A 57671-nucleotide genomic window follows, 5' to 3' on the forward strand; every position below is an offset into this window, starting at 1 on the left:
TTTTAATTATTATCCATTTTTTAAAAATTATTCATGGATAATTTAGTGGTTATTCTTTTTTTCTTTTTTTAGGGTCAATTGACCCTAAAAATTGGTTTTCAGAATAGCCTTATTTTAAAACATATCCTTATTTTTTTGTAGACATATTTTATAATATCTCATAAAATGAATTTATGGGGTTAACAATATATATAAGGGGGATTATTTCATGGATATTAAAGGAGTATGGCTTCCTATAATTACACCTTTTAATAATGAAAACGTAGATTTCGAATCCTATAAAAAATTGATTGAGCATTACGTGAATACAGGAATAAAAGGCATCATGCCTTTAGGAACCTCTGGAGAAATTCCTACTTTAGATGACGACGAATACGAAGAACTGATTAGTAAAACTGTTGAATATGTTCACGGTAGACTTCCTATATTTATAGGCTTAGGTGGCAATAATACTAAAAAGCTATTAAAGCAGCTTAAGCTGGTTGAAAAATATAAAATAGATGGTATTCTTTCAGTTTCTCCATATTACAGCCGACCTGAGCAAAGAGGAATATATGATCATTTCCGCGCCCTATCAGAGTCCAGCAGCTTAAACATAGTAATATATAATATTCCTTACAGAACAGGAAGAAATATTGAAAATGAAACCTTGATGAAATTAGCGGAGCTTAAAAATATAATTGGTGTTAAAGACTGCTGCGGTGATATAAAACAGACCACTGAACTTATATTTAATAAGCCTGAGGGATTTTCTGTTTTAACTGGAGATGACGGATTATTCTATACTAATCTCACTCTAGGCGGAGATGGTGGAATTCTCGCGTCAAGCCATATAAAAACTGAGACTTTTGTAAAAGTGTATGATTTACTTCAAAGCAATAATTTTAGTGAAGCACTTAAGCTTTGGAAGTCATTATATAAATTTATTCCTTCACTTTTTGAGGAACCTAACCCAGCTCCTATAAAATATTACCTAAATAAAATCGGTATTATAAATTCGGCTGAAGTTAGACTTCCGCTTACTGAAATAAGCGAAGGACTAAAGAAAAAACTTGATAATTTAATATAACAAGGAGTGATTATTAATGGATACACAAAACGAAAATTCCATGGAGGATTTTATGGATGCTATAAATGCTTCCATGAAAAAAATACATGCTGGAGACCTGGTTAATGGCACAGTAATATCAGTTAAGGAAGATGAAGTACTGGTAAATATAGGATATATGACTGATGGAATAATAACTAGAGAAGAATTAAGCTATGACAATAAGCTTTCAGCTTCTGAAATCGTAAAAGCTGGCGATGAAATATACGCTCTAGTATTAGAAATAAATGATGGTGAAGGCAATGTTTCACTATCAAAGAAAGCTGCTGATTCTCTAAAGGTTTGGGAGGATTTAAAGGAAGCTTTTGAAAAAGGAACTTCTCTTAATATCACAGTTAAAGAAGCTGTAAAGGGCGGAGTTACAGCAGATGTAAAAGGAGTAAGAGCTTTTATGCCAGCTTCTCAAATTTCCGTAAGTTATGTAGATAATTTAGCTTCCGTGGTAGGAAAAAGCTTTGAGGCTAAGATAATAGAATTAGACACTGATAAGAAAAGATTGGTTGTATCTGCAAAAGAATTAGAACTACAGGAGCTTGAAACAAAAAAAGAAGCTCTTTGGACTTCACTTAAAAAAGGCGAAAAAAGAACAGGTATTGTTAAAAGACTTGCTAAATTTGGTGCTTTTGTGGACCTTGGCGGAGTGGATGGTTTAGTACATAATAATGATCTTTCCTGGAAGAGAGTAAATAATCCTGGAGAGATTGTCTCTGTAGGCGATACTGTAGAAGTATTTGTACTTGACTTTGATAAATCCGCTGGAAAGATTTCTTTAGGCTTAAAGGATGTAGCAGAGAATCCTTGGAATAAGGCTGAAGACAAATTTGCTGTTGGTAATGTGGTAGAAGGAACTGTTGTCAGACTTGCAGATTTTGGAGCTTTTGTAGAGCTTGAACCTGGTGTAGATGGACTCGTACACATAAGTGAAATATCAGAAGAAAGAATACTTAAGCCTTCAGATGTATTATCCCTCGGACAAAAGGTAAAAGTAAAAATAATTAATATAGATTCAGCTAAGAATAAAATTTCTCTAAGCATAAAAGAAGCTATTGAAAAGCCAAAGGAAGATTATTCTCAATATGTGGATACAGAATCAGGCTTCAGCTTAGCAGATTTACTTAAAGACAAATTAAAAGATATAGACTTTGATAAATAAGGCTATGTTTTAAAAGGATGTTGATAAAGGCTTTGATCGCCTAGGCATGGTTTCTTTCAGAACCCATGTAAAAAACTCTAAGGATAATATCAACATTTTAAAATATAGCCTCTCGAACCGAAGGAAGTTTTAAATCAGTGTAAAAATCAACACTGCTTTAAAACAGAGCCATAAATAAAACAAAAGATGGTGAGTTTTAAAGCTCTCCATCTTTTCAATTTACTAAAGATAGCTTATAAGCAATGCCACATTAAGTATAGATACTATTATACCTATTATCCAAAGAGCAGCCTTATCCATTGATGAATTTGCAAACTTACCCATAACCTTCTTAGAAGAAGTAAGGTATATCTGAGCAAATATAGTTATAGGAAGCTGTATGCTTAAAAACATCTGAGAGTATACCAGTCCTTTAAAAGGATCCGTTATAAGAAATATGATAGCTGCTGCTACTAAAAGTGTTATACATACGCCTATTCTAGTATGTCCATCTTCTATGTCATAAGGCTCTGCATATATCCCCGCATATATACTTCCTCCAGCCATTCCTGCTGTAACTGTAGAAGCCAGCCCGGAGAACAAAAGTGCTACAGCAAATATTATTGAAGCTATGTTTCCTAAAAGAGGAATAAGCATTTGCTGCGCCTGAGCTAATTCTGTAACCTGAATCCTTTTTGAAAAGAATGTAGCCGCAGCGATTAAAATCATAGCACTGTTTATAGCCCACCCTATTATCATAGAAAATATAGTGTCCATAAATTCGTATTTAAGCTGCTTTTTTATAACCTCTTCTTTTTCCAAGTTCCATTGTCTGCTTTGAATTATTTCAGAGTGAAGGAACAAATTGTGCGGCATTACCACCGCTCCTAATACGCTCATTATAACTGGCATGGCACCTATTGGAAAAGTTGGTTTTACCCAGCCTACAGCCGCTTGGCCCCAATTTATATGCACCATGGTTAACTCAAGTATAAAGGATATTCCTATTATTGACACGAATCCTATTATCCAGCGTTCCAGCTTTCTATAAGAATTGCTAAACAACATCCACGCTACAATAACCAAAACTATTATTGTTCCCATTTTAATCGGGATACCAAACAGCATTTCCAGAGCGATTGCTCCTCCTAGAAGTTCAGCCAGAGCAGTTGATACCGATGCAGCCATAGCAGTAATAAGTATAAAGTTCTTTGTTTTTGGTTTCATGTGCTTAGTTGCAGCTTCAGAAAGACAATCTCCTGTAGCTATACCTAAATGAGCTGCATTATGCTGAAGCACAATAAGCATTATTGTGGATAAAGTAACCATCCACAAAAGCTTATATCCATAATCAGCACCTGCAGAAACATTTGAAGCCCAATTACCTGGATCAATAAATCCCACCGTAACTAAAAGACCAGGTCCGATATATTTTATGAAGTCCAATGCCATAAGCCTGGGTTTCTTTGTATCCTTAAAAATTTTTATTCCGAATGGTACTTTCATTTGTACACCTCCCATTGCCATTATTAAAAGCAAATATATTTTCAATCATTTTCAATCAACTATTCTTCTTAGTTATATTATATATATTTTTTACATAATTTTATAGATGTGATGAGAATTATTTTCATAGATCCTTCGTATTTACTTAAAACATATAAAAATTACATTCAAAGCCTTTAGCAGCATTCTTTTAACACATAGGCATATTAATTAACAAGGTGGTGTAAACCTTTGAAAAATAAAATTCTAATTGTTTTTGGAGCTTTAGGAGTAATATATTCCTTAGCATTAAAGGGCTATAGCGTAACCTTCTGGTTTCCTTTATTAATGCTTTCAGTTTTATTTATATTATGGGTGCTTTTAAATATATACTCTTCCCATAATACATCGAAAAAAATACTTAAGACCTTTGTCAAAATAGTAAATGCGGGTGTACTGCTTATATTCTCATCTTTTATCCTTATAGAAGGTCTCATATTATACAACTCCTTCGAGAAAGATAAGGTAGTTCCTGATTATGTAATAATCCTTGGTGCAGGACTTAGAGGCAGCACTCCTTCTCGAGCTCTTTATGATAGACTCAATGAGAGCCTTAAGCTTATAGCTTCTCTTCCTGCAAATGTAGATATAATAGTTACGGGCGGCAAAGGTCCTGGCGAAAGTATAACTGAGGCAGAGGCTATGAAAACTTACTTAGTGAGTAAAGGGGTAGATGAAAAAAGAATAATTGAAGAAAATAAAGCTTCTTCTACTTTTGAGAATATGAAATATTCAAAGGATATAATAGATAAATTAGGGAAGCAAAATTACAAGGTCACTATAATTACGAATAATTTTCATGTACTTAGATCTAAAATATTAGCCAAAAGAGCGGGGTTCAAAGAGGTGTATTGCTGGTCTGCGCCGCTGATGCCTTATATAACTCCAGTTTATTACTTCCGAGAATATTTCGCTATAATAAAATCCGCAGTGCTTGATACATAAAATTGTCTGTGGCAAAACAAATAAAACCATGCATAAATAGATGAATCTCATCTCTATTTATGCATGGTTTTCGTACTATTTAGGGTTTTTATGGTTTATGCAATAGTCACTTATTTGTAAATTAAACTTTTTGAGGAAGCTTAATAACTTCCTTGTACAATGTGATAATTATTCGCTTCAGCCCAGGAATTCCGTTAAATATGACCTCACCTAAATATATGCCTCCAACTACATCAATAATAACGTGTTGTTTAACAAATTGAGTAGACAGTATTATAAGCACTCCTATTATGTCTGATGCTATAACTACCCTCTTGTCTTTATCCGAAATAGAGTGTATTCCCCTCATTACCACATAGCTTTCCAACACATGAAGGCTTGGGAAGCAATTGTAGGGCTTATCCGTAGAATAAATAAACATAACCAGCTTGCTGAATATGTCACTTCCATCAACAGTAGGTCTTGGCACATAGGTTTGAAATACCAAGAATATAACACAAGAAATTCCCATACCTAGAAGCAAGCTAGAAATAGTTCGGTAATATACTTTTGCATCCTTTGAACATATATATACCATGCCTAAAAATATGTATGGAAACCATAACATATAAAATACTATAAATTCTTTTACAAAAGGTATATAATTATCCAGCGGTGTAATCATTATTTTATATCCGCCATTAACATTATTTACAAGGCCATAAATTGCACCCATAACTGGAATACCTGCCATTAGCAGCAGCTTAGGGAAATTATCCTTTATTGATTTAAATAACCACTTAAACATCATACCCTCTCCAAATTCTCTTGTTCTTTTCCTTTTATAAAAATATATTTTTTTATTTAATCTTATATATTATACTACATATATTATACGAAAGAATCCCCTTTATGTGATAATTTTATATTTTTTTAGAGGAAAGTTATATCAACTTTCTCTTAATGCATAGCCATCTAAAAAAGGAACACTCAAAAGAGCGTTCCTTTTTTATCTCATTTAGATTAAAGAGATTTTTCGTAGGCTTCAACCATTCTCTTAACCATTTCTCCGCCTACTGAACCATTTTGTCTAGAGGTAAGATTTCCTTTATCTACGTGATCATAGTTGCTTAATCCTATTTCACTTGCTACCTCTTCCTTAAATTGACTCAAACCACTCTTTGCTTCAGGTATTAGTGTTCTATTTCCTCTACTTGCCATTTCTAATTCCTCCTTTTTTAATTGGTTTGTATTATAAGTTTGCTCATTTTAGAATTATATAAACTATAAAAATAGAGGCAAGCAGACCATCTTTTGCTAATTTTTTTATTCTACTATTTGCAAGTCTTTTGTATAGCTATTTAGCACTTCTGCACCCTTATCCGTCACAACTACCAAGTCCTCTATTCTCACTCCTAGGTTGCCAGGCAAGTATATTCCTGGTTCTATGGAAAATATCATCCCTGGCTCTGCTATCATATCGTTAACTGAGCTTACATCTGGGAATTCATGTACATCTATACCTATATTGTGTCCAGTTCTATGGGTAAAATATTTACCATAGCCTCCATTTTCTATAACATTTCTTGATGCCCTATCTATATCACTAAATTTAACTCCTGGCTTTACTGCAGCTATACCTGCTAGATTAGCTTCAAGTACTAGATTATAAACTTTTTTTGCTTCCTCACTCACCTGTTTATAAAATACTGTTCTAGTCATGTCAGAGCAATATCTATTAGTTAATCCACCTATATCTAATATTACACTGTCACCAGCTTTTAATTTACTTCTATCTGAATCATGATGAGGTTCAGCGGCATTCTTACCATATGCAATAAGAGGATAGAAAGAAAATGCATCTGTACCTTCTTTTTCATAAAGGCCTGCTAAAAGCTTACACATAGTCTTTTCATCATAGTCTTCCTTTAGAAGTTTTATAGCTTCAGCTACTACCTTATCATTAACCTTTGAAGCCTCTTTCATAAGCTTTATCTCTTCTTCATCTTTTATCATTCTTACTTCATCTATCAAAGGTGAACCATTTATCAATGATAATTCTCTTTTCAAATTCATTAGTCTTATTAAAAAGTGGCTAGGCCAATTTTTATCCACAGCTAGTTTTTTATTTTCCACAGTTTCAGCTAAAATTTTCACAGAATCCTCAGTATCATTATATACAACCAATTCTGCGCCTAAATCTTCCTCAATGGGAAATAGTGCATTTATATAAAGCTTGCAGCTTCCATCAGTATTTATGTACAAAACCAGCATTCTCTCACCTGGTTCAATCCATTTCCCTGTAAGATAAAATATCGAAGCTGGTGAGGATATTATCATCTGCTCAATAGAATTGTTTTTCATTTTATTTAATAATTTATTTAATCTTTCTTTTTTCAAAGTAATCCCTCCAATACTTTAAACGTCTAACATTATTATACTCCAAATTAATATTAAAAAAGCTATAATACCAAAATTATAGCTTTTTAATTAATTTGCCTTTTTATGCCTTATACTTTTTTCAATATCTTTTTTGTACATAGGTCTTCCCAAGTAAAATCCTTGAATATTCCCGCATTTGCATTTTGTTAAATATTGAAGCTGTTCTTTCGTTTCCACACCTTCTGCTAAAGTTTCCATACCTAAGGTATGCGCTAGTGAAATTATTGAATCCACTAAATTCTTATCTCTATTTACTAAATCTATCTGATCTACAAAGCTTTTATCAATTTTCAAAAGATTGATAGGCAGTCTTTGAAGATATCTCATAGAAGAATATCCAGTTCCAAAATCATCAAGAGATATGCTTATATTATTTTCTCTTAGCTCATCAAGAATTTTCACCACATATTCAAAGTTATCTATTAATATGTTTTCTGTTATTTCTATCTCTAAATTGCTAGGATTAAGCTTCGATTTTTTTAATGCGTTTTTTATTATCTCCAAAAATCCTTGACGCATAATTTGCTTTGGAGAAATATTTACAGCTATTTTTATAGCGTCCCCATAGCTGTCAACAAAATATTTTGCATCTCTGCAGGCCTGTTCAATTACCCATTCGCCTATGTCATATATTATTCCCGTTTCTTCCGCAATAGGTATAAAATCCACTGGGCTAACTATACCGAGCTTCTTACTATGCCATCTTATGAGAGCTTCAAAGCCTCTAAGCTTCTTAGTATCTGAGTTATATTGAGGCTGATATGCCAATACAAATTCTTCGTTTATAATGGCCTCTCTCAATAGCTTTTCAATATTTAACTTTTTGATATAATCATTTTTCATTATGCTGTCAAAAAATTGATATGTATTTTTGCCTAATTCTTTTGCTTTATACATAGCCACATCTGCATTTTTCAGTATCTCCGTAGCATTTTCTCCGTCATCTGGAAATATTGCTATACCTATGCTGGCAGTGTTAATTATGAGATCATTTCCTATGTTCATAGGCTTATTTATACCTTGAATAATTTGCTCCAATTTTCCTTCTATATACTCTCTATCTTTTATATTAGGCAGCAATATTGAAAACTCATCCCCACTTAATCTTCCAACTACACCCTTATCTCGTATAAAATATTCAATAATGTTTGCTAGTTGAACTAACACACTGTCTCCAACCGAATGACCAAAAGTATCATTGATTCTCTTAAAGTTGTCTATATCTATAAAAATATACGCGAACTTTGTTCTATTCTCTTGAGCTACTTCTATAGTTTCAGCCAGCTTTTCCATAAAAAGTCCCCTGTTTGCTAGATCTGTAAGCAAATCATAATAGGCCATTTTTTTAGCTGTTTTTTCACTTTCTTTAACGCTGGTTATATCGTGACATGACCCAGTTATAGCTATAATATTTCCTTTTAAATCAAACACAGGAGTTATATTAATTCTGTAATATACCTTCTTACCTTGAAAAACTTCTTTAACTTCTTTTACAATGAATCTCTTGGTAGAAATCACTTCATTAGTTATAGCATTCCAGTCATCAATAAATTTTTCACTCTTCACTAAATCTTCAATCTTTTTGCCTATAATCTGATCTTGGGTCTTGCCTATGATATGGCAAAAGCTTTTATTTACTGCGATAAACTTACCTTCAATATCGTAGCTATACATAATATCTTGTGTAGTATTTACGAGCAATCTGTATTGATGTTCTCTAGATATTATTTTTTCAATTTCGTTATTATAATGAGGTTGTATTGTCTTAAGACTATTTACATCAATTATGGAAGTAATAAAAGATTCTTCATCCACTTTATATCCATTTACGAAAATACATTTATCTAAATCCATTAAATAATTTTCAAAAACTACTACATCTTCCCTGCAAATTATCTTTGAAAAAAACTTCATCCATTCATTCATTGCTTCATATTTTAAAGAGAATAATTCGGTAAAATTTTTCCCAACTATTTCTTCTCTTCTTTTGCCCATAATTTTTATAAAAGTCTCATTAATATCTAAATATGTGCAGTCTGAAACTGCTCCATTCGTATCCCTAACAATTTTATGATAAGCCAATCCATTGGGCATATTTTCTAAAGCAGCATTAATAAACTCATCTGAATATTTCATATTACACCTCATTATAGCATCAATAAAAATCAATATATATTTTATTATTCTGCATTTCTATATCTGTCTAATTTATTTAACATATTTCAACACTTAAAAGGAAAATTTCTCTAATATGCAACTTAAATATGCTCATTTAAGAAAATTATATCATACTTATTCGATATTTTAAAAATAATTCTTACGACATTTAAAAAAACATATTAATTTTTTAAATATTCTATAAATAATATACTCATCATAGTATTTTATTAATTTTTTTGTCGAATATTTGATTGTATATTATTTTTGCAATAAATTTGCTATGATATTAATTATCAAGCAAAAAAACTGTTGCAATACTAACCTTTAGTTAGTGCTGCAACAGCTCTTTATTAAAATCTATACTCTAAAACAAAGCCTTATTAAATTATATCTCACCCATGTTATATACTTCCATAGAATCAACATTTACTTCTTTCCCCAGCTTCTCTGTAATTTCTGCCAAAGCTTTCATAGTGTCTAAAGCAGTTATTACCTCTATGTTTCTTTCTATGGCAGTTCTTCTTATTATAAAGCCATCTCTATGAGAATCATTTCCCTTGGTTGGAGTATTTATTACTAAATCAACCCCTGCATTTTTTAATAAGCTTATTATATTAGGCTCTTCTTCTTTAATTCTTCTTATATCTTCTACAGCTATGTTTTCATCCCTTAAAAGCTTAGCTGTTCCAGTAGTAGATATGAAGCTGTAGCCTAGGCTTGAAAGTTTTTTAGCTATCTCTAGGAATTCATCCTTATCATGATCATTTACAGTAGCAAGTATTTTTCCTGTCTTATGCTCAAGCTGCATATCCGCTGCCAAGAACCCTTTATATAGAGCCTCGTATATATTTTTTCCTACTCCTAAGACCTCTCCAGTGGATCTCATTTCAGGTCCTAAGGATATCTCAACTCTTGGAAGCTTCTGCGTTGAGAATACCGGTACCTTTACAGCCACTATGTCTGGTTCCTTATATATGTCTATTCCGTAGTTTAAATTCTTAAGTTTTTCTCCCAGCATTACCTTAGTAGCTATTTCAACAATGGGAACTCCGCTTACCTTGCTTATATATGGAACAGTTCTGCTGGCTCTTGGGTTAACTTCTATTACATATAGATTGTTTTTGAATTCTATAAATTGGATGTTTATCATTCCCTTTATGCCTATTTCAATAGCCAGCTTCTTAGTGTACTCAAGCACCTTAGCTTTAATATCCTGAGACAGATTCTGAGCTGGATACATAGTTATGCTGTCTCCTGAATGTATTCCTGCTCTCTCAAGGTGCTCCATAACTCCAGGTATAAGAACATTCTCTCCGTCGCAGATAGCATCCACCTCTATCTCTCTTCCCATAAGATATTTATCTATCAGAACTGGATTCTTCTTATCCTTTTCGAAGGCATTTTCAAGGTAGAATCTTAGCTCATTATCTGAGTAAGTTATTTCCATTCCCTGACCGCCAAGCACGTAGGATGGTCTAACCAGCACTGGATATTCTAATTCTTTTGCTTTTGTAAGCCCATCTTCTACTGTCCATATAGCCTTTCCTTTAGGCCTTGCTATATCAAGCTTTTCCAAAAGCTCATCAAACTTTTCTCTATCCTCTGCCATATCTATCTGCTCTGAGCTGGTTCCAAGAATGTATATATTCTTTTCCTTAAAGAATTTAGCAAGCTTTATAGCAGTCTGTCCCCCAAACTGAAGTATAACTCCATAAGGCTTTTCCTTGTCTATTATATTTAGCACATCCTCCTCAGTAAGAGGCTCGAAATACAATTTATCTGATATATCAAAATCAGTACTTACAGTCTCGGGATTGTTGTTTATGATTATTGTTTCTATGCCCATTTTTCTAAGAGCTTTTACTGCATGAACTGAGGCATAGTCAAATTCTATTCCTTGACCTATTCTTATAGGACCTGAGCCTAATACCACTACCTTCTTCTTGTCTGTAACTTCCACTTCATCATATTCATCATAGGTGGAGTAGTAGTAAGGAGAAAGTGCTTCAAATTCTCCTGCGCAGGTATCTACCATCTTATATACAGGCTTTATATCCCATTTGCTTCTAAGCTTATAAACCTCGTCTGGACTTACTCCTAAAAGATTACCTATTCCCTTATCCGCAAAACATTTCTTCTTAAGCTCTACAAGATAATCCCTAGTTATATCTTCCAGCTTCATGGTCTTTAATTCTTCTTCTTTATCCACTATATATTTTATTTTTTCTACAAAGAATATATCTATTCCAGTGATCTGAGATATCATCTCCGGTCTGTAATGTCTTCTTATCATTTCTGCTAGAGCAAATATTCTTTCGTCATCCGCTTCTATTACTTCTTCCTTTAGCTCACTTAGACTTAGCTGCTTCATCTTCTTATGCTCTAAAGTATATCTATTTAGCTCTAAAGATCTTATTCCTTTTAGGAAGGCAGCTTCAAAATTACTTCCTATGGCCATTATTTCTCCTGTTGCCATCATCTTAGTTCCAAGAAGTCTATCTGCACCGTAAAATTTATCGAAAGGCCACTTTGGTATTTTAACTACTACGTAATCTAAAGTAGGCTCAAAGCAGGCAAAGGTCTTTTGAGTAACTGCATTTTTTATTTCATCTAACCCATATCCAAGAGCTATCTTAGCTGCCACCTTCGCTATAGGATAACCTGTAGCCTTTGAAGCTAGTGCTGAGGAACGGCTAACTCTAGGATTTATTTCTATTACTGCATATTCAAAGCTTTCTGGATTTAATGCCAGCTGAACATTACAGCCTCCCTGTATTCCTATAGCATTTATTATATCTATAGAGGCAGTTCTAAGCATTTGATATTCCTTATCTGAAAGTGTCTGGCTAGGAGCTACTACTATGCTGTCTCCAGTATGTATTCCCACTGGATCTACATTTTCCATATTACAAACGGTTATGCAGTTACCGTAACTGTCTCTCATAACCTCATACTCTACTTCCTTCCAGCCCTTTATGCTCTTTTCTATAAGAACCTGGCCTATAGTGCTAAGCGCTAAACCCTGCCCTAATATTATTTCAAGCTCTTCCTCATCGTTAGCTATTCCTCCCCCAGTTCCTCCTAGAGTGTACGCTGGTCTTACAATCACAGGGTACCCTATCTTTTTACTGAAGGCTTTTCCGCTTTCCATATCAGTGACTATATCACTAACTATACAAGGCTGACCTATCTTTTTCATCTCTTCCCTGAAAAGCTCTCTATCCTCACCCTTTTTTATGGATTCAATAGAGGTTCCTATAACTCTTATATTATATTTATCCAATATTCCTTTATCATAAAGCTCTACAGCCAAGTTAAGTCCAGTCTGTCCCCCCATACCTGCAAGAAGACTGTCAGGCTTTTCCTTCTGTATTACCTTTTCCACAAATTCAGCAGTTAAAGGTTCTATATATATTTTATCTGCAGTCTCCTTATCCGTCATAATGGTAGCTGGGTTACTGTTTATAAGCACTACCTCTACTCCGTCCTCCTTAAGTGCCTCACAGGCCTGAGTTCCAGAGTAATCGAATTCTGCAGCCTGACCTATTACTATAGGACCAGAGCCTATTACTAAAACTTTCTTTATATCAACATTTCTTCCCATTACTATCCCTCCATATCTTCAATTAAACTGCTAGAAACTTATCAAATATTTTGTCTACATCCTTTGGACCAGGGCAGGCTTCTGGATGAAATTGCACACTGAATATAGGAAGTGTCTTATGTCTCATTCCCTCTACAGTGTTATCATTCATACTAACATGAGTAACCTCAACTTCTTCTGGCACCTGGCTTACATAGTAGCCATGATTATGAGAGGTTATATACACTCTGTTTTCTTCCAAATCCTTAACGGGATGGTTCCAGCCTCTGTGACCAAACTTCAGCTTTGAGGTTTTTCCTCCAAGAGCTAATGCTAAAAGCTGGTGTCCAAGACATATGCCCACTATAGGCTTCTTTCCTATCAGCTTCTTTATGTTTTCAATAGCCTCTGGTAAATCTTCTGGATCTCCAGGTCCATTTGACAAAAATATGGTATCGGGATTAACCTTAAGTACTTCTTCAGCTTTAGCAGTGGCTGGAAATACTGTAAGCTTGCAGCCTCTAGCCTTAAAGGAACGTATGATATTCTCCTTTATTCCAAAATCCATTATAGCTACATGCTTTCCTTTTCCTTGGATAGTATAGGACTCTTTTGTAGTAACACTTTTAACTGCTTCCTTATTAGTAAAGCTGTCTAGTTTATTTTTTACATAATCCTCACTGAGAGTTTCCAGGGTTATGATTCCTTTCATGGTTCCGTTGTTTCTAAGTATTTTTGTAAGGGCTCTGGTATCTATTCCTTCAAGGCCCACTATCTTGTGATTCTTAAGATAGTCATTAAGCTTCATCTCACATCTGAAATTGTTAGGATAATCGCAGGCTTCTCTTACTATAAAGCCCTTTACCTTAGGTGCTTCTGACTCGCCATCCTCAAGATTCACTCCATAGTTTCCTACTAAAGGATAGGTCATAGTTACTATCTGACCGTAATAGGATGGATCTGTAAGCACCTCCTGGTAACCTGTCATTCCTGTATTAAAAACTACTTCTCCCACAGCTTCTTCTAAATATCCAAAAGCTCTTCCTTCAAAAACCATACCGTTTTCTAATATTAAGCTTGCTTTCATAATAAAAAAACCTCCATTTCTAATTCCGTTATGCACCAAATTGCAAAAATAAAAGGATAATAAAGAGAATTAATTTTTGAAATTATTCTCCCCATTATCCATTACTTTCGTAAACGAGGTTATTTATTAAATTATTATCGTAATATTTTTTCGCATAAAAAAACATGTCAACAACACAACCCCTTTCTGGCCTCACGGGACCAATTTAAAGCGCATTCTTCATATTATTGTAGTTTATTAATTTTAAACTGTCAAGATGCTATTACAAATGTTATAATTAATATTGGTGATTAATTATTGTTTGAGGTTTTATTTATGAAGGTGTTAAATAAGCTTTATAACTACTCTGGATGCCTACTTTATGCTCTTCGTTCCACTGCTTGCAAAAAAGATAAGATTTCTATAAAACCTCCTAAAAATTTTTATATTCTAAATAATGTGCTGCAGGAAAAGCAGATTCATAATGAATGCTCAGGTTACTCTTCTGCCTTCTTACTAAGATACTTCGGTAAATCTGCTGCGGGAATAGATGTATATAATGAAATGAAATTTAAAATTCCTTCTTCAGGCTATGCATTGCCCTTCTCTATCCTAGAAGTATTATCAAGGCATGGCATAGATTATAGAATAATGAGGGGGAATCTTCAAACTTTAAAAGCTAGACTATCCTTAGGCAAGCCTCTTATAGTGCTTATAGGCTATGGTCTTGAATGGCAGCATTACATAACCCTTCTTGGCTATGATGAGGAGAAGAAAGAACTTTATTTTTTTGATTCTCTGAAAAATCCTCTGCCCTCCAGCAAGTTTTCCTGCAATTCCAGTATGAAGGAGGATGCTTTTTTAAGCTTTTGGGAGAATGGGATTCCTTTTTATGAATATATATATCTTGCTCCAAAGGATTAATTTATAATTCTGGAGTAGATGATTATATATTTTAAATAAATAAAAAATCCATGACTTTATCCGCCAACATACATCAACCAAACTTTTATACGGTTATCACTTGGATCATACTCTGATTTTAAAGCTACGAAAAGCTTACTACCTATACTCCAATATTTTTCAGTCAAAAAACCTGTATCGCCCTTTGTTTCTGCACTAAAGAAATTCTTTGTTTCTTCCATAAAAGATTCCTTGCCTTGAACTTTATCATTAAGAGATTGTCCATATTTTTCAACAAGTGCACTATACATACTCATGATAAATATATAAGCCGCTTTATCCCACTGCATTTTATAGGTATTTTCATAAATAATTTGAGACATTTTTTCATTTTTAAAGCTTATATATACTTTTGAAAAGTTCCTTCCCATAACGTTCTGGGGATAGTCATACACATAGGTTGTAATGCCAGAATCGCTTCGATACCATTTTATATCAATTCCTTCTTTTATATCTAAATTGCCAAATACCTCATTTTTATATTTCCCCATATTACTTATAGCTTTATTGGGAGAAACAATATTTTTATTTTTTACTATGTAAGCCAATTCATAACTACCTAAAAATAAAATTAGTGTAAAAATAATGATTATTGCAGAAATGTTTTTTTTCATAATATAGCCATCCTTTTGATTAACTGGATAATTAAATAACACATATGTAATTAGTGAAGAAATATCAACTTTCTCTTATATTTCGTCTATTACCGAATAATTGTTTATACCTACTCTAATAAATTATATATCATTACATTTATTGTAAATTATTTATAGACGCAGCTATTCGCCCTTCTAAATCGCATTTTATTATTTGGTTTTGCTTTAAATCAACATTGCTTTTTACACTTTTATAATGTTAAGTGGTATAATAATTATGAGTTTGTTAACGAGGTGGCTTTATTTATGACGCATAAGGGTAATAGATTACTATATTTATTTCTCACTATTCTAGTAGTTTTGCTAGGACTCTCATCCAGAAAGCTGGCTGATCATTTACCTAATGTAGTTAATACATATTTAGGGGATACTTCATGGGCTCTTATGATATTTTTAGGCTTTGCCTTCTTATTCAAAATGAAAGGCACTAAATTTATTGCTGCTATAAGCTTAGCTTTTTCCTATGCTGTGGAAATAAGTCAGTTATATCATGCACCCTGGATAGATTCAATAAGAAGGACTACTCTTGGAGGTCTCATACTAGGCTATGGCTTTCAATGGAATGATTTATTGTCTTATACGATAGGTGTGGTGATTGGAGTTATAATTGATTTGCTTATATTAAACTTAATAATACTATCTGTCAATAATAGAAATTAAATTAATTTCACGATTTTCATTTGTTTTTATTTTATATACAGTACCATCATTTCCGGATTGTTTATAGATTTCTTCTACTTTATATGTCATTTTCTTTTTATCTCTAGGAGAGGTGAACTTATCTCTTGTTCCGTCCACTACAAGCTTTATTGTCTGGTTATCGTAGCTCAAGTCATATATTATGGCATCGCCCTCCACAGTATAGTTCACGATTCTTACCTTCTCGCCATTTTTTGTCTTTTTGTTATTTACATCTTCTATGAATTTATCCAGCTTCTCTATATTGCTTACCCTTCCTTGGGCATTAGTTACTGCTCCATCTTCCTTGGCTTGCTGAGAACTATATTTATGTGGCAATTTATCCAGCTCCTCGTATGAATTAGTATTTGAAGGACTTTCAACTTGTTGTGATAGCTTATTATTTTTATTTGAACCGTTAGTATTAGATGTACAGGAAAAGGAAAAAACAATTAATACTAATATCAATAAAAGATAATTTAATTTTTTCATCTTCACACCTCCAATAATATAATTATACTATATTATTGACACAGACTAACTATTAAAAGTTCTATTTTTAAAAAATAAAAGGCCGAGGCATAATGCAATGTGCTTCATTACGCTTCAGCCTTATAGTATTGCATCAGGGGGTGATGCAGGCTATTTTCTATTAAGTTCAACTATATATTTTTCCGCAGCTAGTGCAGCTATAGTTCCATCTGCTACAGCAGTGGTAATCTGTCTGAATTGTTTTACTCTAACATCTCCTACTGCATATACACCTTTAACATTGGTAGCCATGTTTTCATCAGTAGGAACGTAACCTTGTCTATCAATGTTTACATAATCTTTAAATAAAGAAGTTTTAGGCTCTGTACCTATATATCCAAACACCGCTTCCAAATCAAGCTCTTTTATTTCATTAGTTTTTGTATTTTTAATTATAGCTTTATTTACAAACTTATCTCCCTGTACATCGACTAAATCCCAATTATACATTATTTCTACCTTAGGATTCTTTACAAGTTCCTCCAATGTAGCTTTTTCGCCCTTGAAGTAATCATATCTTCTTATCATAATAACTTTATCCGCAAATCTAGTTAGAAAAAGTGCTTCCTCTAAAGCTGAATTTCCTCCTCCTACTACTGCTACTGCAGTTCCATCGTACATTGCTCCGTCACACACTGCACAATAGTGAACTCCCTTGCTAGAAAATTTCTCTTCGCTAGGAATTGGTAGCTTTTTAGGTGTTGCACCAGTAGCTATAATAAGTGCCTTAGTTCTATATATATAGTCGTTAGTTTCTACCAACTTTTCATCATCACTAAGAGTTACCTTTACAACATTATCTGAATCATCTATTTTCGCACCTAATTCTTCTGCCTGTTCCTTAAATATATCAGCTAATGCGCCGCCCTCTATAGTCTTAAATCCTGGATAGTTCTCTATAGTATAACTGTTTCTAACCTGTCCTCCTACTATCTGATCCTCTAGCACTAAAAGATTAAGCTTTGCTCTAGCTCCATACATTGCAGCAGTTAACCCTGCTGGTCCACCACCTATTATTAAAAGATCTAAATCCTTTATTTCCTTACTCACACTACCAACTCCTCGCAAATATAAGCTATTAATCTATATTAAGTAATTCATTAAGTTTATTTTTATCAAAGCCTACTACTATGCTTCCATCTATATCTACTACAGGAACACCTCTCTGTCCTGATTTCTCTATCATTTCTTTAGCAGCTTCCCTATCCTTTGAAACATTTATCTCATCATAGGATATGCCATTTGAAGCTAAATATTCCTTTGTTTTAACGCACCATGGACAAGTATTTGTTGTATATATCTTTACGCTCATTATTAATTCCTCCTTGATTTATACCTTTTATATTATCAATACCCTTTTAATTATTGTTATTTGTTAAATTATATTTTATATCATTACCTTTTATTAAAGTAATTTCTCTATTTCAGCTTCCATTGCTGAAGGTTCTGAAGTAGGCTCAAATCTTGCTACCACATTTCCTTCCTTATCTATTAAAAACTTAGTAAAATTCCATTTTACTGAATCCCCTTCTAAATATTCAGGGAAATTTGTTTTAAGCGCATTGTAAAGAGTTTCCCCTATAGGATGTTTCATATCAAAACCCTCAAAACCTTTTTCTTTTGTTAAATAGTTAAATAACGGATGTGCATTTTCCCCTCTGACATCAATCTTTTCAAACATCTTGAAGGAAACCCCATAGTTTAACTGGCAAAAATTCTTTATTTCTCCGCTTTCCCCAGGCTCCTGACCTGCAAACTGGTTACATGGAAAGCCAAGTATTTCTAATCCTTTATCATTGTACTTTGAATATAAAGCTTCTAAACCTTCATATTGTGGTGTAAATCCACATTTGCTGGCTGTATTTACTATCACTACTACCTTTCCTTTGTAATCTGAAAGATTTATGTCATCGCCATCTATGTCTTTTAATTTAAAATCATATATACTCATTTTATTCACCTCAATTTATTATTTGATACAATTAAATTGTATACAATTTGTATTTGTATGTCAATATAATTTTAAAAATATTTTTGTGAATATTCTTTAAAAGAAATCGGCTCACCAAGAGAGCCGATTTCCCTAATAACTATTAATTCTTACATCTTACTTCTTAATTGAAATTTTTCAAGTACTCTTCTGCAGATCTGCTCATCTCTCTTGAGAAATCAGACATATACTTCCTATTGCAGAAGGCTTTTATATCTTCATCTATATTTCTTCCCGCCAGTCCTGCCTTCTCATTTCTATCTTCATGCATATTAATGTGTTCCTCTTTAGATAAGCTGCGATATCTATTTTCAAACACTATATATTGCTTATCGAATCTTACAGGTTTCTTTCTTTTCTTCTGTGCTTCTTCTGGATATCCGTATACTACCATACAGGCAGGAATTACATAATCCGGAAGATTTAAAGTTTCTCTGATCTCTTCGCAGTTTTCAATTATATCTCCAATGTAGCAGGAACCAAGCCCTAAGGCTTCCGCTGCTATAACCGTGTTTTGAGCTGCTATCAATGCATCTGCACAAGCTAGAAGTATATCTCCTTTTCCTGGTTTCCTTGGATTGCAGCCTTCGTAATCAAAGGTGTCATACCACCTTTGATAATCAGCTAGAAATACTAGCACTAATGGAGCTTTAGCTATAAAGGGCTGATTGTCACATAAAACCGAAAGCTTTTCTTTAAGAGAAGCTTCTGTTATATCTATAATGCTGTAAAGCATCATGCCTCCCGCTGTAGGCGCTTCAAAAGCTGCATTAAGTATTTCTTCCTTCTTTTCAGCTTCTACTTTTCTATCTTGAAATACTCGCATGGACTTTCTGTTTTTTATTAATTCAATAACTTCATTCATTAATATTCCCCCCTATATTTCTTGCAAGGATTTAATTATTTGCTGTCCGCTTGACATATCTTTTATAACTACTTGATTTTTACTTACTTCATCCTCACCTATTATGATAACATTATTTACTCCTAACTTATTAGCATAATTTAATTTTTTCTTCAATTTTTCCTCTTCCAGGTATATGTCGATTTTAAAGCCTTTGTCCCTTAATATTTTTCCTACCTTAAAACAATATTCTACAGTGTCACCCATAGGTATTATAAGATAATCCAATTTTTCAGAGGAATTATAATTTTTAATAAAACCTATTTCTTGAAGCACAAAAAACAATCTAGTAAGTCCGATAGACATTCCCACTCCAGGAAGCACATTATCACTGTAAACCTGAGCTAGGTTGTCGTACCTTCCTCCAGAACAGATTGAACCAAAGCTTTCATTTCCGCACAAAATGGTTTCAAAAACTGTTCCCGTATAATAATCAAGGCCTCTTATTATTTTAAAATCTATAACATATTCTCTTTCATCAACCCCGAAAATTTCTAAATATTTTATAACTGTTTCCAGTTCCTTTATTCCTTCCTGGAAAACAGAATTGCTTACATTAAGCTCCTGCAATCTAGCTATTACTGCTGAGCCTTTCTCATTTATAGCAATGACGCTGCTTATGAAGTCAGCCTTTTCTTCTCCTGCCAATTCTATTAACTCTCTTGAAAAATCAGCTTTATCTATTTTGTCATATTTATCTATAAGCCTCATAATATCTACACTGTTATCCAGCAAAAGCTCTTTAAAAATTCCCGATAATATCTTTCTATTACTTATCTGAAATTTATAATTTTCTATGCCTATGCTTTTCAGTGCCTGAGATGCTAGACTTATTACAAACGCATCATTTTTTATATCTAGCTTTCCATTTCCAATTATATCTGCATCACATTGATAGAATTCTCTGTATCTGCCCTTCTGATTTCTTTCACCTCTATAGGATTTTCCTATCTGATATCTTTTAAAAGGAAAGTTTAAATCATTGAAATATTGAGCTACGTATCTTGCTAGAGGAACTGTCAGATCGAATCTTAGGGCTAATCGTCTATCCCCTTTAGTAAAGCTGTACATTTGTTTTTCCGTTTCTCCTGCAGATTTTGCAAGCAATACCTCCTCTTTTTCTATCACTGGAGTATCCATAGGTGCAAGCCCATTTGCCTCATATACTGAGCTTATTTTACTAGCTATATCATTGAATATCCTCTGTTCTTCAGGTAAAAGCTCCATAAAGCCCGGTAGTATAGATGGTTTAATTTTTTCTATCATAATAAAATCTCCTTTACAAATTCAAATATTTTCTTTAATTTATGGTTCTGTTTTATTTTCCCAAGCATAAAAGCCGTGTAGGCTTATCTACACGGCTTAACAAGAAATCATGGTTCTAATACTTATACTCACCAGCAGATACAAGCCCAACAGCGAATCTAGACTTGTATCTGCTATAAAAGCGACACAAGTCTGCTAGTGATGGTGATGGAATTTTACAAAGCTATTAGATACCATAATAAACCCTCCTAATTTGAATTATAATAATTATATAGCTATTATAATTCATAGTCAACTTACCTAAAAACTATTTTTAGCGCATATTTTGTAGAATAAATTGTTTACATTTCTGTTGTTTCTTAAAAAATTTATATAGATTGCCTATTAAATTAGTGCTATAATAACTCTATGGTTAAATTATAGCAATTTTCAAACTATTTTACAGCTTATTATATATAAGTGATATAGTTTTATAAGAGTAAATTTTATTTGCACATTCATGTAAACAATTACACCGCTATATTTATTTAATTTACTGCATATATTACTTATAAACCTATATATTTATATACAGATTTTCCAAACTATAATATTTACTATCACTTCCTATTTAATCCTATAAAAATAAAGAGAGAGGTGCTTCACTGATATGTTTTTTTATGATGAGAATAAGAAAACAGTCGCTGGAATTTCATTAGTGGCATATGATGAAGATTATAATTCATCATTACCTAAAAATGTTTCTATAGTATCTGAAGAAGATATTGAAACAAACTTTGGTCCTGGCAAACTTATAACTCTCAAAACTGCTAAGAGTATAGTAAATGGCAACCCCAACGAACAGTTGGAATTTCATGCGCTAATTCCTATGAAAGGCAGCAATATAGCACAGGATTTTTGGGCAAAAGGTTCAAATAAAGATGCCCTTCTAAGCATGATAAGCATTGAGAATTAGTTTTTAAACTCTTATTAATCAACTCTGTTTTAAATTAGGCAAATGAAGCTTCATTTGCCTTTTTGTTTTTAATATTCTATTCCTTTTCTTGCAGCAATACCTTCATTCATATAATGCTTAACATCCTTCATTTCGGTTACTAAATCTGCTCTTTCTATAAGGCCTTCAGGTGCATTTCTACCAGTAAGTATAAGTTCCATAGATTTAGGTTTTTTATCTATAATATCAATTATTTCTCTTTCTTCTATGAGTTTATTGGCTAAAGCTCCTAGTATTTCATCTAGTATTAATACATCACAAGCTTCTGTTTTAATTGTATCCATTATGAAGTCATAAGCCTGATCAACTTCTTTTTTAAGCAGCTTTTTTTCTTCATCATTAAGATTCCAAAAGAAATTCTTTGAGCTCTCAAATCTAAACACTTTAAAATAAGGCTCTAAATTTTTTATGCTTTCAAGCTCCCCAGTAGGAGAAGTTTTCAGGAACTGTATCATATAAACCTTAAATTTATTTCCCGCAGCCCTTAATCCAAGCCCCAAAGCAGCTGTAGTTTTACCTTTCCCGTTTCCTGTATATATCTGAACATATCCTTTTTCCATAGAAACCTCCTGCTAAATAAATTTAATTTCTAGCTGAACTTATTCCATATAGCATCAAATTTTTCATTGTTTTCGATAAACACATCTAGAACCTTTGGATCAAAATGAGATGGTTCAACTCTGCCATCACCTCTCATAATTATCGCCATAGCCTTTTGATGTGAAAAAGATGGTTTGTAAGATCTCTCGCTTCTAAGCGCATCATATATATCTGCCAAGGCAACTATTCTCGCCGACAATGGTATTTGCTCCCCTCTCAATCCTTCCGGATATCCAGTACCATCATATTTTTCATGATGACTCAAGGATATTTCCTTAGCCATTTTTAAATGAGGTGAATCTCCTATTATCATGGGTCCATACACTGTATGCTGCTTTATCACAGAAAATTCTTCTTTTGTAAGAGGTCCATTTTTGTTTATTATATTATTAGGAATATGTATTTTCCCAACATCATGCATTTGAGCGGAATAAGCTATTTTTTCCACAAAATCTTTTTTAAGTCCAAGCAGTTCCGCTGTTAATCTCGCATATTCATTAACTCTCTTTACATGATAACCCGTATCATCATCTGCAGCTTCTCCAGCTCTGGCTAAAGCATCTATGGTATATTTAAAGGAACCGTTAAGCTCACCAATCTTTTTGTAAACGTTCTTTAGCATATTAATATCTATACACAGGGTTTTTATAACCTTTGTATCAAGCTTTGATAAATTTTCATTATAGTTTAAAGCCATTACAGCTGTATCTGTAGTAGCATAAGCTATATAATTATCAATTTTTATTCCAAATTCCTCGATGATATCCTTTAGTTTTAATCTATAATCAAAGGAATGTATGTAGTTTTCATCGCCGCTGTTAAAAAACATTTCTGTTTCAACAGAAAGCTCATGCTTTAAAAATTTTTCTTCCTTTTTATTTAATGTATATTCGCTCTTTTTTACCAGCTTACCCTTTAGTTCAAATAATTCAGCAGTGCAATCAGTATCGTTTACTGAAAAAATTATGAATTCCGCTGGTTTATTCTCAAGAAAATTTTCCGTTCCAAAAGTATTGTCTATAAGCTTTTTTACCGAATAGCTATGATGGCGAAAAAGTTTATCTACTTCATCATTTATTTTGTCTATTGCTTCATTGGACTTCTTCATTCTATCATATTGAAGCTTAAAATCTATGAAACAGTTAATAACATCTATTAACGCTAAATTTATATTTTTCTTTTGAACAAAGCTTTTTATAAATTTTAATTTATCTGATTTCAGATCGTTTTCTTCGCTATATAAGCCTATTATAGGTATGTATTCTCTTATAGTTAGTTCTCTCAGATTCTTCAAGAGTTCATCATTACATACATCTAAATCTACTATTATTAGCTTTGCATTATTACCTTCTGCTTCCCATTGTATACTTTCTTCGTCCACCATTTTCAAATCATATCTGTAATTTTTAGATAATAGATAAAGAGTATCAAAAATATCCAGACTTTTAGTAAAAACTAATAAAGATACCATGTCGTTCACCCTCTTTAGTAATAGACTATTATAGTGATTATATCATACTATAAATATAGTTTTCACCCATAAAAATACAATTATTTATTAAATATTATTTAATTTTTCAACTTATATTTGTTTTATTGAAATGAAAGGCTACTTTAATCATCAAATTTCTTAAATTATTTAAAAATATGCTGATTAAAATAGCCTGTTAAATAATTATTTAATTTTAAATCCTCTAACCTGTGCAATTTGGACCGCTTCAATCCTATTCTTCGCATTTAATTTTGAATATATGTTTATTATATGAGTTTTTACTGTAGCTACAGATATGCATAATGCATCACCGATTTCCTTGTTAGTAGCTCCTTTCGCCAGTTCCATAAGCACTTCTATTTCTCGTGGGCTTAAAATATCATCCTTAGCCTTTTCTTCACCTTCGCCTATAAATTCCCTTACATTTTTTAAAAATTCCCATTCATTATTTTCTAAATTATTTTTCAATTCTTTCGCAGCTTTATGGAGAAAGCCCTTTAATTGCTCTTTTTCATATACAAAGGGGGCAAACATTCTGTTTTTGCATCCGTAATATATAGCTTCTTTGGTCAGTGCCATGATTTCCTTTTTGTTTTTTTCATAGTTCAAGTTTAACATCCTAAGCTTAAATAATATGCAATATATTACTTCTATCACCACACCTTCCTGCCTTGATGACATAAGAGCTTTATTATTTACCAACATAGCTTCTTCAATATTTCCCACAAAGAACTGTATTTTAGCGTACAAGCGTCTATCTTCAATTCTAAGCTTATTTTTGTTTTTTTCATTGCAGTAATACTCTAGAAAATCTAGAAAGTCATTGCTTTCAAACTCCTTTAAGCTAAACAAAAAACTGAGAATAGAGGCTTTATAGATAGGGTTTTTATAGGCCGGAAATCTTTCTAAATTCTTATAAATCCTTAGAGCTTCCTCCTTATTTCCCTGAAGTATTTTAAGTTCTATCACATTATATAAATATCCTCTGTACATGGTATCATTTTTTTCATTGGTTTTATCCAGCGCATCTAAATTTTTAAGGGCTAAATCCAAAGACTCCTGAGCTTTATCTAGCTGCATGGATTTTAGATATATTCCAGTTATTCCTACATATACATTGATGTTTAAGTAGCCTAAAAATTTATATTGTCTAAGCATATCAAATATCTCTTTATATATCTCCATGCAGGCTTCAAAGCTATCCATGGTTTCCATAGTGGTAGCTTTCATTGTAAGTGAAAAAAATCTTACATATGCATTATTTTGATTTTTTTCTATTTCCAACGCCTTATCAATAAGCTGGAGGACATCCCTATATTTGTCATACAAAGCAAGATATAAGGCTGCTCTTAGATAAATAATCATCTTAGTTACTCCACTAAAATTTAAGGCATCTATCTCTTCTATATCAATTGTTTCATCACAGCTTACAATATCAAAGGAATCATCCACAAGCAGTTCCACATAATTCATTATCTTTTTAAGAGCTAAATCCTTAGAATTATTTTTTGTGAAATTCACAAACTTCCTGCAATCCTCAAATTTTAAATTGGAGAAATTATAAAAAATTTTTTGGAAGGAAGCTTCATTATTCTGAATTATTATATAATCAGGAATTTTATTAAGGTATACCCAACCCTTAGGAGTTTGCCCCTTAGCTAGGATTAAATTCATAGCTTTGGCATATTCTTCTATAGCAATAAGCTGATTAAGTGCCTCTTCTACATCATTTCTATAAGCATAAATATCTGAAGCTCTGCTTTTCAAGCCTTTAATTTCTTCAACGCTGCCTTTTGAAAGTTCAAGCTGAAGGAATTCTCTTAACATTGCATGATATCTATAGTTTTCGCTATCTTCTCCTATATTTATAACAAATAGGTTTTTATTGATAAGTTCTTCTATTATTTCTTTGCTGTCCTCTATACCCAGAAGTTCATTGCACATATCTTTATTAAAATAACTGAATACCGAGGTTTTCACGAGAAACTCTTTATATTTTTCACTTAATGCTCCTAAAATCTGCTGTGACAAATATTCCACTACGTATTTATTTAAGATTTTTAAGCTGTCTATGACTTTATTATTATTGCTGCTTGCTAAAGCTACAAGCTGTAAGCCTCCTACCCAGCCTTCACATATTTTTTCCATAGATACTATTATATCTTCAGAATAATTTACATTTAGGGTTCTTCTTAAAAACTCCTGCATCTCCACCTTGCTAAATTTTAATTCTTCTTCATCAATTTGCAGTACATCGCCTTTTACCATGTAATCGCTTATAGCAATCCTAGGTTCTTCCCTAGTTGTCATAACCAAATGTACATTTTCAGGCATATATTTTATAAAAAAATTCAGGCTTTCTACCAAAGCCTCATCCTCCACATAGTGAAAATCGTCTAATAAAACTATTATATCTTCTCTATTTGCCAGCATATTGATAAGCATTACCAACATGTTGTTGATTTCTGATTTTCCCAAAAGTGAATCGAAGGAGTTTAATATTGCCTCTCCCTCTTCTCCCAAATATCCTTTAACAGCTACGAAGAAATAATACCAAAAGGAAAATAAATTATCGTTTGTTTTATCCAGTGCTATAAAGCATACATTATCGTTAGCTTTTTCTTTAAAAAAGCCTGTTATCAGAGTGGTTTTTCCACTGGCAGCGGCACCTTTAATAATTGTTATTTTATAATCCTCTATGGCGGCAAGCTGATTGATCAGCCTTTCTCTTTTTATATAATTTTTTCTTGGCAGAGGCATCTTAAGCTTTGTAGCTATCAAAAGCATATTTTCCTTCACGATATCACCTACTGATTATTAATTACTATATACTTATATTAACAGCATGGCTAAAGCTTCTCAATATCTGCCTAAATTAAATCTTCTTTTGCATATTTTTGCCGCTGCTACAATAAAAGCTACAGCTAGAATCATTACATAAAAAAATTGGGGCATGTAATTTATAAAAGGATGTCCATTTTCAATCCCCTGAATCATATACATATACTGCTTCTGAGGGATTATACTTATTATAAATTTTATGATGCTACTGCTATTATTAAAACTATAAAAGCTCCCTGAAAGAAGAGAGGTTATGACAATTATTGAAGCAGATAGAGCCATAGCATTGTCCTCTTTTTCTATTATTGAACACATAAATAATCCAAAACAAGTAGCTGCAAAAGCCAATATAGCTAACATATAGGAATATTTCACTAGACTAAAGCCAATGTCCATTCCTAAAGTCCAATGAGCAATAATCATTATAAGAAAAGCCGGTACATATATTATGAGGAAATTAAAAAAACATTGGGCCAAGAAATAGGCTGCTTCATCTGATGGTGAGATCAGAATTCTTTTAAAGGTTCCGCTCTCTTTATCCTCCGTAAAACACACCATGAACATAAATCCTTCCATTAAAATAACCATGATTAAATATCCTAAGATATTAGTACCCACACCTCGCTTTTCGCCGTAAATTGACCAACTATTTTGCATAGGATTTTTAAGAGAGTTCATTAAATTATTTTTAAAGCTTTCTCCTTTTATTGTTTCTATATCATATTCTCTATTTCCCCTATCGATCACTACTGCATCATACTTATTCATAACCAATTCTGACTTCTTAGGTTTTTCTGCAAGCTTAGTTATTTTAACGTAATCTGATTGTATATTTATATTTTGAGAAGAAATCACTGCTATATTAGCTTTAATCTCCATTTTAGCTGTAAAATATACCGCTAAAGAGATGGATAATATGTTCAATATAAGACATATTATGAGGTAGTTCCTTTTTGCTGCTATTCTTTTTGTATTAAACCAAAATATATTTACAAAATTACTCATACATAATCCTCCGTTTTGAAAGTTAATTTACAACCTAAAAGTAATATTAAGCTAGCAGCAATAAATATTGCACAAACAGGCAGCACTAGGCTTGTATCCCCATCATATATGGTTCTGAAAACAGCTTTTGTTATCCATTTTAATGGAGAAATATTTGAAACCTGCTGAGCTGTTTTTCCTAAACCATCTATTTGAAAAAAGGTACCTCCCAAAATGGCGGAAATATTTATAAAAATACTTAATATTTTATTGGTGCTTTCTTCACTTTTAAATATGCAGCAAAACAATATACCTATTAAAGTAGATGGCATATTAAACAGTAATAACATTATAAAAATATAGGTTGCCTTTGCTCCCCCAAAGTTTACATTAAAAAGCAATTTTACTATTATAGCGTAGGCCATATAGCATAAACTGGTAAATGCAAAAGTTGCTAGTACCTTTGAAAGATATATAAAGGAAGTTGAGACCGGTGAATACAATATTCTTAAGTTGCTATCCATTATGCTTTTCTCCATAAAGCTGTTCGCGGCCGTAGTGCTTACATTTAATACAGTGTATAATAGTAAAGTTACTCCGTAATAATCATAAGAGCTTACCGCAGAACCATAGCCGTCATGGGTGAGATATCCCATCACCATAAGCAAAAGCACAGGAAACACTGTGTTTGAAAAAAACAATACAGGATTTAAAATTATATTTATAAAATCTCTTTTAAACAGACTTCCAAAACCCATTCTATCTCCCCCTAATCTCTTAAACTTCTTCCAGTAAGCTTTAGAAAAACTGTCTCTAGGCTTGGAGCTATACTGGTCACATTTGTTATTTTTACATCATACTTCATTATAGTGCTTATGATTTTGTCCAGATTTTCAATGCCCTTTATAGCATTTACTTCAAGCAGATTGTCCTTTAACTCAACCTTTTTTATGCCTTCTATACCAAAAAGCTCCTGCTTTACTAGTTTTTCTGGATTTTCTAGTTGAAGCTTGTATATTTTTTCCTGAGCAAAGCTTTCCTTCAACTCTTCTTTACTCCCTTCTGCTATAACCTCACCATGGTCTATTATGACTATCCTTGTAGATATCTCCTCCACCTCTTCCATGTAGTGAGTGGTGTATATTATAGTCGCTCCTTTTTTCTTCAATTTCCTTATGGAATCCAATATATGATTTCTTGATTGAGAATCTATCCCAACAGTGGGCTCATCCATTATTATTATTTTAGGATTATGAGCTATGGCACAGGCTATATTTAATCTTCTTTTCATACCTCCAGAAAAAGTCTTAGGTTTATCTTTTTTTCTGTCTGTAAGCCCCACAAATTCTAGTGCCTCCTCTGTCTTTTTCTCTAACTCCTTACCCTTGAGTCCATACAGAGAAGCAAAGAACTTTACATTATTCTCTGCACTGACTTCCTCATATATGGCTATATTCTGAGGTACTATGCCTAGATTTCTTTTGAACTCCTTATCATTACCCAGAATCTTTCTGCCTAAAAAGTTTATTTCTCCTCCGTCTGCTTTAAGGGCTGTAGCCAATATATTTATGGTGGTACTCTTACCTGCACCATTAGGTCCTAAAAAGCATAGAATCTCACCTTGCTTAACCTCTACGGAAATGCCCTTAAGAGCCCTTCTATCCTTATAGCTTTTCTCCAGGCAGCTTATTTTCAAAATTGTCTCCATATCTTTTCCTCCATAAAAATTAATAAATCTGTATTTAATAATACTTTCAAACCTTTTTCAATTGGATAGGCTATGGTTATATTGTAGTTTTTTTAGAAAGAAAAAAAATCAACCTAAAGGTTGATTCCTTAGGTTGATTTTAATGAAAGCTATTTTATTGATGAGGATTAAATACTTTAACTTTAGAAAAGTCCGCTTTGTTGAATTGAAGCACACATAGTATAAAAAATAATAAGCCCATAGCGATGATTATTATAAATCCGAAATAAGGTTTTATGATGAAACCTTGTACATTAAAAGCTACCCCTGACTTTACCAAAGCATCGGTAGATAATGTATTCATTTTAAGAGCTATATATCTAAAGATAGACGTAGTATAAGTTAACGGATTTAAATAAACAAAAGGATGAAGTATTTTAGGCATTATAGTAGTTGGAATATAGGCTCCTGATAAAAATGTAAGTGGCATAGTAAAGGCTGTTATCATGATTTGAAAGGTGGATGAATTCTTCGCCAGAGTAGCTAAAAATAATCCTATAGAGCTAAAGGTAAGAGCTACAGCAATCATAACAAAGGTCATTTCGAAAAATTGAAGGATATTAATATCTAATCCTATAAAAAGTGAGAGTATGATTACAAGCAAGCCTTGGACTACAGCGATTAAGGAAGATGAAAATATCTGACCTATAGAAATCTGATATCTGGATATTGGAGATACCATTATTTCTTTCATAAAGCCTGCCGATATATCTTCTATTATATTTGTGGAATTGCTTAAAGCTGCTTGAAAAACTGTCATTATTATTATTCCTGAAATCAAATAGTTTAAAGGTTTATCCACTCCTGTTGTAGATGGCTTCATAACAAAAGAAAAAATGAATAGAAAGAATCCAGACATAAAAATTGAAAAAAATAATCTTAACTTATCTCTTGTAAAGTTCATTAAATTTCTTTTTAAAATTGCAATCATTCCACGCATTATTCTCTTATCTCCTTACCTGTAATAGTTAAAAACACATCATTCAAGGTACCTTTTGTAGTTTCAAAATCCGTTATTGAATCCTTAAATTCAGCTGCAAGCTCTAAAATAGCGGCTATATCCTCAGCCTGCACTATATAAAATTTATCTTCTATTTTATAATTTATATTATGTCTGTTAAGATAGTTTTCGAAGGCGGCCTTATCTCTTGTTTTTATTTTGGTGATGTTTGAGGTATACTGCTTTTTCAAATTATAAGGTGTATCAAAGGCCACAATCTTTCCATGATCCATAATGGCAACTTTGTCACAGATTTCTGCTTCATCCATGTAGTGAGTAGTCAGAAAAATTGTTATATTTTTTTGTTTTTGAAGCTTATAAATATAATCCCATATATTAGATCTAGTCTGAGGGTCCAATCCAGTGGTAGGTTCGTCCAAGAATAAAACTTTAGGATAATGAACAAGTCCTCGTGCTATTTCTACCCTTCTTTTCATCCCTCCAGAAAGGCTTTCCACAGGTGCCTTCGCCCAATCAGTTAAATCAACCAAATCCAGAACAAACTCTATTCTATTTTTTATTTCCGCCTTAGGAACCTTATAAAATTCACAATGAAATTTTAAATTTTCCTCTACTGTGAGCTTTTTATCCAAGGTACTCTCCTGAAAGACTATGCCTATAGCATTTCTTATTTTTTCTTTATGCTTTGATAATTCATTGCCATCCACTATCAACTCTCCCTCTGTCTTATCGATTATTGTACACAGAGTATTTATTGTAGTGCTTTTTCCCGCCCCATTAGGCCCCAAGAAAGCAAAGATGGTTCCCTCTTCCACGTTAAAGGAAATATCGTCCACAGCCATAAAATTTCCGAATTTTTTAGTAAAGTTTTTAACTTCAATTATATTTGTCATTGTTTTATCCTCCTTGTATTTCTGTTCACAACCATAGAATAATGGAGGACTTTAAATTAGTCTTAAAGCAATTTTAAAGATTTTATAAAGAACTATAAATTATTCTTAAAGATTAGGCTTGCTTACTGGAATATTGATATAGGACTTAGACATATTGAAGCATATCTAAAAACTTTATAAAATCTTTATAAATAATTTAAAGGATTTTTATGGTTGCCAACTAAAATTAACAGGTATAATAAAATTACTATGTTTTAAATTTACCTATAACAGAGGTGGAAATTATGGCTAATAGGAATAAATGGCTAGTTAACAATTTTAAAGGAAAATTTACTCAAAGAAAAAGGCTAAGAGAAGAAGAACATCGACTACATATGGAATACCATATGAAAATGAATAAATTATATGGAGATCATAGAGGTTTTGAAAGATACAAAAAACACATACGTTACACACGACCTCTTATCGTAATTATAAATGCTTGTATATGGCTTTTAATCTTTCATTTTTGGGGAATTAAAATCATAAGTATAATTTTAGCCTTAATGATGACAATCGGTGGTATTTTTGAATTTATCTTTCTAATAAATCTTGAAAAAAGCGTCTTTAAACCCATAAGCTTATTAAAAGAAGGGGTGGAGGAACTTACCAGAGGCAACTATGCTGTGGAAGTAAATTGCTATGCTGACAATGAAATAGCTATACTTATAAATTCCTTTAATGAAATGGCTAAAAAGCTTAAGGAAGCAGAAGAAATAAAAACGCAATATGAGGAAAATAGAAAAGCCTTGATCGCAAATATTTCTCATGATTTAAAAACTCCTATCACTTCTATCCAGGGCTATATTGAAACTATGGCAGATAGGACCGACATACCACAGGAGACCATTAATAAATATCACCAAATAATATATACTAATGCTACTTATATGAATAAACTAATAGATGATCTTTTTCTGTTTTCCAAGTTAGATATGCAGAAGTTGGATTTTAACTTCGAAAATGTTAATATGAAAGCTTTTATGAATGATTTAATGGAAGAATTTCAATTTGAATTAGAAGACAGAGGCATAAGCTTTAATTACAAGGATCAGCTTCATGAAGAAATAAAGGTTAAACTTGATATGAAAAGAATAAATCAAATATTTAGAAACATAGTTGGAAACGCTGTAAAGCATGGAACAGAAAAAAATATAAAGATAGAAGTAAAAATGTATAAGTTAGAGGATATGATTAATATTGATATTAAAGATAATGGTCATGGCATCCCTAAAGATAAATTGCCTTATATTTTTGATAGATTTTACAGAATAGATAGTGAAAGGACAAAGAATCTAATCAGCACAGGCTTGGGACTAGCCATTGCAAAGGAGCTTATAGAAGCTCATAAAGGTAAAATATCTGCTGTAAGTGAAGAAAATGTGGGCAGCTGTTTTACAATTAAGCTTCCCATTCTTAAATAATAGAGGTGGTAATATTAATGAAACAAATATTAATTATAGAAGATGATTTAAACATCGCTGAAATGGAGAGAGATTATCTTCAGTTAAATGGATATAAAGCAGAAATTGTTCAAGATGGCAGCAAAGGACTTAAAATTGCACTTTCCGGAATATATGATGTTATTATAGTGGATTTGATGCTTCCTGGTAAAACAGGCTACGAAATCACCAAAGAGATAAGGAAATCTCTCGAAATTCCAGTTATTGTAGTGTCAGCAAGAGCGGAGGATATAGATAAAATAAGAGCCCTAGACTTTGGCGCAGATGATTATTTGACAAAACCCTTCAGTCCAGCTGAACTAACAGCAAGAGTGAAATCTCATATAAACAGATATGAGAGATTAAAGGGAAATAGCGGTGTTGCTTATGAATTTATAAATAGAGGAGGTTTAGAAATAAATACAGCTTCCCATAGAGTTTTTGTATATGGAAAAGAGGTTCAGCTTACTTCTAAAGAGTATGCCATACTAGTACTTCTAGCCTCCAACCCTAATATTGTTTTCACCAAAGAACATATTTTTGATAAAATATGGGGGGACGAATTTTGCGGAGAAACCGCAACCGTACCTGTGCATATTCAAAAAATAAGAAAAAAAATTGAAAAAGATCCTGCAAATCCTGAATTTATTGAAACTTTGTGGGGCACAGGCTACAGATTTAAAAGTTAAAAAAATGCTATGCACCAAAAGCATAGCATTTTTATCATATTATTAACTACTTAAGGATTCAGTCACTTGTATTTGTCTTTTTCAATTTCAAATTATTTGGCTTTGTTTTAAATAAGTGTTGATTTTTACACTTATTTAAAATTTCCTTAAGTGCCTAAGGCTATGTTTTAAAATGTTGATATTATCGTTTGAGTTCTAGGAACTCTTAGGGATTGCGACTTATAATTGGCGTAATTTTGTTCAAGGACGAACAAAGCCATTCAAGCGCCATGGATGGCGGATTTGAATGGGTAGCCAATTATAACAAAGCAGCCCTTAGAGTTCCTCCCATGGGTTCTGAAAGAAACCATGCCACTACGAAAAACGCCTTTATCAACATTCTTTTAAAACATAGCCAATTATTTAAACGTGTTTCCACTGAGTTCCTTCTCTAGTATCTTTTATCTCTATTCCCTTTTCCAGAAGCTCTTTTCTTATTTCATCTGCCTTAGCCCAATCCTTTGACTTTCTTGCAGCATTTCTAGCTTCAATAAGTTCTTCTATCCATTTAACCTCTTCTCCATCAGCCTTTTTTTCTACTGGCTTGGTAAGATCAAGAGATAATACTTTATCAAAATCATTTATTAATACTATCTTTTCAGAGTTATTTAAAAAATCATCCTTTATAACATCATTAAGTACGGTTATAGCATTAGCTATATTGATATCATTTGTTATTTCAGCTATAAAGGCATCCTTGTATTTCTTTATATTTTCATCATTAATATTTTCCTTTTTATCAGCAGAGGCTATGTTCAAAATTTTTGACTTTAGTTTCTTAAAAGAATTTTGGGCTTCTCTTAGATTGTCAAAATTGAAAACCAACTGTTTTCTATATTTCGATTGAATGCAGAAATATCTGTAATCTAATGCGCTGAAGCCATTTTCTATCAATCTGTCAACAGTTAAAAATTCTCCACTTGACTTTGACATTTTACCATCGTTATCAAGAAGAAATTCTCCATGCACCCAATAATCCACCCATTTATGTCCTATGGCAGCTTCAGATTGAGCTATCTCATTAGTATGATGTACTGGTATATGATCGATTCCTCCGCAGTGAATATCAATTTTGTCTCCAAGATATTTCATGGACATTGCCGAACATTCAATGTGCCAGCCAGGAAAGCCTTTTCCCCATGGAGATTCCCACTGCATTATCTGGTTTGAAAATTTAGAATTAGTAAACCAAAGCACAAAATCCATAGGATTCTGCTTATTGTTATCTATCTCGATTCTGCTGCCTGCCTTCAAATCCTCCATGCTGAGATTAGCAAGCTTATTGTAATCAGGAAACTTTTCTATGGAAAAATAAACATTTCCATTTGAAATATAAGTATAGCCCTTTTCCTCAAGAATCTTTATAAAATTTATCATGTCCTGAATATGCTCTGTAGCTCTGCATTTAACGGTTGGACTTTCTATATTTAATCTTTTGCAGTCATTAAGAAAAGCTTCTTCATAAAATCTTGCAATTTCCCATACAGTTTTGTGCTCTCTCTCAGCACCCTTTGCCATTTTGTCCTCTCCAGAATCCCCGTTGGACTCTAGATGTCCCACATCAGTTATATTCATTACATGTTTTACTTTGTAGCCGATATATTCCAAGGATTTCTTTAGAACATCTTCAAATATATAGGTTCTTAAGTTTCCTATGTGAGCGAAATTATATACTGTAGGTCCACAAGTATAAAGTCTTACTTTTCCCTCTTCTACAGGTATGAATTTTTCTTTTTCCCTTGTTAGCGTATTATAGATATAAAAATCCATAAAATCAACTTCCTTTCTCATTACCATTAACACAACAATAAAGCTGCAAAGACACACCCTGCAGCTAAATATATCCTATAACTAAAACATTATCAATAAAAATACAATTATCAATTTCAATTGCTTAATGCCTGCAAGTGCCTCTCCATTATATTCTATTTACCATCTTATAATTTTGACAAAAATAACAGCACCTAAACATAACACAAGCCTCCTAAATTTATAGATATATTTATTATATATTAATTAACCCGTTGTTAACAAGTGGTGGCAATAAAAAATTGAAATAACTTCAGTCTGAGTATTAATTTTAGAATATACTATAGAAAAGAAATTGGCCTAGGAAAAAATATAGCCGAATTTGAAACAGACTTTATTGGGAGCAGCTATGAAAATGTTTGAAAAGATTTAAGCATAGGTATAGCTCACTGGAATTTAACACTAGTTCAGCAACTCGTTTACATGGACTTGCTTTTAGCCATCTTTGGTAACAATATAAAGCTGCTCATCTGCTTGCATTCCCATATAAGCTACAGCTTTTAGATTATAAATATTTTTTGTTTTTAATTGGTTAATTATCCAAGCTTCGTTTTTCTCAATTTGTGATAAATGATTATATAGGATATTTCCATCCAGTATGATATCAATCATCATGCCAGCCTTAGGCTTTTTTATATTCATATCTTCTACTGTTATTGAAGCTTTTTCTGCTTTTTTTAAAACGCTTAGCTTGCCATCAGGTTCTAATACTGCCGCTTCTACATCAGTGATGTAGAAAATATCTTTGTTTCTAAGTTGCATTAATAAGTCTCCGATATTATACCTGGCTTTTTTCATATTTTTATAAAGTACCTTCCCTTTATCTATAATCAATAAAGGTTCGCTGTCAATCCATAATCGTAATTTAATATTTTTTAAAGTGACTACAGAAATTAATATGTTGAGAATACTCCAAATAATAATTGAGAAAAGTCCTTCTGTAATATTAATATCTTTGCCTAAAGATGCTGCTACTGCAATAGAACCAGTAGTTATTCCAACTATATAATCAAAGTATGTCAATTGGGACATTTGCTTTTTGCCCATGATCCTTGTAAAAAAGAGTAAAACAAAATAAGAAATCGTAGACCTATAAAGGATAACTAAGTAAATATTCATTCAACGCACTCCCTTAAATAATATATAGATAATTCATATATATTATTTACTTAGTTCTCCAATTTAATCAAACTACTTAAAATATCAGCTCTCAATTTTTTTCTAAAATATAATTTACCATAGGAAACCAAAAGCAGTCTAGACTAGGCGGTAACCTATCAAGACTGCTTTTATTTTAGGCTCTTTTCTATAATCCCACTGCTTCAAAGGCCTGTTTTAAATCAACTATTATATCCTCCGCTGCTTCCAGACCTATACTGAATCTGAGAAACCCTTCCCTAAATTCTTCTGGGTAAAAATGAATTCTCTCATCATTAGGTCCAGTATATACTATGAGACTTTCATCATGCCCTATGGACACAGCTGAAATTATAAGCTTTAAAGAATTAACAAATTTATTGTGAGTATCTACATCAGCTTTAAGCGCAAAGGAAAGCACTCCAGAATACATGCTCATCTGCTTTTTGGCTATATTATGCTGAGGATGGCTCTCAAGACCTGGATAGGCAACAAATTTTACTGCTGGATAATCTTCAAGAAATTTAGCTACCTTAAGAGCTGTTTCGCTGTGCTGCCTCATACGAAGCGGCAAGGTCACTACTCCTCTTGTAATAAGCCAAGCGTTGAAAGGACTTATGGCTCCCCCTACATTTACCATAGCCTCTCTTTTAATCTTGTCTATGAGTTCCTTTTTGCCAAGAACGGCTCCCCCCATGGCATCGCCATGGCCGTTTATATACTTGGTTAGGCTGTGTACAACAAGATCTGCTCCAAGCTCTAAAGGTCTTTGAAGATAAGGTGAAGCAAAAGTACTATCTACTGAAAGCAAGGCTCCTGCTTCCTTAGCTATTTTAGCTATTTCCTCTATATCACTTACTCTTGTAGTAGGATTTCCAGGTGTTTCAATATGTATAAGACGGGTATTAGGTCTTATTGCACTCTTTATTTGCTCTAAGTCCGCAGTATCCACTAAAGTAGTTTCAATGCCGTATTTATCAGGAAAATACTCATTCAGCAATCTATAAACCGCTATATAGGACACATTAGAGCAAACCACATGAGAATCCTTGCCTAGGAATGTAAAGAATACAGATGATAGAGCAGCTACTCCTGTGGCTAGTACCACACAATCCTCAGCGCCTTCAAGAGCAGCTAATCTCTCTTGAAGGTATATCTGATTTGCTGAGGTATTTCTTGTATAAACCAGATTATTTGGATCGCTCCAATTAAGTGTGGAAGCATCATCAGGAAGCCTATAGCTGTTTGCCATTATTATAGGTCTCCTTATAGCACCAGTTTCTTTATCTATATCATTTCCAACGTGGATGCATTTAGTTAAAAAGTCAAAATCATTTTTTTCAGGCATCTGGATTCCTTCTTTCAAACGAGTTCAAAATTGTTAAGCTTTAGCAAGCGCCTGTTCCAAATCGTAAATTAAATCATCAACGCCTTCAACACCTATTGAAAGTCTTATTAGGTCTGGTGTAACTCCTGCAGCCTTCTGTTCTTCTTCATTTAATTCTGCATGAGTAGTGCTGGATGGATGTATTACTAAAGATTTAGCATCTGCTACATTCGCAAGCAGGGAGAATAATTCAACGCTGTTTATAAATCTTTTACCAGCTTCAAGTCCTCCTTTTATTCCAAAGGTAAATATGGATCCGGCTCCCTTAGGAAGATATTTCTTAGCTAGCTCATTATATGGACTGTTTTCAAGTTCAGGATAATTCACCCAAGCAACTTTTGGATGCTTACTTAAATATTCAACTATCTTTCTTGTATTCGCTACATGTCTCTCAACTCTTAATGACAATGATTCTAAGCCCTGTAAGAAAGTGAATGCGCTCTGTGGACTTAAGGTAGCGCCAGTGTTTCTAAGAAGCTGAACTCTTGCCTTCAATGCAAAAGCTGGAGCTCCTAAGTCAGCATATACTAGTCCATTGTAACTCTTATCTGGAGTAGTAAAATCAGGGAACTTTCCGCTTGCTCTCCAATCAAACTTTCCTCCGTCCACTATTACTCCTCCAATGGTAGTACCATGTCCGCCTATAAATTTAGTAGCTGAATGAACTACCACGTCTGCACCATATTCTATAGGTCTTACAAGATAAGGAGTTCCAAAAGTGTTGTCTATTATTAATGGAATTTTATTTTCATGAGCTATTTTAGCTACAGCTTCTATATCTAAAACATTTATTCTTGGATTTCCTATAGTTTCTCCATATAAGGCTTTAGTTTTATCAGTTATAGCCTTTCTGAAATTTTCAGGATCATCTGGATCTACAAAAACTACTTTTATTCCAAGCTTCTTTAAGGTAACACCAAATAATTCGTAAGTTCCACCATAAAGTGTGCTTGCTGCTACTATTTCATCTCCTGCACTAGCTACATTTAATATTGCATAGGTTATAGCTGCAAGTCCTGATGCTGTTGCAAGTCCTGCAACTCCGCCTTCCAATGTTGCTATTCTCTGCTCAAATACATCTGTAGTTGGATTCATTATTCTTGAATATACATTTCCTGGTTCTTTTAATTGGAATAAATTTGCTGCATGATCAGCGTTTTTAAATACATAGGAGGTTGTCTGATAAATTGGCACTGCTCTAGAACCTGTAGTAGGATCTGGAGTTTGTCCTGCATGCACTTGTAATGTTTCAAAACTATAATTTCTTTCACTCATATTGTTAGTCCCCTTTTCATTTAATTTATTTTATATATGTAGTAGGCTCCTTGGTAAGCGCCTATTTTCAGCTAAATAAAAAATCCTCTTCTGATAAGAAGAGGATTAATACACTTGTTTTAGTCTTAAAACGCGTTCTCCTCTTATCTCTCAAAATCAATTTGCAGGATTTAACACCATACATTAAAAAATGCTGGTTGTCGGGTTTCATAGGGCCAGTCCCTCCGCCACTCTCGATAAGACGACAATATTCAATTATTACAATTATGATAGGAATTGTTTAATTCCTTTATTGAATTTGATTATATCACATTGATTTTTCATGTCAATATATTTTTTGAAAATTCTTTAATTAACTTTATGGAAATCAGAATTGCTTCCAAATAATAAAGCACCGCTTTGCAGTGCTCTTTATTATTTTTATATTAGTTTTTGTTTTATAGTGCAAGTATTCCTGCCCAATATCCTAGTATACCAATTGCAAATAATCCAAATATCAACCAAATTGCTCCTATTTTCTTTCTTAGAAGGTACATGCATAGGAAAGTTAATAGCAATGCTGGAAGTCCTGGCAGTAATGAATCTAAAATACTTTGAATTGTTGTAACACTTTTTACTCCCTGCTGATTAGTAAACTCTGATATCTTTACTGGGATCTTAATTGTTGTCCACTTTGAAACAAGTGCACCCATTACGAATAATCCAAGTATTGAAGCTCCTTCAGTAAGCTTTTGAAGCCTGTTTCCTGCCATGTCCTTAACTATGTCAAGGCCTTTTCTGTATCCGTATTTAACGCCGATCCATCTAACTCCTAAACGAACAACGTTGAATAATATGAAGAATATCAATGGTCCTATTACGCTTCCAGTCATAGCTATGGATGCACCAAGCGCAGCTAAAACTGGTCTTAAGGTTCCCCAGAATATTGGATCACCAACTCCTGCTAGAGGTCCCATCATACCTATCTTTATTCCGTTTATAGCACCATCATCTATATCTGCACCGTTTGCTCTTTCCTCTTCCATGGCTGCTGTAACACCAAGTATTGGAGCAGTTACAAAAGGGTGTGTATTGAAGAATTCCAGATGTCTTTTAAGAGCGGCTTTTCTCTCATCGCCCTTATAAAGTCTTTTTATAACAGGTATCATAGAAAAGCAATACCCTAAGGCCTGCATTCTTTCAAAGTTCCAGGAAGCTTGGTGAAAATTAGAACGTATAAAAACATTAGTTAAATCACTATTAGTAAGCTTTTTTGTTTCGCTTGTATTATTCGCCATTTATTTCCCCCCTCTTAATCATCTAATTCGTCGTCGAGATTATCGTTACTGCTTGAGCCCGCTGCTGATGCAACTGCCTTTGGCATATTATACTTAGGATTTAACTGGATATAAAGTATAGCTAATACTGTACCTATTATACCGAAGCCTACAAGATTTACTCCTGAGAATGCGGCTACAACGAAACCTAGGAAGAAGAAATGCATAAGGTATTTAGCCTGCATCATGTTTATAACCATAGCATAACCAACTACAACTATGAATCCACCTGCAACTTGCAATCCTCCGATTATAACATGAGGTATTGAATTTAAAAGTGATTGTACTACGCTAGTACCTGCAAAGGCTGCAACTATTACTGCTGGTATTGAAACACGAAGTCCCTGAATTGCGAGTCCACCTAGATGGCAGAGGTCTATGCCCCTTAAGTTACCCTCTTTTGCATATTTATCAGCTTGATGCTGAAGTCCAACGCTTATGGTTCTTGCTATTATTGTAAGTACCTGTCCTGCTGCTGCTATTGGAACTGCAACTGCAATTCCTGTTGCAATGTTTTGGTGTCCCTCTACAACTAATATGGTTGACACTACGCTGGCAAGAGCCGCATCTGGAGCCATTGCCGCACCTATGTTCATCCAGCCTAAAGCCATCATTTCAAGAGTAGCACCTATTATAATCCCCTGTGTCATATCTCCTAAAATGAGTCCTGTTACTGTACATGCAACCAATGGTCTATGTGTCTGAAATTCATCAAGCACACTGCCCATACCTGCTATGCTGGCAAATATGAATATTAATATAATTTGAAATATTGACATGGTTTTTTCCTCCCCTTGTTATATATACTATTTAAATTTTAGACTCTGTTTTAAATCAGTGTTGATTTTTACACTGATTTAAAACTTCATTTAGCTTGGGAGGCTATGTTTTAAAATGTTTATATTATCTTTGGAGCTCCAGAAACTCTTAGGAAGTGCGACTCATAATTAGCGTAATTTTGCCAGGAAGGGCAAAGCCTTTATCAACATTATTTTAAAACATAACCAATTTTTGTTATGAAACGATTACAGTAAATAAAAAACCATTAATTTATTATTACCATTTCGCTGGTGAAAATCTTGATTTTAAGGGTTCTCCCCTCAGCAAAATGATTTTTCAAGCTTAAAGCTTTGACATAATATCAACTTTTGGATCTGAAGTGACCTTTCTAGCTTCAAGCTCTATTCCTTTTTCATGAAGCTTTTTAAATGCAGCTACATCTTCATTATTTACTGATATAGCTGAGTTTATTTGTCTCTTTCCTTCCTTGAAAGCCATACCGCCTATATTTACGCTCTTAATATCTACTCCGCCTTCTACCATTCTTAAAACATCAGTAGGATTTGTAAATAAGAAAAGAACTCTTGCTCCATCATATTTAGGGTTTTTATAAACTCTTATAGCCTTTTCTACATCAACTACACTAGCTTTTATTCCTGGAGGTGCAACTTGTACTAAAAGAGTTTTTCTTATCTCATCCTTTGCTACATCATCATTACAAACTATTATTCTTTCACATCTTGTTTCTTTGGACCATATTGTAGCAACCTGGCCATGTATAAGTCTGTCATCAATTCTTGCTAAAACAATATTCATCATTTTATAAATCCTCCTCTTCGCTATTAGATAGCATTTCTTTTAATGTTTTTATGCTTGCGGCTGCGGCTTCTTTTGATAGATTAATTAAATTCTTCACATCCATACTTTCCCTTGAGACAAAGGTTTCAAGAATCATTGGTATATTTACTCCAGTAACTACATCCATATCATCTTGCTTAGCTGCTATAGCGCTGGCAGCGTTAAATGGACTTCCTCCGAATAAATCTACCATAAAAATCACTCCAGAACTCGTATCTAGTTCATTAAGTTTTTCATTATACTTTCTTATGAGATCATCGGTGCCTTCTCCAGTTTCAAAAGTAACTGTGGCTACGTTTTCTTGTTTTCCAAATATCATTTCCGCGGATTTTAATATTTCTTCAGAAGCTCTTCCATGGGTCCCTATTATTAAAGCTACCATTAAACTTCCCTCCTACGTTCGATTGTTTTTTCCACTTTCTTTTTGCTTATATATTAGCAATTATCGTGCCAAATATGTGTATTAAAGGTAAAGGGGCTGTTGCACAATGAAGATGAAGTTATTTTAATACACTTTATTTAATAATATCAGCGACAAAACATATCTCATCTTCGCTTAAAGAAACATTTATTGACTTTTTAAACATTTCATTAGCCATATTTACGGCGTTAACTATGTTTTTATCAAAATTATTTTTATCATCTCTGTATACAAGTCCATCATTAATAACCATTCTTTCAAGTGCACAAGCTGTATGAACAATAATTCTGATACACATTGCATTATTAAATTTTCTATTAGTTTCTTTCTCCAATATACTTACTGCATTCATTAATACACTTACAATTTTATTAGGATTAAGAAATGTTAAAAATTGATTCAAGCTATCAAGACACATTTCTTTAACCACCACATTATTCTTGCTTTCCTTAACTATTAAATTATTATTTTTTACAACATTTTCAATAACTGCTTGTCCTTCACCGCCTATAAGATGTTCCAAGGATACAAATGGCACATCTATTTCTGGTTTTATCACTCCAACAGAGGCAATTATCTTATATTTAGCGCCTATTTCTGCTATTTTCCCATTTATATCCCTAATGCTAACTGGGATTATAGCAATTTTATCATCAGTTATATTTTCAATTATATCTCTAACCAATTCCTTAAGCTTCATGGCAGTTCCTTGTCCAGTAGAGCATATTGTTATTATGGCTTTGTCTTTTGGCTCATCCTCGGTGCTGCCAATTTGAAGATGCCCATATCCACTAAAGCTTTTTAGTGAATCATATATAGTATCCAAATCCATATCTAGAATATTGGCTTTTCTTACTGCTTCTAAAACAAGCGGAGTTGATACCATCTCTATGGTTCTAATTCTGGTACATGTTTTTTCTTCAATTATACCTTCAAAATTTGCAAGTGATCCCATGTCAACCAGTAGAAGCACGCCCTTACCCATATCTATTTCCTTAACTTTTTCAATCATTTTGCTAAGTATCTCCTGAGGACTTACATCTAACGGCATATCAATTGCATCTACATTTCCTTCTCCTAAGAGCTTTTTAACCACATTCACCATATCTGAAGCTACTCTATTTCCATGGGCAGCTACAAGTACAGCCACATGATCTGAGTTTTCATCATTTATAGTACTTATGAGAAGAGTAAGATATATAGTCTCCATTTCTGGTACTTCCATCTTATATCGTTTTTCTATAAGCTCTTTTATTTCTAATGCTATATTATATTCTTCATTGTTATCTTCTATAATATCCTCTATATTAGTATATCTAAGAGGAATATTGTCTTCTGTTCTCTTAAAGAAGGCACTTATATGGAGAGTCAAAGCATATAAAAATTTTTCATTCAGCTTTTTATCTATTTTTTTCTCTACCAATGCTTTTATCTCTTCGCAAAAGTTTAAAATATCCTCATTCACAATCTTAAGTATATTTTCTCTATCATTACCGCTGTTTTTAAATTTATCATAAAAACATTTTATATGGATATTTATATCTGTGGTAATAAACTTCTTTATATATTCTTCATCTACGCCTTCTTCTTTTAGTACAGCTGCCTTATCTTCTATTATCTTGTACAGATTGAAAGGCGGCTCATAGGAATCTTCCTGACTGAGGCTTATATATCCTTCAGGAGACACCACCAGCTGCGAATCAATATAATTTGAAAGTTCTTCTGCCTCTTTTCTCTTAGAAGTTATGCTAAATAATCCGCTCTTTATATCTGGCGGCAAGGACTTATAATCAATATCTATATATTCCTTATTATCTATACAATTTAGAAATCCTTTAGCGCAAACTAACTGTACATTAGATTTCATTTGTCCTACGTTACCATAGGATACACTTCCCATAAGAGCTTTTACAGCATCCGCTTCGATTCTTATTTTTTTATTAACTCTGTGTGCTTCATTGGATAGAAGAAATTTTACTATATCAAGTCTATCCTTTATAGGCCTCTCATCTAAGCTTGGTATATTAATGACTATAGGAATTCTTCTCACAAAAGTTTTTAGCAGGGAAGAGCCAGGCTCTTCAGTGGTAGCCCCTATTATGAGTACATTGGACTTTCTCTTTCTATCCGAATCTCCTAATTTGTTATAGGTTCCTGTATCCATAAAATAGAATATCATTTCTTGCCCTTCTGGAGGCAGTCTATGAATTTCATCCAAAAATAGAATCCCGCCATTAGCCTTCTCAACCAATCCATCCTTTTCTGAGTCAGCTCCTGTGAAAGCTCCCTTAGCATGTCCAAATATATGTGATATTAAAAGCTGTGGATTGTTATAATAATCCGCACAATTAAAGACTACAAAAGGTGCTTTCTCTTGAAGCCTCTGAGCATACTTAGCATAGTTATACATCATGGTGGCAAACAAGGTTTTTCCTACACCAGTTTGTCCAACTATAAGGGTATGAAGACCATTAGGAGGATAGAGCATTGCTGCTTTTGCCTGCTCTATCTGGTTCTTCAAGCCACTCTCCGCTCCGATTAAAAGTGCAAAGGGACTTTCCTCTTTCTGCTGCTCTTCTTCTACTCCAGTAATAAGCTCTTCTATGCTTTCAATCTCTACTGGGGTCTCCTGAATATTGCATCTTAATACTTTTTCTACATGTTCTCTATCTAAATAGACTACTGGTCTTCCTTTTATTTTGATTATCTTTCCCTGCCTTAAAAGCGCATTTAACTCCGCACTTACATTATTTCTCAAAATATTTAATTTTTCCGATATATCTATTGCCGTAAACCCATCTTTATTCTTTAGATTCTCAAGTGACAGCTCTTTAGAGTTTTCCTTTATATATTCATATATTTTATCGATTCGTTTCATATAATTCACTCCTTATACGGTAGTTACAAATCACTATCAATACTCTAATAATACTCTAAAGTGATACACTTATCAACATGCTTTTATTGGTTAGGCTGCAAGTTAAATGTGTATTAAAAACAGGCTGTTATTTATGGCAAGACCCTAATATTATTTTCTGTGAAAGTATATGTCTTTCCCTCTTCAGGAAGAAATCTTACACCTTTACCTATATGAAAGCACTCTGGATTAAAGCCATGAATAGGCATAAAAATATCTGCCTCTATCTTTTCTGCAACAGTGATCAATTCATAAGGATTAGCGTGACCGCTTACTCCTATATATCTATACTCTATATCTAATTTATCTAAGAAATCCATCATTGAATTATAAGCTGGATCATAATCACCTAGAGGTGCACCATTTGAATGGATGTAAATTCCATTTTCTGTGGTTATATATAATAAACTTATAATATTATCAAAGCTATTTTCTAAAATATACTCTCCTGGTTTTTTATTTATTTCACTAATAGACAGCTTGTTAAAATTATTATAAAAATCTATAACTGCCTCATGGTATTCCAAAGCCACTAAATCCTTTTCTTCTATTATGTAAAAATCCTTAATTCCCAGTAATTCATAAGCTAAATAAGCAGTGCTTAATTCTAATACAAGTTTTCTGTTAGTTTTTATAGCTGCTTTATGGAATTCAGCTATTCTATCTACATTTCTATGATATGTGTTAAATATAGCAATTCCTTCATGCTGCTCTATAGCTTCAATTATTCTTTCAGCCAAATTTTTTTCTCCATTAGTTTCTTTGCTGTATCTTTCAAGTGCCTCTTTTTTTATTACACTCCCAATGGTGGTGGATTCAAATATTAATACATTTATACCTTCTTCCCTAGCTCTTTCAGCCATGTTTAATGTCCACTCAGGGTGAAGTCCTTTTAATCTAAGGTCACCAGAGTACAGTATTTTTAAATCTGGAGTTTCTACAATATATGAGCAGGCTCCCCTTACATCATGATCCACTCTCAGTGCAGTGACCTTTACGTTATTAAATTCAAGCTTTTCATCATAAGCAATAGCTTTATACTCCCTTGTGCCAAGGACTCCTTCCTTTACTTTGTCTAAAGCCTTATAGAGCTTCAAGCTGTCTTCTGTCATATATACATCTACTTTTTCATCTACAAGCCCCATGTATTCCATATGGTCTAAGTGCAAGTGAGAAATAAAAACTTTAGTTTTCATGTTAGTTTCTTCTAATGGTAGAATTTCAGTCTTTTCAGGTATGTTTTTTTCAGAATAAAAACCATCTATCTTAGGCAGCATTCCTAAAGTTAAATATTTTTCAACATAGTTATCCAGCATTGCATTTTTCTTGTCCAGTATAGCTGCCGCTGGAGTAAAGCCTCTCCCAAAGTCTATTATGATCCTTTCATTTTCATATTCTATGCTGACTACTGTACCTCCTATTTTCCTTGTGCCTGAATAAAATTTTATTTTAGTTTGTGATTCCATAAAGTTCCTCCTAAATTATTAGGCTATGTTTTAAGCCGCTGATAAACCTCTTAGCTTCTATCCGCATAGCTTTAAAACATAGCCTTTTATTCCTATAGTTCTATTGTTGTATATACTTTAAAAAATCTTACTGCTGCAGATCTTGCTTTGCTGCCTTTTCTGCATCGCTCAAACCGTCACTTACAGATTTCTTTCCAAGTAATACATCATTGAATACTGAAGATATATCAGTACGAGCTTTAGTATATCCAGCTACATGAAGATCACTGAAGCCGCTGTTATACTGCTCTTCAGCAGCCTTTTGAGCAGGATTCTTTTCTATATATGATGTCCATTCGCTAGATTTTAATGCAGACTGTCTTACAGGAACATAACCAGTTTTCTCTGCCCATTCTGCTGTAACATCAGGTGAAGCTAAGAACTTAGCAAATTCCCAAGAAGCTAATTTTTCCTGATCATTTGCAGTCTTGAAAATAACTGCATTAGTTCCCTGGAAAGGTGAAGCTGCCTTTACTCCCTTAGGAAGTACTGCAGTAGACCACTTAAAGCTGTCTTTTACAGCAGAGCCAACGAAAGAAACTCCTGCAGAAGAACCTATATACATAGCGACATCTCCACGACCAAAAGGTGTTGACATATAGTTATCTTCGCCAGCAAGTCTTGCAGTCTTGCTTGTTATTAACATATCAGTTAAGAATTCCATAGCCTTTTTACCTTCAGCAGAATTGAACTTAACTTTTCCATCGGTAGTTATGTAATCTCCGCCAGCCTGTTTTACATAGGTAGCAAAATCTCCTGTTACTGAATTTTCAAAGCCTAAGCCTGTAACTTTTTTACCATTAATAGTAGTAGTAGTCTTTTGAGCCACGTCCTTAAGCTCATCCCAAGTTGTTGGAACAGCTGCTCCTACCTTGTCTAAATAGTCTTTGTTATAGAATAAAACTTCTGTACTTTTATTAAAAGGTACACCATAAATCTTGCCATTAAAAGTATTATCGTCTAAAAAGGATTTTACAATATCACTTTTATTATCCATGCCTACCTTCTTATCGTCATAGTAAGGAGTAAGATCTTCTATAAGGTTGCTGGTAACATAATCCTGCATCCAGTTAGAATAAGCCTGAGCCATTGCTGGAGATGTTTTTGCCTTTGCTGCTGCCATAAGCTTTTGCTGAAGAGTTGTATAATCTCCCTGAGCTACAAGCTTTACTGTTATATTAGGATTCTTTGTATGGAAATCATCTGCTAATTTCTGAAGTTCCTTTTGAGTAGCACCTGTCATAGCATGCCAAAATTCAATAGTTACAGGTTTGTCAATCTTTATCTGTGATAAAGAACTTGATGAGTCAGCGCCGCTTGATGAATTCTTACTAGCGCATCCTGTTACTCCTACTAATAAAGTTGCTGTTAATGCTAATCCCATTAATAATTTTGATTTCAAATTATTCACTCCTTAAAATTATATTGTTTTAATCTATATTAATATTGAGCCATATCTGCAAACTACTTAAATCAAGCATTTTTGCAAGATACATCCCCATATATTAACCTTTTATTCCTGCATGAGATACTCCTTCAATTATGTATTTCTGCATAGCTAAAAATAATATTATCATTGGCAGAATTATGAAGGTAGATGCAGCCATAAGCAATTGATAACTCGTCCCAACATCCGTTATAAAGGCAGTCAGTCCTACTGAAAGTGTTCTCATTTCATCTGAATTAGTTACTATAAGCGGCCACATAAATGAATTCCAGCTCCCTATACTTCTTATTATGGCTATAGTTATAATCATAGGCTTTGATATAGGAACTATTATATTAGTCAGATATCTAAAATCCTTGCTTCCATCTATTTTCGCCGCATAATACAGTTCATCACCAATGGTTGAAAAATATTGAGTAAACATAAATATTGAAAACACGCTAGCAATCCAAGGTACTATGAGGGCTTTATAGCTATTCATCCATCCCAAATTAGTCAAGGTTACAAAATTCGGCATAAGAAGCATTTCTCCAGGTATCATCATAGTTCCCATCATTATAGAAAATATAATCTTTTTCCCATAAAACTCTAGTCTATAAAAAGCATAAGCTGCTAAAATGCTGGTTATAAGCTCTCCGCCTGTACTTAAAAGAGTTACTATCACACTATTTAAAAAGTATCTTGGAAATGGAGCCGCATGCCACGCCTCTACAAAATTGCTCCATTTGAAGCTTATAGGTATCCACATAGGCGGCATCTTTACAATTTCTGAAGGAGTCTTAAGCGAGGTAGTAACCATCCAGTAAAAGGGAAGAACCATAATGATACTTCCTATTATGAGCAGCAAATAAAGCACAATCTTTGCCACATGCCGTTTTAATTTTTTTTCCATTTAATCATCCCCTCCTTCTAGAATAGTAAAATTGAATACCAGTAAAAATCATAATTACTACGAATAAAATGAAAGCTGCTGCAGAGGCTACTCCAAAATTCCATTCACCGTAGAATTTTCTAAATATATAAAACACAACCGTTAAAGCACTGTCCGATGGTCCTGCCATGTTTCCCCCAGAATTGAAGAGAGTATAAACTTCATCAAATATTTTGAAGGAATTTATTACAGACACTATTGCTACGAAAAATGTGGTTGGAGACAATAGCGGAAGTGTAACATACCATACCCTCTTGAAATAGTGAGCTCCATCTGTTTGAGCTGCCAATTCACACTGCTTGTTTATAGTTTGAAGTCCCGCTAAAAATATAATTACGTTATAGCCTATATTCTTCCATATCGATAGTATTATTAATGCTGGCATAGACATATTAGGATCATTCAACCACGCTATAGGATGTATACCAAATACTCCTAAAACATAATTCAATATTCCATAATCCCTGTGATATATCCATCTCCAAACTATCGAAATAGCCACTAATGAAGTTACATAGGGCATAAAGAAGAAAGTTCTAAATACTCCCTTAAACTTTATTTTACTGTTAAGCATTAGTGCTATAGCTATGGATATGATTATGGATATAGGCACTACCCCTACCACGAAAATCATGGTGTTTTTCATAGCCTGCCAAAACTTAGGATCGCTCAATACAATTTTATAATTATTAAGTCCATAGGAATAAACTTTATCATTAAAATAATCATATTTTGCATAAAAGCTCATTTCAAAGGATTTTATCAGCGGATAGATTATAAACACGATTATTATGAGCGCTGCCGGAAATAGATACATATATGCTTTTAATGAAGATTTAATAGTTGCTTTCCTATTCATTTGCTGCCTCCATTAAAATTTCTTAATAAATTCTCATACCAATCCTTCTCTGGCTCTATTCTTTTCTCACTTTCTTTGTCAAACCAGTGAATGCTTCTCTCATCAAAGCTTACATTAACCTGATCATTCAAGGCTATATTCGATGTCTTGTCACTAAAGGCTGCTATATCATTCCCCTGACAATCTATTTTTACCAGTACATCTTTACCCAATCTCTCTATGTACTTGACTTTACCAGTAAATATAGTTTGCTGTGAGGAATTAATTTTAACGTCCTCTGCTCTTATGCCAACTACAAGCTCTTTGTTATTTATTTTTCCTACATCGATGGTATTTATTTTAGGATTTCCTATAAACTGAGCTACAAACAAATTTTCTGGCTTGTTGTATAATTCCTGAGCTGTGGAATACTGCTGTATCTCTCCCTTATTCATAACTATTATTCTGTCAGATATGCTCATGGCTTCTTCTTGGTCGTGAGTTACAAATATGGTAGTAACCCCTGTCTGCATTTGGATTCTTCTTATTTCTTCCCTCATTTCTATACGAAGTCTGGCATCTAAATTAGAAAGAGGCTCATCCAGCAATAATACCTTAGGTTTTTTAACCAATGCTCTAGCTATAGCCACCCTTTGCTGCTGTCCACCGGAAAGCTGCTTTGGCTTTCTATCCAGCATTTTGTCCACTTGCACAATTTCTGCCATGTCCTGTGCCATTTTTATAGCTTCTTTTTTATCAACCTTTTTCATTTTCAGGGGAAACATTATATTTTTTAGTACTGTCATATGAGGGTACAGTGCATAGTTTTGAAATACCATGCCTATTTCTCTGTCTTCTGGCTCCTCGTCTGTTACACAATCATCACCGAAATATATATCTCCTGAAGTAGGCCTATTTAGACCCGCTATCATAGATAAAGTGGTGGATTTTCCACAGCCGCTTGGCCCTAACAGTGACACTAACTCGCCCGACTTTACAGTAAGGCTGATATCATTGATGGCCAATGCATCACTAAATTTCATTGAAAGATTTTTTAAATGAATGTCCACTATAATTCCTCCCGATCATATGCTTACTTCTAATATAAGTAGTGAGTGCTTAACAATTGAACTTATCCACGTACTTATTCATGTTATTACAGGTAAATTTATTTTTATTTACCTTTTTATTAAAATCAGGTTAAATATTTCATATTATTCAAATATTGTACTTAAGCACACTGATATTTAACTAATATAAGAATGTTAATAAATATTTACCCGAAGCATTACAGTATAACACCGATTTTATTTCAAAAGATAAAATATTTTTAACTTTTTACATTATTAACACACTTATAACATTCTTTACTAAAAATTATTTAATCCCTAAATTTTTAAGTTGTTTTTGTTTTTATCACAAAGTTGTCACAATTGGCTAATATAATTGCTACAGAAACAATGAAAATATAAAATCATAAAGTAAGGGTGATAATTATGAAAAAAGGTAAGCTTATCAGCGCTGTAATTTCTTTAATAATTGTAGGCTCTATTCCTATGGTAGCTTTTTTCGGCTGTTCTAAGAGCAGTAGTTCTGATAAAAACCAAACAGCTCAGGCTAACAGTTCAGGAAAAAGAGGAAACTTTGATCCAAGCCAAAGAAAGACTCAAATAGAAAGTGGCTTGAAAGAATTAGTTACTGCTGGAACCATTACTCAAGCTCAATCTGATAAAATATTAGAGGCTCTAACTTCAAACATGGGAAATGGTGGTCAGAGATCTAGCGGCAGCAGTGAATCTGGCAGCAATTCTGGCAACAACGGTAACAGTAATAGTAATAGTAATAACAATTCTGGTTCTTCAAAAGGCTCTGGTCAAAGAAGGGGAGGCGGAAATTTTAAAAACCCTCTTTCAGATTTAGTTAGCAGCGGTGTTATAACTCAAGATCAGGCTGATGCTGTAATGAAGAAAGTCTTCTCTAACTTTGGAAACAGAGGAGGAAACCCAAGCCAAGGACAGAGTGAACAACAGGGTCAAGGACAAGATCAGCAAAATAGTAATAACAGCAGTCAAAGTGATAGCAGTTCATCATCAACATAGTTTAAGCTATTGACATTTCCTCCCTCTAGACCTAATATTTAAAATATACAATTTGGGGAGGAATGATAAGATATGACAGATGAAACATTTACCAGAGAAGCAGCTTTTGATATACTTACTGAGTTTAATAAAAGCGAAAGTCTCATAAAGCATGCGCTAACAGTGGAAGCTGTTATGAAGCATTTTGCTGGGCTATATAATGAAGATGCTTATAAATGGGGAATTGCAGGACTGCTGCATGACGTAGATTATGAAATGTATCCAGAGGAGCATTGTGCAAAGGCTAGAGAAATTTTAGAAGGCAAAAATGTACCTGAGGAATACATCCATGCGGTTCAAAGTCATGGTTATGGAATATGCTGCGATGTGGAGCCATCAAATGATATGGAAAAGGTTCTATTCACCATTGATGAACTTACAGGTTTAATTTCAGCAGCCTGCCTATTAAGGCCAAGTAAAAGTGTATTAGATTTAGAAGTTAAATCTGTAAAGAAAAAGTGGAAGCAAAAAAGCTTTGCTGCTGGTGTAAATAGAGAAGTTATAATTCAAGGGGCAGAAAAGCTTGGTATGGATTTAGATAAAGTCATAGAAGAAAGCATAAAGGGTATGCAAAAAGAAGCTGAAACTATTGGTTTAAAGGGTAATTTATAATATTAAACATAAAGAAGCTGGATATGATAGAAGTAATCATACTCAGCTTCTTTTTTATAATCTTACCGTGTTATTTATCTCCATCTTTTTAAAAGATATTTTATCCTTTAAGATAGGTATGGTATTCTCCATATGATATACAAACAGCCTATGCATGGTTCTAGTCATAGCTACATATAAAAGCTTAATATCAAGTTCGTCCTGTATATAGCTTTCATCCATATTTACGATAAATACTGTATCAAATTCAAGACCCTTGGCAGCATGGGAAGGAACTATTATAATTCCAGCTTCATATTGACGCTGCTTTTCACTAAGTATCTTGCACTTGACATTCCCTCTTTTATCAAGAGCCCGTTTTACCTTTTCGCACTCTTTCTGAGTCTTGCATATTATGGCATTAGATTTATATCCCGCATTTTTCATTGCCAATAGGTTTTCTTCTAGGGTTTCTATAAGCTCATTCTTATCTTTAAACTCTTCTATATCTGGCTTTTCGCCATGTCTTATAACTGGCTTAGCCAATATAATGCCTTCTTTGCCAAGCTTACTTATTATATTGTTAGCCAGCTCCATAACTTCCACTGTGGTTCTATAGCTCTGCTCCAGAGTCATATAGCTGCATTCATCTTCAGCAAATACCTTGTTTAAAACCTCCTGCCAATTATCTATCCCTCTATAGGCGTGTATACCTTGGGATAAATCTCCTAAAAGAGTTATCATTCCTGTATTTAGCACTGTTTTAAGAGTAAATATCTGAAATAAGCTGAAGTCCTGAGCTTCGTCCACTACTGCACTGTTTATTTTTATCTTTTTATCAAAACCAAATATTTTTGCTTTCAAATATACCAGCCCAGCATAATCCTCTAACTCATATTTGTCTTCTTTGAATAATTCTTTAGCTGTATCTGCTAAATACTGCAATTTATCCTTAGCCAGCTTTTTCTTGGAGTATTTCTGCATTTTTGATGGATTGGTTATCAATTCTATATAATAATCTTCTACAGTTTTTTGAGGACATTTGCTAGTATAATTTTTTATGGCATTATTGAAATCATTAGTGAGCTTCGCTAGGGATTCGTCTCTCTCTTTAGCTATTTCAGTTATAAGTCTGCTCTTTTCCTCCGTATCAAATACAGTTCGCCTAACCTCTTCCATGCTTTCATAATAATAATCCTGCAAAGCCTTGAACATATTATCTTGAACCAACTTAAGCTTTCCCTTAAAGCTCTTCTTTATCTCTTCTATTCTCTTCTGGAAAGGATGCACAGTGAGATCTTCCGAGAATCTCCTTTTTATCTCTCCAGCCTTCATCAGCAGCTTACCACCTACTTTGAAATCTACCTCAGGAATATAGTTTTTCTCAATATCTTCTATATAACTTTGTATTATATCCTTAAATTCCATGGAACCTTTAAAGCCCGCCGCCCACTTCATAAAGTCGGTATCTTCATTATCTCTGTTGTGAATTATCTCCATAAGCTTATCGTCTTCTTTAAGCTTCAGTTTCTTACCTAAAAGCAGATTCATAAAATCCATGAAAGTGCTTTGCTGAACCCTTTCAACCCCAAGTTCTGGCAAAACTTCGGATATGTAATTTATGAACAGGCTATTTGGAGCTATTATAAGAAAGTTTTCTGGATCAAAGGTTTTCTCATAATTGTATATGAAATAAGCTATTCTATGTAGAGCTATAGTAGTCTTTCCACTTCCAGCTACCCCTTGAACTATCAGAGGCTTATACATAGGAGCTCTTATTATTCTGTTTTGCTCTGCCTGTATTGTTGAAGCTATGTCTTTTAACCTGCTCTCAGCTCCTGCTTCCAAAGCTTCTTGGAGCAATTCATCATTCGTAGTTATATCTATATCAAAAATCTTTTCTAATTCACCTTCATTTATGGTAAACTGTCTTTTTAGTAGAAGTTCACCTTCCTGAAGTCCCTCTTCAGCTTCATAGGAGGTATCACCAAGTCTTCCTTCATAATATAAGGTAGCTACCGGAGCTCTCCAGTCTACTATTAGTGGCTCGTTATCTTCTGCCTTCATTACAGAAGTCTTTCCTATATATAATTGATTTATCTTATCCTCATCTTTTCTCTTAAAATCAATCCTGGCAAAGTAAGGTTTAGCCTTAGCCTTTTGATAATTATAATAGTTTTTTTCAGCAGCATGTATAAGTTTTTCGCTTACCAGCATGCTGACAAATCCCATACTAGCATCCTCAGGATCAAATCCTTCCATCGCCTGCTGAACATTGCCTTTATAAACTCTTCTAAAGGTTTCAGTAGCTTTCAAGGTTTTATCTATATAGTCTACTGTATAGTCCAATCTTTCTTTTTCTTCCTCATATTGCGGATGATCCTTCGCTGACATTTTTCCACCTTCCTTTGAATCATTTCAACATAACCCTAACATTATATACAAAACGGATAATTTACTCAAGAGTTTGTAAATATTTTCTCCTGTTTATACGAATCCTATAAAAAAACAGCCTGCCCACTAACAGACTGTTTTAATTTTAGAGTTTTGGTTTAAATCGGTATGGAATTTCACACTTATTTAAAGCATAGCTCAATTTTCTTAGCTTCTTATGCTATACCATGCCAAATTAGCCAAAATTTTTAGCACCACTAATGCTATTACGGATATTAACGCCTTGTTATGCTTCATATCAAAACAGATTTTTAAACCCAGATACATTAAAAATACACTCCATATATTAAATGGATTCAGATTACTTAAAAATATTCCTGAATATCCTGAGGAAAAGGAAGTAAAAGCCTGCTTTGTAATGCCATCTAAAAGCTCAATTATTATACTTCCTAAAGTGTACACTATATATGACAAAGAGCAAATTCCAATAATCTTTTTATAGTTGCCTTTTTTGTCCACCATTTTTACTATAATATAATAAATTAAAGCAACAAATAGCACTTTAAGCATGATCACAAAAATTGCTATCATTCCAGTTTGAACAGCTCCTCCTAGAGACTTTCCTGTGTTCATGACCTCATTTAGCATGTCGCTGCCTTGACTTGATTTTACTATATCACTTACAGCTTTTTCATCCTGCCATATATAGTTCATTATTCCAGAAATAAAGCTTAGCAAAATCAATACAATAAAGAAAATATAATGTATTTTTGTATTTTTGTATTTTTCATATAAATTTCTGGGCTTTATGAACAATTCCTTTATATCATAAATAGCACTTAAATTGTTTTTTCTATTATTCTCCATATCTTCTCCTATTTCCTGATGTTTTAACATTTTCTATGTTTATTCTTGTCGAAATGTATTATATAATTTAATAAATAAAATTTTTCTGTCAATATATCTTCTCCGCTTATACTATGCAAATATTAAAAGAAATGAGGTACATTATGCCGAAAAAATTAGGTCTCAGTGCAAAAATAGTTTTCATTATGTCTTTACTAGTTATTATTTCATTTGCTTCAATTTTTTCCATCCTTTTAAAAGCTTCATATGATGATAGTATAACACAATCTGAAACACTAGCCAAAGAAGTATCTAAATCTTATGCCGATCAACTTGTATCAAATTTTAAGATCATTGATTCTGCAGCTACTGTTTTCGATAAAAATATATCCGATATGATGAAACATAATATAAAGGATAGAAATCTCATAATAGATATGCAGAAGGATATATTAAACAAATATCCAAATATCTATGGAGTCACAGTAGCTTTTGAATCCGATGCTTTTGATGGTAAAGATTCACAATATGCAAATACTCAAGAATACGGAGACAAAGGTCTTTTCATCCCTTATGTTACACGAGACGGAAATTCTTTTCACGTAGAAGCAGCCTATAACTCGGAAACAGACATGACTTGGTATAATGAGCCTAAAAATAGCAAACAAGTATTTATTACGGAGCCAACAGTTTATAAGGTTAATGGAAAAGACGTTACTATGGCATCTCTTGTTTTACCCATGCTTGATGATAACAAAAATTTTATAGGGGTTATATCCCTAGATTATCAGTTAGATACATTGCAGGGTATCATAGAAAAAATAAAACCTATGAATGGTTTTTCTTATTTAATTTCAAAAAATGGACTTTATATAGCTAATGGATATAATGGAAAACTATTGATGTCAGATGCAAAAAAGCAAAGTACTTCCTTAAGAGATTTAGTGTCTCAGACCTCAAAGGGATTATCCGTTAAGACCTACATGAAATCTAGTACAGGTACAGGCAATTCTCTTGTAGTAGCTTCACCCGTAACTTTAGATGGAAGCAATACAAATTGGTCCCTATTTTGCGAAATTCCAAAATCATCTATACTCGAAAGCTTCAACAAACAGTTGACCATTACATTAACCGTAGCATTAATTTCTTTAGCCTTAATAATCATTTTAGTAGGTCTGCTAATCTCTTACCTAACTAAAGGTTTAAAATATGCTGAAGCTCATTTATCAGTAATAGCTAGCGGAAACCTCGGTGAAAGCATCGATCTGAAAAAATATAAATCACAAGATGAAGTTGGAAGAATAATACACTCTATAGATAAAATGCAGAATTCTTTAAGAAATATAATACTTGGAGTAACTTCTGAAACTAAAAACTTATATACTGTCTTTCAAAATATGCAAAATAATATA

General features: G+C 33.2%; 49 protein-coding genes and 1 riboswitch (1 of these 50 running past the window's edge). Of the genes, 11 read left to right on the forward strand and 38 right to left on the reverse strand.

The genetic code is table 11. The features are described from left to right. Positions 1-208: 208 nt before the first annotated feature. Together dapA and rpsA are read left to right on the forward strand one after the other, a co-directional pair. Positions 209-1069 (forward strand): 4-hydroxy-tetrahydrodipicolinate synthase, encoded by an 861-nt coding sequence (gene dapA, locus IAI10_RS20035; RefSeq protein WP_315675084.1) that lies wholly within the window; start codon positions 209-211, stop codon positions 1067-1069. 16 nt (positions 1070-1085) lie between these two features. Beyond that, positions 1086-2261: a 30S ribosomal protein S1 gene (gene rpsA / locus IAI10_RS20040; protein ID WP_315675085.1), complete on the forward strand. Its 1176-nt coding sequence runs from the start codon at positions 1086-1088 to the stop codon at positions 2259-2261. A 222-nt stretch (positions 2262-2483) separates the two neighbouring features. Here rpsA and IAI10_RS20045 read toward each other — a convergent pair whose 3' ends face one another. After that, positions 2484-3746, reverse strand: a complete 1263-nt coding sequence (locus IAI10_RS20045; RefSeq protein ID WP_315675086.1) for an Nramp family divalent metal transporter — start codon at positions 3744-3746, stop codon at positions 2484-2486. Positions 3747-3977: 231 nt separating this feature from the next. On the opposite strand from IAI10_RS20045, the gene IAI10_RS20050 reads away from it, so the two are divergent. Continuing rightward, complete coding sequence (locus tag IAI10_RS20050; protein ID WP_315675087.1) at positions 3978-4730, forward strand: YdcF family protein; 753 nt, start codon at positions 3978-3980, stop codon at positions 4728-4730. A gap of 121 nt (positions 4731-4851) precedes the next feature. Here the strand turns inward: IAI10_RS20050 and IAI10_RS20055 are convergent, their stop codons facing one another. From IAI10_RS20055 to IAI10_RS20080, 6 genes are all read right to left on the reverse strand, one after another. Further along, entirely contained in the window at positions 4852-5517 is a 666-nt protein-coding gene (locus IAI10_RS20055) for a phosphatase PAP2 family protein (RefSeq protein ID WP_315675088.1), read from the reverse strand. A 215-nt stretch (positions 5518-5732) separates the two neighbouring features. Further along, positions 5733-5930 (reverse strand): alpha/beta-type small acid-soluble spore protein, encoded by a 198-nt coding sequence (locus IAI10_RS20060; protein WP_315675089.1) that lies wholly within the window; start codon positions 5928-5930, stop codon positions 5733-5735. A gap of 105 nt (positions 5931-6035) precedes the next feature. Then, positions 6036-7109 carry a Xaa-Pro peptidase family protein gene (locus tag IAI10_RS20065; protein ID WP_315675090.1) on the reverse strand — a complete coding sequence of 358 codons (1074 nt, stop codon included), beginning with the start codon at positions 7107-7109 and terminating at the stop codon, positions 6036-6038. Positions 7110-7199: 90 nt separating this feature from the next. Beyond that, the gene (locus IAI10_RS20070; RefSeq protein WP_315675091.1) at positions 7200-9287 is read right to left on the reverse strand and encodes an EAL domain-containing protein; all 2088 of its coding nucleotides are present in this window, start codon (positions 9285-9287) and stop codon (positions 7200-7202) included. 409 nt (positions 9288-9696) lie between these two features. Further along, the gene (carB, locus tag IAI10_RS20075; RefSeq protein ID WP_315675092.1) at positions 9697-12915 is read right to left on the reverse strand and encodes a carbamoyl-phosphate synthase large subunit; all 3219 of its coding nucleotides are present in this window, start codon (positions 12913-12915) and stop codon (positions 9697-9699) included. A 22-nt stretch (positions 12916-12937) separates the two neighbouring features. Beyond that, positions 12938-13981, reverse strand: coding sequence for a carbamoyl phosphate synthase small subunit (locus tag IAI10_RS20080; RefSeq protein ID WP_315675093.1), 1044 nt, complete (start codon positions 13979-13981; stop codon positions 12938-12940). Positions 13982-14296: 315 nt separating this feature from the next. Between IAI10_RS20080 and IAI10_RS20085 the strand changes: the two genes are divergently transcribed. Beyond that, positions 14297-14884: a hypothetical protein gene (locus IAI10_RS20085; RefSeq protein ID WP_315675094.1), complete on the forward strand. Its 588-nt coding sequence runs from the start codon at positions 14297-14299 to the stop codon at positions 14882-14884. 56 nt (positions 14885-14940) lie between these two features. Here IAI10_RS20085 and IAI10_RS20090 read toward each other — a convergent pair whose 3' ends face one another. Beyond that, positions 14941-15537 (reverse strand): hypothetical protein, encoded by a 597-nt coding sequence (locus tag IAI10_RS20090; protein ID WP_315675095.1) that lies wholly within the window; start codon positions 15535-15537, stop codon positions 14941-14943. 288 nt (positions 15538-15825) lie between these two features. Here IAI10_RS20090 and IAI10_RS20095 point away from each other — a divergent pair, with 288 nt between their 5' ends. Beyond that, positions 15826-16239, forward strand: a complete 414-nt coding sequence (locus IAI10_RS20095; RefSeq protein WP_315675096.1) for a DUF2809 domain-containing protein — start codon at positions 15826-15828, stop codon at positions 16237-16239. Here IAI10_RS20095 and IAI10_RS20100 read toward each other — a convergent pair. From IAI10_RS20100 to hisS, 6 genes are all read right to left on the reverse strand, one after another. Beyond that, positions 16216-16749 (reverse strand): DUF4362 domain-containing protein, encoded by a 534-nt coding sequence (locus IAI10_RS20100; protein ID WP_315675097.1) that lies wholly within the window; start codon positions 16747-16749, stop codon positions 16216-16218. The two genes, IAI10_RS20095 and IAI10_RS20100, sit on opposite strands and share 24 nt — an antisense overlap. 150 nt (positions 16750-16899) lie before the next feature. Next, complete coding sequence (trxB, locus tag IAI10_RS20105; RefSeq protein WP_315675098.1) at positions 16900-17838, reverse strand: thioredoxin-disulfide reductase; 939 nt, start codon at positions 17836-17838, stop codon at positions 16900-16902. Between the two features lie 28 nt (positions 17839-17866). After that, entirely contained in the window at positions 17867-18100 is a 234-nt protein-coding gene (locus tag IAI10_RS20110; protein WP_315675099.1) for a glutaredoxin family protein, read from the reverse strand. Positions 18101-18193: 93 nt separating this feature from the next. Then, positions 18194-18739: a glutathione peroxidase gene (locus IAI10_RS20115; protein WP_315675100.1), complete on the reverse strand. Its 546-nt coding sequence runs from the start codon at positions 18737-18739 to the stop codon at positions 18194-18196. A gap of 163 nt (positions 18740-18902) precedes the next feature. Beyond that, positions 18903-19643, reverse strand: a complete 741-nt coding sequence (locus tag IAI10_RS20120; RefSeq protein ID WP_315675101.1) for a nitroreductase family protein — start codon at positions 19641-19643, stop codon at positions 18903-18905. A 12-nt stretch (positions 19644-19655) separates the two neighbouring features. Continuing rightward, positions 19656-20948: a histidine--tRNA ligase gene (gene hisS, locus IAI10_RS20125; RefSeq protein ID WP_315675102.1), complete on the reverse strand. Its 1293-nt coding sequence runs from the start codon at positions 20946-20948 to the stop codon at positions 19656-19658. Between the two features lie 649 nt (positions 20949-21597). Here hisS and IAI10_RS20130 point away from each other — a divergent pair. After that, positions 21598-21903 carry a hypothetical protein gene (locus IAI10_RS20130; RefSeq protein ID WP_315675103.1) on the forward strand — a complete coding sequence of 102 codons (306 nt, stop codon included), beginning with the start codon at positions 21598-21600 and terminating at the stop codon, positions 21901-21903. A gap of 68 nt (positions 21904-21971) precedes the next feature. Here IAI10_RS20130 and IAI10_RS20135 read toward each other — a convergent pair whose 3' ends face one another. The 8 genes from IAI10_RS20135 to IAI10_RS20170 form a co-directional block, all read right to left on the reverse strand. Further along, entirely contained in the window at positions 21972-22502 is a 531-nt protein-coding gene (locus IAI10_RS20135; RefSeq protein WP_315675104.1) for a cob(I)yrinic acid a,c-diamide adenosyltransferase, read from the reverse strand. A gap of 29 nt (positions 22503-22531) precedes the next feature. Beyond that, on the reverse strand, positions 22532-24013 hold the full coding sequence (locus IAI10_RS20140; protein WP_315675105.1) for an HD domain-containing phosphohydrolase: 1482 nt from the start codon (positions 24011-24013) through the stop codon (positions 22532-22534). A gap of 204 nt (positions 24014-24217) precedes the next feature. After that, entirely contained in the window at positions 24218-26833 is a 2616-nt protein-coding gene (locus IAI10_RS20145; RefSeq protein WP_315675106.1) for a LuxR C-terminal-related transcriptional regulator, read from the reverse strand. A 60-nt stretch (positions 26834-26893) separates the two neighbouring features. Then, positions 26894-27880 (reverse strand): ABC transporter permease, encoded by a 987-nt coding sequence (locus IAI10_RS20150; RefSeq protein WP_315675107.1) that lies wholly within the window; start codon positions 27878-27880, stop codon positions 26894-26896. After that, entirely contained in the window at positions 27877-28617 is a 741-nt protein-coding gene (locus IAI10_RS20155) for an ABC transporter permease (protein ID WP_315675108.1), read from the reverse strand. Before IAI10_RS20155 ends, IAI10_RS20150 begins: the two co-directional genes overlap by 4 nt. 11 nt (positions 28618-28628) lie before the next feature. Then, entirely contained in the window at positions 28629-29567 is a 939-nt protein-coding gene (locus IAI10_RS20160; RefSeq protein ID WP_315675109.1) for an ABC transporter ATP-binding protein, read from the reverse strand. 154 nt (positions 29568-29721) lie between these two features. Next, positions 29722-30546: an ABC transporter permease gene (locus tag IAI10_RS20165; RefSeq protein WP_315675110.1), complete on the reverse strand. Its 825-nt coding sequence runs from the start codon at positions 30544-30546 to the stop codon at positions 29722-29724. Then, positions 30546-31460 (reverse strand): ATP-binding cassette domain-containing protein, encoded by a 915-nt coding sequence (locus IAI10_RS20170; protein ID WP_315675111.1) that lies wholly within the window; start codon positions 31458-31460, stop codon positions 30546-30548. Before IAI10_RS20170 ends, IAI10_RS20165 begins: the two co-directional genes overlap by 1 nt. Before the next feature lie 284 nt (positions 31461-31744). Between IAI10_RS20170 and IAI10_RS20175 the strand changes: the two genes are divergently transcribed. Then, positions 31745-32923, forward strand: coding sequence for a HAMP domain-containing sensor histidine kinase (locus IAI10_RS20175; protein WP_315675112.1), 1179 nt, complete (start codon positions 31745-31747; stop codon positions 32921-32923). 17 nt (positions 32924-32940) lie between these two features. Continuing rightward, the gene (locus IAI10_RS20180; protein ID WP_315675113.1) at positions 32941-33630 is read left to right on the forward strand and encodes a response regulator transcription factor; all 690 of its coding nucleotides are present in this window, start codon (positions 32941-32943) and stop codon (positions 33628-33630) included. Between the two features lie 402 nt (positions 33631-34032). On the opposite strand, the gene cysS is transcribed toward IAI10_RS20180, so the two are convergent. From cysS to IAI10_RS20250, 14 genes are all read right to left on the reverse strand, one after another. Then, on the reverse strand, positions 34033-35439 hold the full coding sequence (gene cysS / locus IAI10_RS20185) for a cysteine--tRNA ligase (protein WP_315675114.1): 1407 nt from the start codon (positions 35437-35439) through the stop codon (positions 34033-34035). Between the two features lie 474 nt (positions 35440-35913). After that, entirely contained in the window at positions 35914-36597 is a 684-nt protein-coding gene (locus tag IAI10_RS20190; protein WP_315675115.1) for a DUF421 domain-containing protein, read from the reverse strand. Positions 36598-36784: 187 nt separating this feature from the next. Further along, on the reverse strand, positions 36785-37963 hold the full coding sequence (locus tag IAI10_RS20195) for an aminotransferase class I/II-fold pyridoxal phosphate-dependent enzyme (protein WP_315675116.1): 1179 nt from the start codon (positions 37961-37963) through the stop codon (positions 36785-36787). Between the two features lie 33 nt (positions 37964-37996). Next, positions 37997-39277 carry an O-acetylhomoserine aminocarboxypropyltransferase/cysteine synthase family protein gene (locus IAI10_RS20200; protein WP_315675117.1) on the reverse strand — a complete coding sequence of 427 codons (1281 nt, stop codon included), beginning with the start codon at positions 39275-39277 and terminating at the stop codon, positions 37997-37999. 140 nt (positions 39278-39417) lie between these two features. Next, positions 39418-39520: riboswitch (SAM riboswitch) on the reverse strand. A gap of 194 nt (positions 39521-39714) precedes the next feature. Then, positions 39715-40554 carry a PTS mannose transporter subunit IID gene (manZ, locus tag IAI10_RS20205; RefSeq protein WP_315675118.1) on the reverse strand — a complete coding sequence of 280 codons (840 nt, stop codon included), beginning with the start codon at positions 40552-40554 and terminating at the stop codon, positions 39715-39717. A 14-nt stretch (positions 40555-40568) separates the two neighbouring features. Then, entirely contained in the window at positions 40569-41372 is an 804-nt protein-coding gene (locus IAI10_RS20210) for a PTS mannose/fructose/sorbose transporter subunit IIC (RefSeq protein ID WP_315675119.1), read from the reverse strand. Between the two features lie 343 nt (positions 41373-41715). Further along, positions 41716-42189 carry a mannose/fructose/sorbose PTS transporter subunit IIB gene (locus IAI10_RS20215; RefSeq protein WP_315675134.1) on the reverse strand — a complete coding sequence of 158 codons (474 nt, stop codon included), beginning with the start codon at positions 42187-42189 and terminating at the stop codon, positions 41716-41718. A gap of 4 nt (positions 42190-42193) precedes the next feature. Further along, entirely contained in the window at positions 42194-42613 is a 420-nt protein-coding gene (locus tag IAI10_RS20220; protein WP_315675120.1) for a mannose/fructose/sorbose PTS transporter subunit IIA, read from the reverse strand. A gap of 133 nt (positions 42614-42746) precedes the next feature. Continuing rightward, a complete protein-coding gene (locus IAI10_RS20225) occupies positions 42747-45530 on the reverse strand; it encodes a sigma 54-interacting transcriptional regulator (RefSeq protein WP_315675121.1) in 2784 nt (927 codons plus the stop codon). 131 nt (positions 45531-45661) lie between these two features. Beyond that, entirely contained in the window at positions 45662-47035 is a 1374-nt protein-coding gene (locus IAI10_RS20230; protein ID WP_315675122.1) for an MBL fold metallo-hydrolase, read from the reverse strand. 127 nt (positions 47036-47162) lie between these two features. Further along, positions 47163-48476: an ABC transporter substrate-binding protein gene (locus IAI10_RS20235; protein ID WP_315675123.1), complete on the reverse strand. Its 1314-nt coding sequence runs from the start codon at positions 48474-48476 to the stop codon at positions 47163-47165. Positions 48477-48579: 103 nt separating this feature from the next. Beyond that, positions 48580-49413: a carbohydrate ABC transporter permease gene (locus IAI10_RS20240; protein WP_315675124.1), complete on the reverse strand. Its 834-nt coding sequence runs from the start codon at positions 49411-49413 to the stop codon at positions 48580-48582. A 4-nt stretch (positions 49414-49417) separates the two neighbouring features. Beyond that, entirely contained in the window at positions 49418-50311 is an 894-nt protein-coding gene (locus tag IAI10_RS20245) for a sugar ABC transporter permease (protein WP_315675125.1), read from the reverse strand. Then, entirely contained in the window at positions 50308-51360 is a 1053-nt protein-coding gene (locus tag IAI10_RS20250) for an ABC transporter ATP-binding protein (protein ID WP_315675126.1), read from the reverse strand. The genes IAI10_RS20245 and IAI10_RS20250 overlap by 4 nt, the downstream gene beginning before the upstream one ends. Positions 51361-51786: 426 nt before the next feature. Between IAI10_RS20250 and IAI10_RS20255 the strand changes: the two genes are divergently transcribed. Together IAI10_RS20255 and IAI10_RS20260 are read left to right on the forward strand one after the other, a co-directional pair. Further along, a complete protein-coding gene (locus IAI10_RS20255; protein WP_315675127.1) occupies positions 51787-52389 on the forward strand; it encodes a hypothetical protein in 603 nt (200 codons plus the stop codon). Between the two features lie 72 nt (positions 52390-52461). Beyond that, on the forward strand, positions 52462-53040 hold the full coding sequence (locus IAI10_RS20260) for an HDIG domain-containing metalloprotein (protein ID WP_315675128.1): 579 nt from the start codon (positions 52462-52464) through the stop codon (positions 53038-53040). Between the two features lie 54 nt (positions 53041-53094). On the opposite strand, the gene helD is transcribed toward IAI10_RS20260, so the two are convergent. After that, the gene (gene helD / locus IAI10_RS20265) at positions 53095-55413 is read right to left on the reverse strand and encodes an RNA polymerase recycling motor HelD (RefSeq protein WP_315675129.1); all 2319 of its coding nucleotides are present in this window, start codon (positions 55411-55413) and stop codon (positions 53095-53097) included. Positions 55414-55620: 207 nt separating this feature from the next. After that, the gene (locus IAI10_RS20270; protein ID WP_315675130.1) at positions 55621-56280 is read right to left on the reverse strand and encodes a Yip1 family protein; all 660 of its coding nucleotides are present in this window, start codon (positions 56278-56280) and stop codon (positions 55621-55623) included. Positions 56281-56423: 143 nt separating this feature from the next. Between IAI10_RS20270 and IAI10_RS20275 the strand changes: the two genes are divergently transcribed. Then, on the forward strand, positions 56424-57671 hold the 5' portion of the coding sequence (locus IAI10_RS20275; RefSeq protein ID WP_315675131.1) for a methyl-accepting chemotaxis protein. It continues 861 nt past the right edge of the window; the window shows 1248 of its 2109 coding nt (coding positions 1-1248); its start codon is at positions 56424-56426; its stop codon lies off the right edge, out of view.

Origin of the sequence: Clostridium sp. 19966, assembly GCF_032335695.1 — a bacterium.
In the GTDB taxonomy this organism is placed as follows: Bacteria; Bacillota; Clostridia; order Clostridiales; family Clostridiaceae; genus JACTOJ01.

Excerpts from the sequence above, each read along its gene's own strand:
- dapA (WP_315675084.1), top strand. The coding sequence starts at position 209 with ATGGATATTAAAGGAGTATGGCTTCCTATAATTACACCTTTTAATAAT.
- rpsA (WP_315675085.1), top strand. The coding sequence starts at position 1,086 with ATGGATACACAAAACGAAAATTCCATGGAGGATTTTATGGATGCTATA.
- IAI10_RS20045 (WP_315675086.1), bottom strand. The coding sequence starts at position 3,746 with ATGAAAGTACCATTCGGAATAAAAATTTTTAAGGATACAAAGAAACCC.
- IAI10_RS20055 (WP_315675088.1), bottom strand. The coding sequence starts at position 5,517 with ATGTTTAAGTGGTTATTTAAATCAATAAAGGATAATTTCCCTAAGCTG.
- IAI10_RS20060 (WP_315675089.1), bottom strand. The coding sequence starts at position 5,930 with ATGGCAAGTAGAGGAAATAGAACACTAATACCTGAAGCAAAGAGTGGT.
- IAI10_RS20070 (WP_315675091.1), bottom strand. The coding sequence starts at position 9,287 with ATGAAATATTCAGATGAGTTTATTAATGCTGCTTTAGAAAATATGCCC.
- carB (WP_315675092.1), bottom strand. The coding sequence starts at position 12,915 with ATGGGAAGAAATGTTGATATAAAGAAAGTTTTAGTAATAGGCTCTGGT.
- IAI10_RS20080 (WP_315675093.1), bottom strand. The coding sequence starts at position 13,981 with ATGAAAGCAAGCTTAATATTAGAAAACGGTATGGTTTTTGAAGGAAGA.
- IAI10_RS20085 (WP_315675094.1), top strand. The coding sequence starts at position 14,297 with ATGAAGGTGTTAAATAAGCTTTATAACTACTCTGGATGCCTACTTTAT.
- IAI10_RS20090 (WP_315675095.1), bottom strand. The coding sequence starts at position 15,537 with ATGAAAAAAAACATTTCTGCAATAATCATTATTTTTACACTAATTTTA.
- IAI10_RS20095 (WP_315675096.1), top strand. The coding sequence starts at position 15,826 with ATGACGCATAAGGGTAATAGATTACTATATTTATTTCTCACTATTCTA.
- IAI10_RS20100 (WP_315675097.1), bottom strand. The coding sequence starts at position 16,749 with ATGAAAAAATTAAATTATCTTTTATTGATATTAGTATTAATTGTTTTT.
- IAI10_RS20110 (WP_315675099.1), bottom strand. The coding sequence starts at position 18,100 with ATGAGCGTAAAGATATATACAACAAATACTTGTCCATGGTGCGTTAAA.
- IAI10_RS20115 (WP_315675100.1), bottom strand. The coding sequence starts at position 18,739 with ATGAGTATATATGATTTTAAATTAAAAGACATAGATGGCGATGACATA.
- IAI10_RS20120 (WP_315675101.1), bottom strand. The coding sequence starts at position 19,643 with ATGAATGAAGTTATTGAATTAATAAAAAACAGAAAGTCCATGCGAGTA.
- hisS (WP_315675102.1), bottom strand. The coding sequence starts at position 20,948 with ATGATAGAAAAAATTAAACCATCTATACTACCGGGCTTTATGGAGCTT.
- IAI10_RS20130 (WP_315675103.1), top strand. The coding sequence starts at position 21,598 with ATGTTTTTTTATGATGAGAATAAGAAAACAGTCGCTGGAATTTCATTA.
- IAI10_RS20135 (WP_315675104.1), bottom strand. The coding sequence starts at position 22,502 with ATGGAAAAAGGATATGTTCAGATATATACAGGAAACGGGAAAGGTAAA.
- IAI10_RS20140 (WP_315675105.1), bottom strand. The coding sequence starts at position 24,013 with ATGGTATCTTTATTAGTTTTTACTAAAAGTCTGGATATTTTTGATACT.
- IAI10_RS20150 (WP_315675107.1), bottom strand. The coding sequence starts at position 27,880 with ATGAGTAATTTTGTAAATATATTTTGGTTTAATACAAAAAGAATAGCA.
- IAI10_RS20155 (WP_315675108.1), bottom strand. The coding sequence starts at position 28,617 with ATGGGTTTTGGAAGTCTGTTTAAAAGAGATTTTATAAATATAATTTTA.
- IAI10_RS20160 (WP_315675109.1), bottom strand. The coding sequence starts at position 29,567 with ATGGAGACAATTTTGAAAATAAGCTGCCTGGAGAAAAGCTATAAGGAT.
- IAI10_RS20165 (WP_315675110.1), bottom strand. The coding sequence starts at position 30,546 with ATGCGTGGAATGATTGCAATTTTAAAAAGAAATTTAATGAACTTTACA.
- IAI10_RS20170 (WP_315675111.1), bottom strand. The coding sequence starts at position 31,460 with ATGACAAATATAATTGAAGTTAAAAACTTTACTAAAAAATTCGGAAAT.
- IAI10_RS20175 (WP_315675112.1), top strand. The coding sequence starts at position 31,745 with ATGGCTAATAGGAATAAATGGCTAGTTAACAATTTTAAAGGAAAATTT.
- IAI10_RS20180 (WP_315675113.1), top strand. The coding sequence starts at position 32,941 with ATGAAACAAATATTAATTATAGAAGATGATTTAAACATCGCTGAAATG.
- cysS (WP_315675114.1), bottom strand. The coding sequence starts at position 35,439 with ATGGATTTTTATATCTATAATACGCTAACAAGGGAAAAAGAAAAATTC.
- IAI10_RS20190 (WP_315675115.1), bottom strand. The coding sequence starts at position 36,597 with ATGAATATTTACTTAGTTATCCTTTATAGGTCTACGATTTCTTATTTT.
- IAI10_RS20195 (WP_315675116.1), bottom strand. The coding sequence starts at position 37,963 with ATGCCTGAAAAAAATGATTTTGACTTTTTAACTAAATGCATCCACGTT.
- IAI10_RS20200 (WP_315675117.1), bottom strand. The coding sequence starts at position 39,277 with ATGAGTGAAAGAAATTATAGTTTTGAAACATTACAAGTGCATGCAGGA.
- manZ (WP_315675118.1), bottom strand. The coding sequence starts at position 40,554 with ATGGCGAATAATACAAGCGAAACAAAAAAGCTTACTAATAGTGATTTA.
- IAI10_RS20210 (WP_315675119.1), bottom strand. The coding sequence starts at position 41,372 with ATGTCAATATTTCAAATTATATTAATATTCATATTTGCCAGCATAGCA.
- IAI10_RS20215 (WP_315675134.1), bottom strand. The coding sequence starts at position 42,189 with ATGAATATTGTTTTAGCAAGAATTGATGACAGACTTATACATGGCCAG.
- IAI10_RS20220 (WP_315675120.1), bottom strand. The coding sequence starts at position 42,613 with ATGGTAGCTTTAATAATAGGGACCCATGGAAGAGCTTCTGAAGAAATA.
- IAI10_RS20225 (WP_315675121.1), bottom strand. The coding sequence starts at position 45,530 with ATGAAACGAATCGATAAAATATATGAATATATAAAGGAAAACTCTAAA.
- IAI10_RS20230 (WP_315675122.1), bottom strand. The coding sequence starts at position 47,035 with ATGGAATCACAAACTAAAATAAAATTTTATTCAGGCACAAGGAAAATA.
- IAI10_RS20240 (WP_315675124.1), bottom strand. The coding sequence starts at position 49,413 with ATGGAAAAAAAATTAAAACGGCATGTGGCAAAGATTGTGCTTTATTTG.
- IAI10_RS20245 (WP_315675125.1), bottom strand. The coding sequence starts at position 50,311 with ATGAATAGGAAAGCAACTATTAAATCTTCATTAAAAGCATATATGTAT.
- IAI10_RS20255 (WP_315675127.1), top strand. The coding sequence starts at position 51,787 with ATGAAAAAAGGTAAGCTTATCAGCGCTGTAATTTCTTTAATAATTGTA.
- IAI10_RS20260 (WP_315675128.1), top strand. The coding sequence starts at position 52,462 with ATGACAGATGAAACATTTACCAGAGAAGCAGCTTTTGATATACTTACT.
- helD (WP_315675129.1), bottom strand. The coding sequence starts at position 55,413 with ATGTCAGCGAAGGATCATCCGCAATATGAGGAAGAAAAAGAAAGATTG.
- IAI10_RS20270 (WP_315675130.1), bottom strand. The coding sequence starts at position 56,280 with ATGGAGAATAATAGAAAAAACAATTTAAGTGCTATTTATGATATAAAG.